Source organism: Candidatus Trichorickettsia mobilis (genome assembly GCF_963422225.1).
Classification (GTDB): Bacteria; Pseudomonadota; Alphaproteobacteria; order Rickettsiales; family Rickettsiaceae; genus Trichorickettsia; species Trichorickettsia mobilis_B.
The window spans coordinates 1-57,671 of the sequence record NZ_OY728607.1; the positions used below are offsets into that span (position 1 = coordinate 1).

Here is a 57,671-nt window from a genome sequence, read left to right on the forward strand (position 1 = left end):
CATATGTAATGACATAATCTTATTAAAGGATTAAAGAAATGAAAAAGAAAAATTTTCTTCCATCACTATGGTATAATCCATTCTCATATAAATATCTTTTGTGTTCTTTTCCTTTAGTTTTTATGGTGTTTAATCCATACTCGTATGCATATCAATTAGCACAGCAATCAGTTCAGTTTGGTAATGCTTTCTTAAAGCTAGGTTTTAAGGATCGACAAATTGAAGAGCAATTAATAACAGTTAAGCAGCAAGAAGAAGCTATCTTGCGTATTTTTTATATGGCCGGATACCTTACTCCAGAGAGGTTATGGCAAGATGTTAATCACGTTCAAAGTATAACTAACAAAAGGGAAGCATTCTTTGAGTTAACGCATGCTATTAAACATGCGTCAGCTAATCAAAAAAATTATGCAAAATTTCAACCAGACCTATTATATCAATATTTTACCATGATACCTCTTGATAGTAAGCAGTGGATGGATTTATTATTATATATTTCTCAACATGCTTTTAATCGAGATAAGGGGCAAGAACGCAATGAATTAATTAAGCAAAATTGGATGGAAGTTTTCCATCATGAATATATCAAAGAAGCAACGCTGCTTGGGCTGATCAATAGAAAGTTACCGGAATTCAAAAAATACGATATGGTCTGGGTCACCGGAGCGTCACGACCAGGATTATTAGCTAGGCTGGAGGATTATCAATATCTTTTAGAACAAATGGGAATTACCATTAAAAATGGTACATTAATTCTAGCTGGTGGCAGAGAGTTGTGGGCAAATATAGACGGTATGTCTTATAAGTTAAAAAATATCTTTGATACAACAAAATCACTAAATATTGATAATATTGATGTATTAGTTACCGCTGGTGATAAAGAAGAAGCAGTACAGGAAGGAGCGAAATATATACAGTATCTAGCTGAGCAAACGGGAATTAAATTAAATGAATCGCAGCCACTCATTCAATATAAAACTAAAGAAGATTGTCCTGCTGGTAGGTTGCCAGGGCGGCTTTATCCTAATTATGCGGATGAAGAAGAGCGTAAGTTAACTGAAACTACGATGGCTCAGGACTTATTTAAAAAATATATAGATTTAGATACTAGTTTTGAGATCATTGATACTGATTTACTTGAATCTCAACGTCCAACTACAGCAACAACAGTTCGTGAGACGGTAGAGTTTTTAGTAAAACAGATTTTGCAAGGAACTTATGGTGCGCAAAAAGAATTTATAATTTTATTTCAGACTAATAATCCTTATATTGAGCGGATGACAATAGCGGCTCAGCGTGAAGCTAATGAAGTGTTTAAAAAATATCATTTACAGGAACAAGGATATTCAATAAAGATTGATGGTGTCGGCTTTGCTTGTAAACAGGACGTAGTAACTGTTCATTCTGAACTGGCAGCGTTAATGGCAGAAAAATGGAAGCAGGCCTTCCAGGATGAAGAAAATGCAGCGGAGTATATTAAAACTTTATTATTCCAAACCCGTGACAATAATTTTATTGATGAGCCAATGCCTGTTGAGATAACTGGAAATCAGTTGAACCTTAATGAAGTGGATTAGAGTTTAGTTTACTTTAACCATTTTATAGTTTTCTTTTGTAATCTTTAACACATTATATACAGTGCGACTAGCTTTTGGCTTTATTTTTGATCATTTATCTAGTTTAGTAAAGTTACACAAGCTGGATCAGGTCTTTTTAGAATTTTTAAAAGAGCATGATAGCGAGGTATATCAGAAGCTTTGTCATTTACGTACAATAAATAAGTCTAATGCTCAGTCCTATCCTTATTTTGATGAATTAGAATACTCAAATTTGCTCTTAGACCTTGCCCTGATTCTGGATAATTTTTTGGCTCAGCTATTTTTTGTTGAACCGGAAATTATCAAATCAAGGCAGGAGCATGAAAAATTTGATAGTATCTATCAGTGTAAAAGAAAATTTATTCAACGTTTTGCTATTAAAAAATATCCAAAAGCCAGTATTAATTCTATTGATATTGTCCATGTTACCAATGTGCTTGATCAATTAATAGGAGCTGAACTGACGCCAATTACATTTGCTATTCATGTTAATGAATGGCTTTTAGACCAAGAAGAATATGTTGATGCACTTGATATTGCGGCGCAGTATGCAGCTTGGATGGTTCATACCAACAATGAACATATATTATTTCAATTACCAAAATCGGTAAATCAAGCACAGCTAATTGATCAAGATAGAATAGCTCAATATAAAAAGCATATACGTACTGGGTTTGATTATACTAATACCGAATTAACTTTGGATAATGCGCTGAATAATGCACATTATTGTATCTATTGCCATAAACAGGGGAAAGATTCCTGCTCTAAAGGTTTATATAATAAAACTCAAGTTAAGGCTCCACAAGACGGTTGTCCGTTAAAACAAAAAATCTCTGAGATGAATTACCTAAAAGCGCATGGTCTTAACCTGGCTGCTCTTGCGGTAATTATTATTGATAATCCGATGGTTGCTGCTACTGGTCACCGAATTTGTAATGATTGTAGTAAAGCTTGTATCTATCAGAAACAAGAGGCGGTAAATATACCTGTTATTGAAACCGATATTTTACAAACAGTGCTTGCACTACCATATGGGTTAGAAATATACCTGTTATTAACTCGCTGGAATCCGTTAAAGCTTGATAGTTTTTTACCGAAAGTACCAACAGGATATAATGTGTTGGTGGTGGGGCTTGGCCCTGCGGGCTTTAGTCTTGCTCATTATTTATTAAATGATGGTCATAACGTTACTGCTATTGATGGTCAGAAAATTATGCCACTGCAGTTCGACCCACAATTACCAATTAAGAATTGGCAATTGTATACTCAAAACTTATCCGAGCGCTTGCCACAAGGTTTTGGTGGAGTAGCGGAATATGGTATTACTGCAAGATGGGATAAAAATAATTTGATTATTTTGCGGCTAATACTAGAGCGTAGAAGTAATTTTAAAGCATATGGTGGAGTAAGATTTGGCAGTAATATTACCGGAGAGCAGGCGTTTGCTTACGGATTTGATCATATAGCTTTGTGTGTAGGAGCTGGAGCACCAAAAATTTTAACACTAGAAAACGGTTTGGCTGTCGGTGTAAAAACCGCTGCTGATTTCTTGATGACTTTACAAGCTGGCGGTGCTTACCATCAAGATAGTCTGACTAACTTGATGATAAGAATGCCAGTAGCAGTAATTGGTTGTGGTTTAACAGCAATTGATGCTGCAGTTGAGGCTTTAAATTATTATCCATTGCAGGTAGAAAAGTTTCTTAGAAAATATGAGCAACTTAATGAGCAATTTAGCATTGAGGTGATAGAGCAAAATTGGACTATTGAAGATAGGCTGGTAGCGCACGAGTTTATCACCCATGCACAGCTATTTAGAACAGCTAGATCGCAAGCTGAAGTACAAAATATTTTAGATTCTTTGGGTGGAGTTACCGTCTATTATCGTGGTAGTTTAAATGATGCTGCGGCTTACAAATTAAACTATGAAGAATTAATACATTCTATGGCTGCTGGGGTAAAATTTCGCGAGCAGATGAAGCCAGTTAAAGTTAATCTTGATCAGTATAATTATTTACAGTCTGTGGAATTTGAACAGCCGTATATTGATGTCCCAGTAAAAACAATGTTAATTGCGATTGGGACGGGAGATTATATAGATAGTGATATATTAATTAAATCAAATAAATATAGCTATTTTGGTGATTGTAATCCGGAGTTTGCTGGTAGTGTGGTTAGGGCTCTTGCCAGCAGCAAATATGGCTATGCACATGTAACCAGTAGTTTACAACAATTATTGCCGAGTTTTAGCGGTGATTATCAAAAATTCATATCATATTTAGATAATATTTTATTGAGTAAAGTATCGCAAGTTAATATCTTGGCAAATAATATCGTAGAACTAATTATTCATGCACCAGCAGCTGCTCGAAATTTTTGTCCCGGGCAATTTTTTCGTTTACAAAATTTTACTATAGAGCCAACTAAAGCTTTTGAACCTCTGGCACTTACTGGTGCCTATGTAGATTTAACAAAAGGTCTTATTTCCCTGATTATTTTAGCTGTAGGTCGTTCCAGTAGTCTATGTAAGTTCATAAAAGCTGGAGATAAGGTATCATTAATGGGACCGACAGGATTACCTACTGAAATTATTAAGAATAGTAACGTCGTGCTTATTGGAGGTGGTTTAGGTAATGCAGTATTATTCTCTGTCGGTCAGGCTTTAAGGGCTAATGGTTGTAATGTTACTTATATTGCTGGTTATAAGAATGAGGCTGATCGTTTTTATGCAGAAAGAATAGAGGAGGCTAGCAATATGGTTATATGGTGCTGTGAGAATGATATTTTAACTGCTAATAGAGTAGATGATGTTAGTATTAAGGGTACAATCATTGATGGATTACGAGAATATCATGCTAAAAAGAGCAACAATATTGTTGATTGTGTTGATCGCATAATTTGTATTGGCTCAAGCAGTATGATGTTGGCGGTACGTAACATCAAAAATGAGCTGTTTGGTTCCAGCTGTAAATTGATATGTAGTATCAATTCTTCAATGCAATGTATGATGAAGGGGATCTGCGGCCAATGTATTCAACCAGTATCAGACGAGCGAAATTATATATTCGCTTGTGCTTGTCAGGATCAGGATGCAGATATAGTTGATTTTGAGGTATTACAGAATCGATTACAACAAAACTCTTTGTTCGAGAAAATCATGTCTTTTGAAAATAATCTATGAATAATCCGGTGATTATTTTAGTAGCTCCGCAAATGGGAGAAAATATCGGTGCTACTGCACGAGCCATGAAAAATTTTGGCTTAACGAATTTGCGGATTGTTGCTCCTCGTGATGGTTGGCCAAATGATAAAGCCAGCAGCATGGCAGTTGCGGCTATTGATATATTATCAAAGGCAAAAATATATGATGATTTGGCAAGTAGTATTGCTGATTTAGAATATGTATATGCTACAACTTCTGCACCCAGAGATATGAATAAGAGCTATATATTATCCAAGGAATTGCCTAATCATTACCCAATACAGCTGAAAGTAGGAATTATGTTTGGCAGAGAAAATTGTGGTCTGACTAATCAGGAAATTACAATAGCCAATAAAATTATTACTATTGACACTAATCATAATTTTAGTTCATTAAATATTGCTCAGGCAGTGATAATAATTTGTTATGAACTATTTAAGTTGCAAGAGCGTACAGATTTAGTTAATACACAGCTTTTGGCTACTAAAGAACAGATGGATTATTTTTTTGCACATTTATTTACTGAATTGGATAAAAAAGATTTTTTTAAGGTAGCACAAAAACGACCACAAATGACAAGAAATATTATGAATCTTTTTTATCGAATTGAGAATTTATCTAATACTGAATTACAAACCTTGCGAGGAATTGTCAGCACTTTAACAAAAAAGTAAGTGAAGTAAAAAAATCATTTGATTTATAAAAGATATTTGATATATATGAAATATAAATAATTTTATGGTAATAAAATATGAAAAGTCAATATCAGGAAATGCAAGAGAATAGTCAGGAACATAATGCACAGTTAGATGTAGAGTTTGTAACTATGTTATTCCAGCCTCAGTATAACGCACAAGATATTAAAAAATTGGTGAATAGTTTAAGTAAAGAGGAATTTTATAAAATGCTGACTGGTACTGGGTTTCTTTTATATGCCGGTCCTGTTGTTCCAGAAGAAATAGATGTGGCTCCAGTAACATTAGATCTAGATAAAGTAAATCAACCAGTACGAATTGGTATTTATAATATTACACTAACTGAACCAGTTATGGTTCAGCTTATTACCGGAGAGGCAAATAAGATTAATATTGATATTAATCTTAATGATGGTGTAGTACGTCACGCTGTATTTACACCAATTGATCAGTTAGGAGGTCCAACTCATAATGTAAAATTAATTGAGACCACTCATGGCTATGTTTCAAATTCTAAACTCAGTGAAGTGCTGAAATGCTGTGCAAAATTTGGAATCACGGAAATTCCTATTTTGCCAGAAATGTGGGGGCATTTAATGGAGAATGCGAAGTATGATAGCAGTATTGGTAAGCGCCCAGATAATTATGAACAACAAGTTTATAATGCTAAGCTTGCGAAAAAGATCTGCTTGCCTATAGAAATATTAAAGCAGTCTATAAATAGTGCTGATGAATTTGTACAACTATTTATGAAGGCTCCTGCTAAAGAATTTAAAAATTTTGTAAAAGAACATAAAACTGAGTTAGTAAAATGTGTGAAAGCCAGAAGTGATGAATATCTTGAAGGAATATCAGATTTATCACAGTTTAATAAAGCACCAGTGTCTTTATTTGAGCATCTTGGCATTATGGGTTATCAAGTAAAAGCTGGCACAGGTTTTTTACAGCCTTATACTGTTAATAATTGGTTAAATCATAATATCGATCAAATACCTGATTTGTCTAAAAAACTTTCATCACTATTAAAAGAATTACGTGGTCAGGAAGTAGTATTTGAGCCTGAGCAAGTAAAGTACATGCAAATATGGCTTGCTTCACCAGTTGTAAAGATTTTGTTTGATGCAAAAAGTAAATTTACTAACTCTATAAAAATGTTTGTTGAGAGTGGTTACAAATTATTAGCTCCATCAGTAGAAGAAGCAAAGAATGATTGGAAAGAGAGTGTTATTGCTGAGCAGATCTTGCCTAAAATTAAAGATATGATGATGTATCGAAAGCTTCTTTCCGTGGATAAAAATGTTGCTGATAAGAAAGCTATAGAATTTAAGCAGTATATTGCGGAGGAATTACAAAAAGTAGCACAGAATCCACAAAACTTACCAGCAAAGGATAAGCAAGTTCTAAATATATTAGAGATTAATCCTGGTAATATGAAATTAAACCAGGGAAATATAGAGGAAATCAGTGAGCAAGCTTCTAAAAAATTAGTGAAGCTTGCAGGTGATTTTGTAAAAGCCACAAATGATTTTTCATCATTTGTGAATCAGGCTGCTTTTATGAAGAAGTTGGGTCCAGTATTAAAGTATAAAACCACAGCGTACACTAATGATAATAAGTTGCTCAGTTTTTTTGACTATGTAGAACAACTTCCTGTTGCTAAAGCTATGAAAGCGAAAATAATCAAAACTGATAAAGAATATGGTTATAGTGATTCTAAGTTACATGAGGTATTGATAGAGAATCACTGGATTGACCGTGACTTGATTGAGTTGGGTGGTGAATTACAACAGATTGAACAGATATAATTATTTATTTTAGCACTCGCAGCAATAGGTTGTGTTGCTGCGAGTGCTTTTTTTTAAGCAATAGCAAAAAAGCAAGGGTTATATATAATGTGAGCGTTGTTCACGGTTTTTAGAAAAGATCGTCATAGATTTTGTTGAAAATCGAAGCAGTCTAGTCTTTTCAAGTGCTTCCCCTTACTCAAGCTGCAACTGGATCCTAACGGCTCCTCGTGACCTGATATATCCCCACGAATTTGAAGTGTTTAAAAAAACACTCAAAAAGCCTGTCATTGCGAGGAATGTGCGTAAGCACATGACGAAGCAATCCAGAAAAAATCATAACAGTGACACAGCTTTTACTGTGTCAATCTTTCTGGATTGCTTCGTCGTAACCTAAAGGCTACTCCTCAGCTCAGACGATGTATAGCGCATTTCAGCACTTTCAAATTCTGGTGATATATCAGCTCGTGACGGCAACCTTGTATGTAGTATACTAACATTCAAACTTAAAAATCGTGAACGCGCACAGTTTAGTGCTTTTCAATATAATATTTAGTGTGATCACGTAGATCAATAATTTTATAATTTTGATCGAAGAGTTTTTGTGCTTTATATAGTTCTGCTAAATAATTAAAAGCTTGATCAAAGCCAGCTTCTGGCATCTTTACTATAATATCTTGCTGTAAGTTAAGATTCCATCTACGCTCACCATAACGTACAGCTGATACGATTTTTGTCGAAAACTCAGGATGCTGTGCGATATCTTCTAGTAATTTATTAGTATAAATATTGGCATCAACCCCAACCACATGTAATAAATTATTAAAATTATCTATATGCTGGTCAGTAATTACAAATCCTTCATCATCGATTAAAAATAATTGTTTGTTATTTTGCCAAATAGCAATAGGTATTCGTTCAAGTATAGCAATATAAATAGTAGATGGTAGTCTACGTTCTACTATTATTGTTTTAATCCATCGGTTACGTTCTAAATTATCTTGCACTTTTTTTAAATCAATCGACGCTATAGGCGTTCCTTTGTCAGCATTAAGTGCTGACAAAATATCAGATGAAGAAGTATTATGTTGTCCTTCTATTAAAACATTTTCAAGAGTAAATCCTAAATCAGCAGTGAATTCGTAAATATTATCAGCAATCTCATGTCGTAAGTAAGGTAGATATCCAGTAAAAAAAATTAGATAAAAGAAGATGCCAATTAGTATTCTAACAATTATTGTCAGCCGCGTATAAATAATAGCTATTTTACGACGTAGAGGAATGTTTTGTTTTTTCCTATTTCTTTTAGTAAGTTGCTTCATTCTTAGGAAATCTATAATTCATAATTTGCAGTCTTAATTAATTCTTCTATCAGCTGATTAAAGCTTATACCATGCCATGCGAGTATTTCCGGACAGATAGAAAGTGGAGTCATTCCAGGGTGAGTGTTGAGTTCAAGTATAAAACATTCATCTGATTCTTGGTTGTAGATAAATTCTGCTCGTACTAACCCTTTACATCCTATAATACTATTAGCAGCTTCTGCAGTATTCAGTAAGTAATGATAAATTTTATCTGAAATTAATGCTGGCAGTATGTGCTCAGCAAACCCTTCTGTATATTTAGTGTCGTAATCATAAAATCGTCGTTTTAAAAATTTAAGTTCCAATACTCCAAAAGCTTTACCATTTAACAGTGCAATTTGTAATTCGCGTCCTGAAATATATTTCTCAATCATTACTTGATCTCCATATGGAAAATCATAATCAGCAAAGTTAAAGGAATCAGAAGCAAAAATAACTTCAACCCCAATACTTGAGCCTTGTGCTAGTGGTTTTATCACAAAGGGGCGTGGTAAAGGGTCGTGCTTGATATTATCAGATCTATTAACAATAATGCTTTCTGCGGTCTTAATATTATTCGCAATAAACAACTCTTTTGACTTAAGTTTGTTCAAAGCAAGAGCTGATGATAATAAACCGCTATGAGTATAAGGAATACGCATAATATTCAATAATCCCGGTAAACATCCATCCTCGCCATAAGTACCGTGCAAGCAATTATAAACGACATCTGGTTTAATTTGTGTAAGTTTGAGCGCAATATCTGCACCCATATCAACAAAAGTAACTTGATATCCATTGTCAATAAGAGCTTTTATCACTGCTTTGGAAGATACTAAGGACACTTCACGTTCAGCAGACATGCCGCCGCCTACTACCACAATATGCTTTTTCCCATGCTCGTTTTGAGCAGTAACTATAGAATTTTCAATAAATATAGTTTTATATTTATGCATATATTACATGCTCCTAATTTTTTAGACTTTTCCTATTCTTTTAATTTCCCATTCCAGTAGAATGCCGGTTTTTGTTAATACCGTCTCTCGAACAAATTCCCCAAGTGTTTCTAAATCTTGCGCTGAAGCATTACCATGATTAATCATGAAATTACAATGCAAATTAGATATACCGGCATCTCCAATTCTATAACCACGTAGTCCTGACTGATCAATCAATTCCCAAGCTTTATGAGGAGCTGGATTGATAAAAGTACTGCCGCTAGTACGTTCTTTTATTGGTTGGGTAGCCGTTCTTTTAGCATTAATTTCTGCCATTGTTGTGGTGATTTTATCTTTATTACCAAGGGGAGCACGAAAGACAGCCTTGGTAATAATTAAATCCTGAGGTAAATTACTACGCCGATATGTGAAATTAATATCTTGCTGACTAAGCATTACTATTTCTCCTTTATGAGTGATTGCTTCAATATTAAGGAGAATATCTTTAAATTCTGCACCATAAGCCCCAGCATTCATTATTACGCCACCACCAATGGTACCAGGTATGCCGATTAAAAACTCAAAGCCAGTAATAGCGTTTGCCTGACAAAATTTTGCTAGATTAAAATTTAAGCAGCCGCCACCTACAGTAAGATTATAGTAATCAAATTCTATATTGGAAAAATTGCCACCAAGTTTAATTACTACCCCATCTATGCCACCATCTCTAATGATAATATTAGAACCTGCTCCTATTACAGTAATTGGTAACCTATTTTGATTAGGTACTAGAAACTCTATTAAATCATCTCTATCAAAAGGTTTAAAAAATAATTTAGCAGACCCACCAGCTTTAAACCAGGTTAAATGTTTTAAATTATAATTGGTTTTGTAAGTACCTTTGACTTTTTGCAGAGACATATACTGCTCATCTTTCAAGAATTGGTTTTCTAAAATTTCGAGAGCAGGGCTCCTCAAAGTAGTAATCTACGTACCAAAGCTCACTCCTCATTTTAGAATCCAATTCGCAGGTATTGTGCAGTATACATACTTGAAAGAAGTTATTATAGTTATAGCTTTTTTATTACTAAACTTGCATTAGTACCACCAAAACCAAAAGAGTTTGATAATACATAATTAATTTTTGTAGGTTTAGCAACAATCGGGACTAAATCTATTTGAGTTGTTATTGAATTATGTAAGTTTAGAGTGGGTGGAGCTATTTGATCTCGCATACTGAGAATTGAAAATATTAATTCTACACTACCAGCAGCGCCTAATAGATGACCGGTTGCTGATTTAGTAGACGACATTAATAGCTTGTTGCTATAATTTGTAAATAATCTTTCTACAGCAGCAAGCTCAATAGCGTCTCCAAGTGGTGTTGAAGTGCCATGAGCATTGATATAATCAATCATAGAAGGATCAATTTTTGCATCATTTAAAGCGTTGCTCATTGCACGATAAGCTCCTCTTCCTTCGGGATGAGGAGAGGTAATGTGATGAGCATCTCCAGTTAACCCATAACCAATTACCTCAGCATAAATTTTTGCACCGCGAGCTTTTGCATGAGCATATTCTTCCAGCACTACCACTCCAGCTCCTTCGCCCATAATAAAGCCATCTCGATCCTGATCCCAAGGTCTGGAAGCTATTTCTGGAGTGTCATTGTATCTAGTAGACAAAGCTTTAGCTGCCGCAAAGCCAGCTAGGCCAATTGGAGTAATTGGTGCTTCGGCACCACCGGCAACCATAACATCTGCATCGCCATACTTAATGATACGGGATGCATCACCTATGGCATTGGCTCCAGTAGAGCATGCAGTAACTACGGCATGATTTGGTCCGGTAAACCCATATTTGATAGCAACATGACCAGATAGCAAATTGATTAAAGAAGCGGGAATAAAATAAGGACTTACTTTCTTATTGGATGATTGATGAAAAGCGATAGCAGTTTCTTCAATCATTTTGAGACCACCAATGCCAGAGCCTAGAATAAGCCCGGTTCGATCACGAGAGATTTCATCTTCAGGTTTCCAGCCACTATCTTCAACTGCTTGCACAGCTGCGTCGATACCATATTGGATAAACACATCCATTTTACGTACATCACGTGCTGGAATCACTCGTTCCGGGTTAAAACCATCTGAAGAGTTATCATCAACTAGACCAGCTATCTTACATGAGGAATAAGAAGTATCAAATTTTGTGATTTTCTTTACGCCACTTTTTCCTTGTAGAATAGCTGACCAGGAAGTGTCCACATTAATGCCTAGTGGGGTGACAAGGCCAATTCCGGTAATAACAACTCTTCGTTCTGACATATCAAAATATCTTTAAATAATATAATTTCGAAAGTGATTTTATTTTTTAAATTATTTAAGTATATTATTTATTCTAAATATTAATTAACTTAATTACTAACTATTTATTTTTTGTTTTACATAACCAACAGCATCTGCAATTGTGGTGATTTTACCAGCTTCTTCGTCTGGTATATCACAATTAAACGCTGCTTCTATTGCCATCATCAATTCTACTTGATCTAAACTATCTGCGCTTAAATCATCAACAAAATGCGACTCGGATGTAATTTTACTTACATCTATTTTTAATGTTTCAGCTGCAATCTTGATAATTTTTTGTTCGATGTCATGGTCATTCATAATAAACCTCATAATCGTTTATATTGCTCTTCATAAACTATAGCTAAAATTACATTTTTGCTGGATCATAAATAGGCGCTAATTCATAAATCGGCCTAGAATATCATCTTTTAATTCAACAAAAATATTATCTCAAAAATTCTTTACCTAGGAGCACAATAATTCAGAACTTTTAGCATAAAAAAACGTTTTGTGCTAGAGAAAATAAATAATTTAAATAATTATACCATTATCATCCCTCCATTTACGTGAATGGTTTGTCCAGTAATGTACCTTGATTCCTTGCTAGCAAGAAAAGCAACAGCATTGGCTACATCATTAGCTGTACCTAATGTTTTTAAAGGTATTTTTTGCATAATAGCATCTTTTTGTTGGTCATTTAGTTTGTCGGTCATGTTCGATTTTATAAATCCTGGTGCCACAGCATTTACTGTGATTCCACGAGTAGCCACTTCAAGCGCTAGAGCTTTAGTCATGCCAATTAAACCGGCTTTTGAAGCACAGTAATTTACCTGACCAGGATTACCAGTAACTGCTACAACAGATGCAATATTAATGATGCGTCCATAACGAGCTTTGAGCATTTTTTTAATTGCTTCTCTATTTAAAATAAAACTTGCTTTTAAATTAAGGTCAATAACGGCATCGAACATTTCATTAGTCATTTTAATTGCTAATGTATCCTGAGTAATACCAGCGTTACATACTAATATATCCAGTTGTTCTATGTCATGTAGTAAATTGTTACATTCGTCGGCATTTGCTAGATTACAAGTTTTTATAGTATAGCGATCTTTTAAGCTATCACCAAGTGCGATCAGTTTTGGCATATTGCTGCCACTGATAATTACATGCCCCCCTAGTTGATGTATCGTCGTCGCAATAGCTCCACCTATACTACCACTAGCTCCGGTAATCAAGGCTACCTGACCGGTTAAATCAATCATAATCTGTGCTCTCCATATCCAGATTAGTAGTTATGCTGATATCGGTGAGGTTGGTAGATTTTTGACGAATCTTTTGTTCAATCTCATTAAATATCGTTGGATGTTCCTTAAAGTACTGTTTGACATTTTCGCGTCCTTGACCGATTCTGATATTATTATAAGAAAACCAAGCACCAGACTTTTCAATTAATTCCATTTTCACTCCAATATCAATGATTTCTCCTTCTTTTGAGATACCAGACCCATACATAATATCAAAATCAACTGACTTAAATGGCGGAGCTACTTTGTTTTTTACAACTTTAACCCGTGTTTGGCTGCCTACTACTTCCTCTTTATCTTTAATAGATCCAGTTCTACGAATGTCTAGTCGAACTGATGCGTAAAATTTGAGAGCATTGCCGCCAGTGGTAGTTTCAGGACTACCGAACATCACCCCTATCTTCATTCTGATTTGATTGATGAAGATGATAATGCAATTAGTCTTTGATATTGAAGCGGTGAGTTTACGTAGAGCCTGACTCATAAGCCTTGCTTGCAGTCCCATATGTGAATCACCCATTTCACCTTCAATCTCTGCTTTTGGTACTAGAGCAGCAACGCTATCTATTACCAGCATATCGATTGCTCCTGATCGCACTAAAGTATCAGCTATTTCTAAAGCTTGCTCTCCGGTATCAGGCTGAGAAATAATAAGTTCGTCAATATTAACTCCAAGTTTTTTTGCATAAGCTGGGTCTAGCGCATGTTCTGCATCAATAAAAGCGCAGATTCCACCTTTTTTTTGTGCTTCTGCAATGGCATGTAATGTTAGAGTAGTTTTTCCTGAGCTTTCTGGGCCGAATATTTCGATAATTCTACCTTTTGGTAATCCACCAATACCAAGCGCAAGATCAAGACCAAGAGAACCGGTGGACACAGCTTCAATATCTACGGCTGGTCGTTGCCCTAGCTTCATTACTGAGCCTTTCCCATAGTTTTTTTCTATTTGTCCAAGTGCTATCGCTAAGGCTTTGTCTTTATCCATTATTTATTAATCTCCAAATTTGGATATGTGATCGCCATCACAGGAAAGTTAACTGCGCTTGAATGCAAATGGTCTTCTTTCTATATATTAATAATATTCATGCTTATAGCTACTTTGAATACAACTAAGATATTGATTTTTAGTAATTTAGGCATCAAGTGCCACGGAAATTTAATAGGCTTTAAAATCTACTAAAAATAAGCTCTATAAAATTTCTGTGTACAAGAACCTAGAACCAGATGAATAAGCAGTCTAATTTTGCACAATGTTCAACCTATGGTTAGAACGTTGTTTGCTAAATCAGTTTTTGCAATATACTGGAGTTAAAAATAAAATCCAGTAAAATTATTAATTTTTGCATCTTTTAGTATAGATTTGGCATTTTCTTGAGGATTATACTTAACTGATGCACATGTGCAGCTTTGAGTTTGCAGCTATAAAAGTATTGAGCTCCACAAATTTCAGGCACGACAATACCAATTTATAGAAAAAATGAATATCTTAATTCAAGAGCGTTCTCTCAGTACTAACCAGGTTTCTTTAATTTCCTGTAAAATTTCTTTAGATAATTGTATTTCTTCATCTTCTAATTCACTAAGTGATCTGATCATTTCTTCAAGATAAGTTAACTTAATGAGAGATATATCTTCTTCTGGATAATTGTCTTCTAGAAATTCAGCAATTTCTTCAATGTTATTTACAAGCATCTTCTACAACCTAATTCTTAATTAATTTAAGAGCACTAGTATTATTATTATTTATTGCTGTCTACCACAAAAAATTTTATTAGTGTACATGTAAGCTTTTGAAATTGCCAATGAAGTGAGATTATTATGCAACTAAATATTAAAAATAAGGCAAAATTTTTGTGATGAGGCTCAATGTTACCTTCGACTCAAAGTGCACTAAGCTAACGCGAGTTGCCAATTAAAACTGCTAGCAACTCCAGTTTCTACGTCATTACGAGGGAGCGCAGCTGCCGTGGCAATCCAGAAAATAATGATATCTAAGTAAAACTGGATTGCCACGGCAGCTGCGCTCCCTCGTAATGACGACTGGAACTGGCCTCTGTAGTGTTTAAAAAGTATTTTAATGGCAACTCGCGTTAATCTATCATGAAGATAGACCTTGAATTAATTTTAAGAAATCGGCAGCTAAAAACAAAGAGCCGCAGATTACAATGTTTATTGTAGTGTTTTGTGTTTGTTTAGCAATTTGATTTATGGCTTCAATTAATCCCTCTGCCGGAGAAAATACCATTCCTATACAGGATGCTTGTTCTGCAAGCATGTTTGCACCATAACTTGATGGCTCAGAGAGTACTTTAACTGTGTAACCTTTGATGATGATTCCATAAAAATGCGAACAAAAATCTTTAATATTTCGGTTTTTAGTCATACCTAATATTAAGTATGTAGGTGCAGTTAAATTATAGCGTATCCAGTGTGCTAGTGCTTGAGCCCCATTGCTGTTGTGAGCCCCATCTAGCCAAATTTGAGCGCGATTACTAATTAAATGAGCATATTTCGCTTGATCAATTTTTTGAATTCTGGCAGGCCATACGGCATTTTGTAACCCAGTATCAATTTGTTGTTTGGTTATATGAAATTGTTGGTTAATCAAGCTAATCGCTGCAATTACAGCAGCAGCGTTGATTAATTGATGATCACCAAGCAATGATGGGGCAGAGAAGTGCTGTCTGATATTAGCTGTGGAGTACTGAAAACTATGTTTATTGTTTTTGAAGATAATAAAATCATATTCATAGCAAAACGCAGGAGAGCCAGCATTGTTACATTTATTTAGTAATACCTCATATACTTCTTCGAGCTGGCAACTAATAACACATGGTACGTTAGGTTTAATTATTCCCGCTTTTTCTGCAGCAATAACCTGTAAGCTATTGCCTAAATATTCAGTATGGTCATAGGAAATGGGTGTAATTAAGGTAAGTAGTGGTTGAGTAATAACATTAGTTGCATCTAATCTACCACCTAAGCCGGTTTCTAACAGCAGGATGTCAGCTTTGACTTCTGAAAACGCTAAAAAGCTAGCAGCTGTAACTGCTTCAAAAAATCTTGGTTGCATATTTAAGGTCTCGCTGGCCTTTCGTGTTCTTTCACAGATCTCAAATAGATAATGATCGGTGATTTGTTCTCCAGCCAAGATAATCCTTTCGTTGAATTCAATTAAGTGCGGAGAAGTGTAAGCATGTACTTTATAATTTGCTGCTTCAAAAATACTCTTTAGTATTGCTACTGTTGAACCCTTACCATTAGTGCCTGCTATATGAATCACTGGTGGTGTGGATTGATGTGGCGATTCTAGAATTTTTAATAATTGTAGAATATTTTCAAGATCATATTTCGGATTTTGTTGCCAAGGTAATGTTGGCCAATGCGGCATTCTCATAGTATCTAGAATATAGTTTGTTGGGGTCAGCTAAAACAACTATATAGAAATTTATTCGAAATTATAATGAAAACTTGTGTGAATAGTGTTGACATCAATTGTATTTGTAGATATAAAACCATCACGCAAGGAACAAACCTTGTAGCTGTTTAACAAGTTGATAAATAAAGCTGAAATTATTACACCGCGAATATTAAAAATTTAATATCGTGAGTAGATACTGTTTGCAAAGTAATATTGAGTAGACAAAGGTCAAAATCAAGAAGTGCTAGAAGTTTACAGAGTCAAGGAGTGCAGCGTATGATTTATACGTGAGGCACTGCAAGATCCGAATAAACGACGAAGCAGTTTGTAGATTTTCACCGAGTGTACATTAATTCTGCATACATCGTGTAATCTCAAGTTAATTAATTTAAAGTAAATAATATAAGAGCATTTGGTGGATGCCTTGGCGCTAGAAGGCGATGAAGGACGTAATACGCTGCGATAAGCTTCGGGGAGCTGCGAATAAGCTTTGATCCGAAGATTTCCGAATGGGGAAACCTACCTGTTTACAGGTATCATATAGTGAATAAATAGCTATGTGAAGCAAACCCAGCGAACTGAAATATCTAAGTAGCTGGAGGAAAGGACATCAACAGAGACTCCGTTAGTAGTGACGAGCGAACGCGGACCAGGCCAGTGGTTTTAGAGTGATAATTAGAATAACATGGAAATGTTAGCCATAGAAGGTGATAGCCCTGTATAAGTAAAGAATCTAAAATCCTTGAGTAAGGCGAGACACGTGAAATCTTGTTTGAACATAGGGGGACCACCCTCTAAGCCTAAGTACTCTCTAGCGACCGATAGTGGACAAGTACCGTGAGGGAAAGGTGAAAAGAACCCCGACAAGGGGAGTGAAATAGACCTGAAACCGAATGCTTACAAGCAGTCGGAGCAGATTTTAGATCTCTTATCTTTCTAGATATGAGAGAGAAATTTTTAGAAAAAATTAAATGAGAAACTGTAGCGTACTTAGGTGTGCGAGGATTTTTCGTTTAATTTTGACGCAAAATTACCTCTTATATGAAGTAAGATAAGGGATCTATCCTGTGACGGCGTACCTTTTGTATAATGGGTCAGCGACTTAGTTTATCGAGCAAGCTTAAGCCGTTAGGTGTAGGCATAGCGAAAGCAAGTCTGAATAGGGCAAATAAGTTCGATGAATTAGACCCGAAACCGAGTGATCTAGCCATGGCCAGGCTGAAGGCGGAGTAACATCCGCTGAAAGGCCGAACCCACTACTGTTGAAAAAGTAGGGGATGAGCTGTGGCTAGGGGTGAAAGGCCAATCAAACTCGGATATAGCTGGTTCTCCGCGAAATCTATTTAGGTAGAGCGTTATAGCGATTACCATCGAAGGTAGAGCACTGAATAAGCTAGGGGGGCCTACAGCCTTACCAAACTTAATCAAACTCCGAATGTCGATGAGTACAGCATAGCAGACAGACTATGGGTGCTAAGGTCCATAGTCGAGAGGGAAATAGCCCAGACCGCCATCTAAGGTCCCTAAATCATAGCTAAGTGTGAAAGGTTGTGAGAAAACCAAAACAACTAGGATGTTGGCTTAGAAGCAGCCATCATTTAAAGAAAGCGTAATAGCTCACTAGTCTAAATAAGTTTTCTTGCGCCGACAATGTATCGGGGCTAAAGCTATGTACCGAAGATGCGGATTCGTACACTAAAGTGTATGAGTGGTAGCGGAGCGTTCCGTAAGCCGTTGAAGGTGAACTGTGAGGTTTGCTGGAGGTATCGGAAGTGAGAATGCTGACATAAGTAGCGATAAAGAATGTGAGAAACATTCTCGCCGAAAGTCCAAGGGTTCCTGCGTAAAGTTAATCTGCGCAGGGTTAGTCGGCCCCTAAGGTGAGGCTGAAAGGCGTAATCGATGGGAATCAGGTTAATATTCCTGAACCTGGGGAGCGTGACGGAAACAGAAAGTTGTATATGCTTAACGGATTGTGTATGCAGTGAATGTTTTCCAGGAAATAACACCCCAATAAGACCGTACCCGAAACCGACACAGGTGGACAGGTAGAGTATACCAAGGCGCTTGAGAGAACGATGCTGAAGGAACTAGGCAAATTACATCTGTAACTTCGGGAGAAAGATGACCTGTAAATGGGTAACCATTTATAGGTGGCACAAACTAGGGGGTAGCGACTGTTTACTAAAAACACAGGGCTCTGCAAAGTCAATAGACGAAGTATAGGGTCTGACGCCTGCCCAGTGCTGGAAGATTAAAAGGAGGTGTGCAAGCTCTGAATTGAAGTCCCAGTGAACGGCGGCCGTAACTATGACGGTCCTAAGGTAGCGAAATTCCTTGTCGGGTAAGTTCCGACCCGCACGAATGGCGTAACGACTTCCCCACTGTCTCCAGTATCGACTCAGCGAAATTGAATTCTCCGTGAAGATGCGGAGTTCCCGCGGTTAGACGGAAAGACCCCGTGAACCTTTACTATAGCTTTGCACTGGTATTAGAAATTAAATGTGCAGGATAGGTGGGAGACTATGAAGCAGTAGCGCTAGTTATTGTGGAGTCATCCTTGAGATACCACCCTTTTGATTTTTGATCTCTAACCGTACTCCTTGAATCAGGAGTCGGGACAATGCATGGTGGGTAGTTTGACTGGGGCGGTCGCCTCCCAAAAAGTAACGGAGGCGCGCGATGGTTAGCTCAGGTTGGTCGGAAATCAACCTTTAGAGTGCAATGGCATAAGCTAGCCTGACTGCGAGTCTGACAAGACGAGCAGAGACGAAAGTCGGTCATAGTGATCCGGTGGTTCCGAGTGGAAGGGCCATCGCTCAACGAATAAAAGGTACTCCGGGGATAACAGGCTGATGATTTCCAAGAGTCCATATCGACGAAATCGTTTGGCACCTCGATGTCGGCTCATCACATCCTGGGGCTGGAGAAGGTCCCAAGGGTTCGGCTGTTCGCCGATTAAAGTGGTACGTGAGCTGGGTTTAGAACGTCGTGAGACAGTTCGGTCCCTATCTGCCGTGGGTGTAAGAAGTTTGAGAGGATCTGCCTTTAGTACGAGAGGACCGAGGTGGACGTATCTCTGGTGGACCAGTTGTCGCGCCAGCGGCATAGCTGGGTAGCTAAATACGGAAGGGATAACCGCTGAATGCATCTAAGCGGGAAACCCACCTCAAAACTAGACTTCTCTATTAGAGCCGTGGAAGACCACCACGTTGATAGGCCAGGTGTGGAAGTGTGGTAACACATGTAGCTAACTGGTACTAATAGCTCGATTGATTTACTTTGCTGAGATTACACATGTATGTAGTGTTAATTTTGTAAATGCAGGTCATATAGATTTTAGCTTTATTTATTTAATTTGTTATTTTATAGTATAATATAGCCAAGAGCGCTTTAGAGTAGTATGGCTATATTTTTACTTAATATAAGTTTTCATTGCTGGCTTGGTGGTTATAGCGTGAGTGAAACACTCGATCCCATACCGAACTCGAAAGTGAAACCTCACAGCGCTGATGGTACTATGTTGTTCAAACATGGGAGAGTAAGTCGCTGCCAAGCTTGCAATGCAAATTTTTAGTTTAAGTTTATAAATTTCTGTATATTAATCTGTTATAGGCTGGCAAAATACAATGCAGCTTTTTTAAGATTTGTCTATATCTGTTGAGTACATTTCAATAATTCTTAACCAATCCTCAAGCTTGTCGGTAAATTTTGGTAGTATTTTGCAGCTGTTATTCAGCTTTCATGATAGTATCATTGATAATTTCGCCTGAATTAGGTCTCTTTTTTAAATTCACCTGTATATTTTATAGTATAGGAATTTCAAAAATTTTACCAAAAATATTTTTTTGAAAATTTTAAAATTTTCTTTAAAAATTTGGTTGTTAAATTGTGATATTAGAAATTATTGACACTTGTATAAAAATCTTCTCTTAAAATCTATCTCAAAATAGGCCAATTTTTTAAAATTATATTAACGTGGCGTGAAGCAACGGTTCACCATATGAATATCACCGAGGCGTTCACAATAATTCATTGATCTTCACTAATAACAAGGGTGGAGATAAACCGTAATAAACCTGTCTCAGGCTCATAAATTGATTACAGTTTGGACAAGATAACGGATCTTTTTTAAAGTTTAACCAAATCATTAATCTCCAGTTCAATGACTTGATTTTCTTAGGTATAATTTGGTTTATCGCCTTATATACAATAGGTAGTTGTATTCCTCTAGTTCTGTTAGATAAAAAGCCGTAGTACCTTATTATTCGAAAATAACGATCGGGTATGTGCATAATCAGGCTAGATATAAACTGCAGTACAGGCATTGTGACGTGATCAATCGTGTTATTGTAGTGGTCAAGAAATCTAAACGTTACTTGCAGTCCATCATATTCCTCTATTCTTGCCTCAGAAATAGGAGGTCGTTTTATATATCGCCCTAAATAGTTTATGTTGCGTTTATGATCGTCTGATGGTTTTTGCAAATAAACATACCAACTGATTTCATATAGGCCGATCATCCAGTTGTTAAAATCGCCATCATTTTGATATTTCGACGGTAATTTCAAATTACTTGAGGCGTATTCTGAGCGAAATAACTCAAGAATTCTATGTCTCCACATTTTTTTAATAGGCTCGGCAGGGAAAAATAATTTACGCCAATTACCCTTGCTATCTATACCGCCGCAAGTAACCGATAAATGGATATGAACATTACGTTTTAAATCTCTACCGAAGGTGTGCAGGGCAGTAAATATAGCGACTACAATCTTTTTCTTTGTTGCTATTTCCTTAATAATTCCGGCGGCAACAGCAGAAATTAATCCAAACAGATTGCGATTAAGCCAAAATATTGGCCATAATGAGTCGGGCATTGTAAATGTAATGTGCTGCCAACGTGTCTTTGGTAGAACATTGGTAGCTTTACTTATCCATTGATCTGTTTGCTTCTTACCGCAACGAGAACAAAATCTACCTTTACAACTAAATACTACTGATTTACCGTGATCACATGTAGGGCAGCTATAACTCTTAAATCCTAAATATTTCGTTCCGCACAATATAACTTTAGTAACGTTAAAGATAATACCATACCTCAGCTCGCTATATTTTTCAGTGAAATCGACGCCAATTACCCCGATCAAGAAAAATATGTTTTATAGAGATTCCTTTACCGATTATTTCCATCTTTTACTCTGATTATTTGTAATGACTTGCATATTACCTTTGATAACAGAAGTTGGCAAGAGATGTAAAAAGCTAAGCTGCCACCGATAGGTGGCTTATCTTGTTCCTTTCGGTATCTTCAATCACTATTCTTCTTTGATAACAATTTAAGTAGCAAAAAATTAGTACAAGGTAAAATAGTGTCAAATATATTATTTAGCTTTAGTGTTTTTTTGTGAAGAAAAATCCGGCAGATTTTACTAGCTCACTGCTTAATGCTCGGAACTCGGAATAACAATTTTATAGATATTAATACAGTGTAAGGCAACTCATTTTGTAGTATATTCTAAAAAACAGGATATTCAATTGATAATTGACTGTATTGGATTTGATAATTATATTAATATTCATAATGAAGATAATTAAAATAAAACTAATTTAATAAACCTATAAATACAAATATGGACAAAGATAATACAGATAACAAAGATAATGAGCAAAGTGAGAATATTAAAAAAGCTACCAATGAAAAAAATATTACTACAAAAGAATTTAAAAAACCTAACATAAATTTTGATCAACCTAAAAGACGATTCTCCTTTTCCCAAGAAAATTCACCTTTAGCACCAGAAAAGCAAGAAACAAAAGAGTCGGTGGTAGAAAAACCGAAATCAGGCTGGCAGCGATTTATGGATGGGGTATCAAATCTTGTTAATAAAGTTAAGGAATCAAAAGTAGGGCAGTGGGTTTCAAAAGCTGTGAACACGGTAATAAATTCAAAAGTTTTTAAAGTAGTTACTAGTAATATAGTTGGTAGAGTTGTTGCTATTGGTATAGGAGTTACTTTTGCAGTATTAGCAGCTCCGCTGGCAGTGGTGGGGCTTGTTGCAGCTGGAGTGGGAGTAGGAATAGGAGTAGTTAAAGATACTATTCAAACTAGAACTACTCGTAAACTAAATAATGAACATCGATTACTTATTCAAAATAGGAATAATATTGCTGTTCAAGAGCAAATATTCAAAATAGATCCAAAATTGAGAGTTATTTTAGAAAGTGAATTATATACTCCAACAAAAAGTGGTAAAAGATCAGAAACTGAGAGATATGTAGAGGGTAAAGAAGGTGCTTCAGGGTTGAAAAGTGCAGCCAAGTACGGTGTAGAAACGGTTGTACCGTTAGTAGCAGAAACTGTAACCAATGCACTAACTAATCCGGTAATGCTTGCCAAAACTGGTGCGATGACTGCGATTTCTGGGGGACTTGGAGTTACTGGCCAGAATGCAATAGATCAAAAGCGTTTTGAATTGAAACAAGGAATAGATACCGAACGAGGAAAACCAGATACACCTGGATATAACAATATTACTGAGTTAAGAAAAGCAAAACGTGAACAACAGAAGCAAACTATGGCGCTTAAACAACTTGTTGGTGATAAAGGCTATTTTAAAATGTCTGATCAGCAAAAATTAGATAAATTTAAGGAGGCAAAAGATCAAATAGAACAAAAAGTAAAAAAGGTGCAAGAGGCTAAGCCTGGTTTTATAGCTCGTACTGCCAGTATATTTCGAGATGTTGTAAGAGCTCATAATCCATTGGATAAATATAATCCAGGTGAAATTGCAAATCTACAAGTTACCCAAAAAACTCCACTGGCTAAAGCTATGGAGAATGCTCAAAAACTAGACATGCCGACAAACACAGTAAATAAAGAAAAATTAAAAACACAAGCAGTAACTATAGGAGAACAAATTAATAATCATCAAAAATCTACCACACAAAGAATAAGAAGGTATAGTGTTGGTGCTAAATTTAATGGTAAAGAAGTGAAAGGAGGAGGGGTTAACCACTAGGTTTTACGTCTTGCTTGAGCAGGTTAATAGGATCCCGGCGTCGTCATGGCAATCCAGTCTTTATTAAAGTCCCTTCTCGAGCTGCAACTGAATCGCCACGGAGCCTAACGGCTCCTCTATGTCTTGTATGTGGTTAAGCTTAAAAATCGTAAGCGTTCACGGGTTTTTAATATTGAACGCAAGTCAGGGGCTTACAAAGCTACAACCCCCGTCTGAGCTGAGAAGTGAAACGACGAAGCAATCCAGAAAATAGCTAAAAAACATTGATTTCAATTGGATTGCTTCGTCGTTTCACTTCTCGCAATGACGATTTTTTAATCCGTGAACGCTCACTAAAAATCGTGAACGCCCACAACGATTGAAGCTATAGATCAAGAATTTGCGTTGAATGAACAGTCTCAGAATTCCTAAAATTATAACATTTTTAAACAACTTGAAAATATATATTGATTAGCACTTTTGGCTATGGACAGAAACATTTACTATTTATCCAATAAAGTTTGTTTACTCCATTTTATAGTTTTATGAGTAATATAAAAAATGCTTACACCTATCACTCCACCTAATAATACGTTTAAAATACGTTCTCCAGCAGATATTACATTTTCGTTCATTAAAGTGATTACGAGTGCTATACAGCAACATCGTGTTCCAAATCCTAAAATATATTTGCGAAAAGCCACTAACGTCAATAATGTACATAGGCTTCCAAGATTTATGTATAACGTCGTATGAGGTAGTAAGGTACCAAGTATAATACCAATTGCAATAATTAACACGGTGTATTTATCCAGTCTCTATACATAATTGATTTTACTAAATCTACATTCTGAGCAAGTTGATTCCAAGCGTAACAAGCCATAGTGACAATATCTTCATATGCACCGTAACATTGGTTAGACAAGAAATGATTTTTGATCCACTCCCAAACTTGTTCCATTGCATTAAGTTCTGGTGCATAAGGCGGAAGCGGTATCAAAGTGATATTGCTTGGAACAGTTAGTTTTTTGGCTGTGTGCCAACCTGCATTATCCATTAGTAAAGCTATATGTCGGTTGCTTTGAGTAGTGAGAGAAAGGTCTTCTAAGAATTTATTCATTGCCCGTGTGTTGGCATATGGTAAAATTAATGCAAAAGATTCTCCCGTATCATGGCAAGCAGCTCCGTAAATGTATGTTGAAATGAATTGCTGTTGCCGAACTTTACGGGGTCTAGTGCCGCGTTTAGCCCATATACGAGTTAAGCTACCTTGTTGCCCAACTCGAGTTTCATCCTGAGACCATATATCAACGTTACATCTATCGATATTTTTTGGTAATAATTCTGTTAACATGTCTGGGAAGTTTTTTTATATGTATTTTGAGTCTCTTGATTTGACTTTGGATGCATTGAACGAGAAGTAATCCAGCTAAAACCAAGGCGATGCATAGTATTGTAGACTGTTTTTAAAGCGCATTTAGCGCCATATTCCTCAAGCAACATGTTATGTAGCTTGCGGTTATATACCGCCAGTTTCACTTTCACTGAGCATATTGATTTTATCAAAAAGAGCAGATTTTTGTAGAGTGTTAATCTTCCTAGGAGCGCCGCTTCTTTGTGATTCAAATAAACCTTCAAAACCATGATTTCTAAATCTTCTGAGCCATGATTGCACGGTTTTCCAGTGCAACTTCACTATTGCAGATATGGCTTTAAAAGATTTGCCTAATTGAAGGTGATACATCGCCAATAAACGTATGCGATTCCGACCATGCGGCTCATGTTTCATCATTTTTATAAAATCATGATCATGAAAACCTAGCGGCAATATTAACTTAGCTATTTGAGTACCTTTTATCCGTTAAAAATCCATTTTAGGCCACCGCGTTAATTATTGCAATTGGTATAATTCCTATGGGAACTCCTAGTACTACTCCTATTGAACGATCTCTTAATTTTTTTGATGCTGTAGCTACCTCTCCGGTTATCACACTAGCGGAAGACCAAATAAGCCACTGTCCTTTTGCTACTCCTTCTGTCTCTACTAGCAAAGCGCTTAAGCTTACTGCTAAAGTAATAGCAATTAATGGCTCAATAGAACTAATTCCTTTACCATAATCCATTGATTTATTCTGTAGTTGGAGCATGTACCATATTAAAGATTTTTCTTTCTTATTATAACTATAATAATGATTATATATGCTGATAAATAATACTGGCAATATTGCATAGATCATATAGGGAACAAAACTAAGAGCAGTTTGAAGACGTTCTTCAACAAGCTCTTGATTAAGCTCGCAGGCAAGATATAATACAGGGATAAAAGTAAAATTACCAAAAGTACGTAAATTACTATTCCAGTTAGTAAGGTGTATAGTAAAGGCTGCCATACTGGCGCATAACAATACAAAAAGCCATGGAATAGGTAAGGCAAGAAATGTAAGTAGAAAACCTATAATTATCAGTGTTCCGTGCAGCATCACCCATAACGGAGCTGACTGCAAACGATGATGGACAATTAATGTAGCTATTGAAACTATAGTCACTTTTTGCCAATAGGTATCATTTAGCCATAGAGATATGGTATACAGAGGAGTAACAATAATTACTGCAATTGTTAGTATAGTAGTATCCAAACTGTTATTACACCAAAGCCAAAATCTTTTGATTACATCATTCATCACGTTTTCATTTATGTGAAGCTGTTGCTAGCAGTAGGAAAACATAAGTTTTTATCCTGCAAACGTAATTTTTATCATCATTTAAACAAAACTTAATCATCGAATATATTTATGCTTGGGAGTGTTCGCTGAACTGTGTCATTAAAAATCATCTTAACGTTTTGTTTACATCTACCCTTTAAGGCTTCCACTTCTTACTTTTTGTTTGAACGTTGCTTCCAATTGTTTGGTTATAAAACTCAAATTAAAGGTTGGTCATGTCCGGTATATGAATAATTTTAGCTATAATGGATAACATTTCCATAGATGTTTGATGCATTTTTTCATTGATAGCGGCGCATGCATCTTCCAATACATATACTTCATAATCCCGATCATGAGCATCACGTACTGTAGATTGTACTGCCCAGACGCTACTTACCCCAGCCATGACGAGTCGATTGATTTTATTGGCTCTTAATGCTGCTTCAAGCATAGTACCGTAAAAGGCACTTACTCGTGGTTTAATAATTACTAAATCTGTAGGTTGTACATCTAGTGCAGAATGAAAATTTGTACCTTTTCCCTCTAATGCTAAAGCATTAGAAATATGTACCTTACTAAACATTGGAGAATTTTTAGGCTGCTCATAATAATGTAAAGAGAAGCCTACTTTTACCAATATAGTCAACCATCCTTTTTTACGAGCTATATGTAATGCCTTATTAGCGTTATCAATACAATTGCGCTCGGCAGCATGAGCTGCAGAACTGGCAATCTTTCCGCCTTCTTCCGTAATATCAACAATATAGTCTAATCCAATAAAAGCTGTGTTTATCATATTTCTTCGAAAGCTACCCTCTGAGAGAAGTCTAATATTAAATTACAAATACTGCAACCACAATAGCAATTTTTTTGTGACGCTCATTTGTAATATTTATAGAGATTATTTTGATTTTTAGATATATTAAAATAAGTAAAACAGACTCCTAATTTATTATTAAGTAACAAAGTTGTTCATATATTTATGTTTGATATAACAAGATAATGGTGTTAATAAAATGAATATGAAGCAGGCGGTATTTCTTGCATATAGCAGAATCTTTGATTATTCCTCTAGAGCGTCGAGGGCGGAGTATTGGTGGTTTGCCTTATTTTTTGGAATCATATACGGCTCATATAGTTATTTTAGGTTGCAAGAGAATGGTATCCTCGTATATCTTCTTTTATTTTTTTTTGTTACCCCTAATCTTTCCTTAAGTGTTAGAAGACTCCATGATATTAATAAAAGCGGATGGTGGGTTCTGATAGGTTTTATCCCTATTGTAGGTTTTATGTATTGGCATATTAAACCTGGGGACGTATCGGCGAATCGCTATGGTGCCACTACTAGGCTTGAAAGTTGATATTCTCTGCTGGCTTTAAGGTTTATAGATATGTTTTATCACATTTTTAACTTACAACGCTCACTAGAAATTTGTCGAACCTGCTCAATTATTTATTAAGCATTGATCTAGCATGTATCTTTATTAATTCTACCCCTGGTTGGTCAAAAGGATTAACGTTTAGTAAATGTCCAAGTAAAATGATTTCCAACATGCTATGAGCCATTAGAGCTCCAACAGATTTTTCTGATAAATCATTTAATATTAATGTTCTTAGCGGCAAGTGTTTATCGCTTAATGCTTGTTTTGTTGCTTCGAAGCAAATCTTGTTAATTCGTGATAATTCTGGGATGCTGTTCTGCATTTCTGGATCTGATAGATAAAACATGGTAAATATTTTATCGCTCTTACCTTCTAAATATAGCTGTAACATGCTATGTTGATCATTAGGTCCTATGCCTCTAATTGGAGTAAAACCACCTTTGTTTTTACCTAATGATTCGGCAATAATTTGTGAGTACCATTCTAAAAATGGAGAAAAACACTGTAGATATGCCAGATTAACCATTATTGGTTTTTCTACAGCGGCTAGTATGGCTGCAGCTTGTGCTACTATACTTTCTTCTTTATTGTTCCAAAAATCTTCGATCACTTTGGCGGCTCCTTGCAAAAGCTGCTCAACATTGATTCCAGCTATAAGTCCTGGTAAAGTTGAGATGTTGGTAAATCCAGCATAGCGCCCACTAATATGACTAGCATGGTCATAAATTGTTGAATTTATTTGTTCGCCAAGACGGCGCAAACTATTATTACCTGCGCCAGTGATGAACAAAAAATTATTTTGAAAATTTATCACAGCTGATTTTTGATAATATTCCAGACATGATTTTGTAAGAGCTATAGTCTCTAAAGTTTCACCAGAATTACTAATAACAATACAAATAGTTTTACGAAGGTTTAATTGATCAAGCAGGGTCTTAAAATAAAAAGGATCGGTATTATTGATAAAATGAAACTGTGGTCGAGCTATTTTATTTTTAACCAGTCCTAGAATAGCTTGTGGATTTAACGTTGCTCCGCCCATAGCTATAATTAGAATATCATCAAAATTTTCTCTGATTTGTTTAGCAATAGTAATATAAGGGGTAATCCATTCATCGACTGCCGGTTGATGTAATACTTTATATAATGGGGTAGTATTAGTAGTATAAGAAAGTCTCTCTTTTATAATCGTACGCAATGATAATTTATTATTGTTGAATCTTGCTAAGGTATCGTCCTTAATCTCTAAACAATTTTTATAGGTATACTGGTACATAAATAGTCCATATATTTATATTATAATATTAGTTTTTTGATATGAAAGTGATAATAACTACTTCTAATTTAAATACAATAGTTACTTTTGTTTTTCTAGTTTATGGCTCAGAGGTTTATGAAACAAAACATTAAAATGATTTTTAGGATATTTTTTGATATTTCAAGTCAAATTTTATGATAAACTGGTACTAATAAAATTTGCAACAGAAAGATAAAAAAATAGGCAAAATATACAAAAATAAGCCTATTAAAATTTCCTTCATAGAGCCTACATACATCATCTTAAAGCTGCGAAAATAAAGTTTTTGAATAAGGGATGTGGTTTAAATGGCAAAGATTTAAGTTCTGGATGAAATTGTGCTGCTACAAACCATGGATGATCACGCCATTCTATAATTTCGGTTAATTGACCATCAGGGGACATACCGGAAAATATCAATCCAATTTCTTCTAGCTGGTTCCTATATTTTAGATTAACTTCATATCGATGCCGATGCCTCTCAAATATTAATGGAGCCTCGTAGGCAGCATAAGCATTGGTATTATTCTTGATCTGACATGGGTATGAACCAAGACGCATAGTTCCACCTTTATTATCAGTATTATTACGTTGTTGTGTTAGTAGTAATGGGTCAAGCCATTCTGTCATCAGTGCAATTACTGGCTCAGCAGTCTGACCAAATTCTGTACTGGAAGCATTGCTTATCCCTAAAACATTTCTACAAGCTTCGATAATTGTAAGTTGCATGCCCAGACAAATGCCTAAAGTAGGAATCTTGTTTTGCCGAGCAAACTTAATCGCGGCAATCTTACCATCTATGCCACGAGTACCAAATCCACCTGGGATAATGATACCATCAATATCGTTAAGATGGTGATGGATATCATCTAATTGTTCGGTATCAACCCATACTAGTTCTATCTTGGCTTGTGCCGTTATACCAGCATGAGTTATCGCTTCAATAAGAGATTTATATGCATCCTTTAATTTAATATATTTCCCAGCTATGGCTATACGTAAGCTATAAGTTGGATTCTCTATTCTCTCAATGATATTTTGCCAATTATCTAAATTAATTGGATGATTATCAAAATTAACCCCAAAATACTTGCATACACGTTGATCAAATCCTGCTTGATGATATTGTAAAGGTACATGATATATAGTTTGTGCATCTAGAGCTGCCAGCACATCTGCATTTTGGACGTTACAAAATTGTGCTAGTTTGGTACGTGCTTCTATTGGAATGAGGCGATCACTGCGGCAAATTAGTATATCGGCCTGGATGCCAACACTTAATAATTCTTTAACTGAATGTTGTGCGGGTTTTGTTTTAATTTCTTCTGCTGTATGGATGTATGGTAATAAAGTTAGATGAATAAATAAAGTACGATCAGAGCCTAGTTCGTTTCTTAATTGTCTAATCGCTTCCAGATAGGGTAAGCTTTCGATATCACCAACAGTTCCACCAATTTCACATAATATAAAATCAGTATTAGCGGTTTTATTTAAAATAAAACGTTTTATTTCATCGGTAATATGAGGAATGACTTGTACTGTCGCTCCAAGATAGACCCCTTTTCTTTCCTGAGCAATTACGTTACTATATATTTGTCCGGTAGTTACATAATCGGCTATTGTAGCATTGATACCAGTAAAACGCTCATAATGACCAAGATCCAGATCAGTTTCCATGCCATCTTCAGTGACGAATACTTCTCCATGTTGGTGCGGACTCATTGTCCCAGGATCGACATTTAAATAGGGATCAAGCTTTCTTAAAGTAACGCTAAATCCTCTAGCTTGCAGTAGGGCGCCAAGAGCAGCAGAAGCAATACCTTTGCCTAAAGACGATGCAACTCCGCCAGTAATGAAAATAAATTTGGTGGTCATTTTTATATAATTTGATAATCAAAGAGTAAATGCAGTAAATGTGGTGCCGGATGTCGGATTTGAACTGACGACCTACCGCTTACAAGGCGGTTGCTCTACCACTGAGCTAATCCGGCAAGAAAATAGACCTCTTCGGAAACTGTATCTAAGAAGTAATTTTGTCGTCAAAACTTGTCTCCGCTCCGAAACAAACAAGAGTACGTTGCGGTGCTCGCCTTCATTCTTCCTAAAAATTCCTCTCTTACATGCAGTTTCCGAAGAGGTCTAATATATAATTTGAGATAGTGTTTAATAAGTATGCTTATTATTATTATTCATCTTTATCTAACTTATCATCATCCAGAGAATACAGAATGTTATCATGGATACATAATATCATCCATAATCATGCCCTGACACAAGTTAGGGGTATGGTTAGGGATGATATTCGCTATATTTTTAGCTTTCTGATTTTTTAGGTTTTCTGGCTTGTTGGCCTTGTGTTCTTATAGCCATCTCTTTTTTTGCCCATTCTGGTAAATTTACACCAGCGGCAGCAATAAATTTTGCAACAATTTCTGTTGGTTTGGCACCACAGCTTAACCAATATTCAATACGATCTACTTTTAGCACAATACGATCTTTATTATCATTAGCTAAAAGCGGGTTGTATGTTCCGACTTTTTCCAGGAAATCTCCATCTCTAGGAGCAGTAGCATTTGCTACTACTATCCGATAAAAAGGACGCTTTTTTGCCCCACCTCGAGCTAGACGAATTTTTGTTGCCATAATTTAGTTAACCTTATTTGATTTTTTCTTCTTTAAATTGGACATGCTTTCTAACTTTTGGGTCGTATTTTTTAAATGATAATTTTTCAGTTTGAGTTTTTGGATTGCGTTTTTTTACTAAAAAATAACCAGTACCTGCGGTGCTTACAAGCTTTACTAAAATATTCTTATTCTTCTTTGCCACGACTGAACCTTATTTTTAGTATTAGATTATTATAGCTTTTCCAATTGACTTAATAATTCCGTTGGAAAAGCTATCAAAATTTGGCAGCGAGTATATAAGGAAGACCTACTATAGTCAAGTGTTTTAACTCAAGTTACGTAATATCCATACATACTGGATTATTACTACTTGGATAAAATAAACAAATAATATATTTCTGGTAATCACATTTATTTTTAGATTAATTGGTTGATTAAAATTACGTGCAGTTATAAGTAAATATCCACTAATTGCTATTATTATGGTGATAATAAGATCAGATTTTGTCGGCATAAATATAACAAAAGCATGAAATAATGACAAAATAATTGCGATAGCCACTGTTAAATTACGATTTCTGTCTTCATATTTTGCGATATATCCCAGAATCATTATTGCTATAACCAGAGTACCATATTCGAATAAAATGTCGGTATAAGGAAACAGGATTCCGCCAATGATCACGTGCCAACAACCGCTGGCAAATTTTTTTAATTGATGATCAAACAAAAATATATACCATTGTCCTAGATAAATACTGATTAAGATATTAGCTCCCTGAAATTTTCCAAAAATAAACCGTGCAATAATATATAATAATATTCCTAATATTAAGATTAAGTGTTTCGGGCGTTTGTGAAAATTATAACCAGCAAAAAAACAAAAAATAGGCATCGCCAATCTGCCAATAGCGCGTAATATTTGTTGTTCCGGATAGAAATATAGACCTAAATGATCAATGGTCATCGCTATAATTGCCAGTAATTTGAGAAGATCTTGATAGTTAGATTGAGTTTTCATTTTTTTGATAATAATTCTTGATAAGTTCCTATAATTATGCTGCTGATAAAAAATATTAAAGCTCCAGTAAGAATGGTGGCTGACAGCGTTAATGATTTAATTAATAATGACTCATGATAAAAATATGAGCCATAATAATAATTGATGATTAAAATCGCTAAGCTCATGCATAAAGCACTGAAAATTAATTTTAAAGTAAATATCATAATCTTTTTGGAAGTAAAAGAGACTACATGATAAATTTTTGCATGTTTATGTAATAACCAAACATTATACCAGGCAGCGATAGATGAGCCAAGTGCTATTCCTACATGATCAAAGAACAGCATTAAGATCAGGTTTAATATAGTATTTATAGTTAATGAATATATAGTTATTTTTAATGGAGTTTTAGTATCATTATTTGCATAAAAAATAGGCATAAAAATTTTTGAGAGAACAAAAGCAGGTAATCCTATCGCAAAAGCTGAAATTGCTTGTGCGGTTTTTATGGTATCACTAGCAAGAAAAGCACCACGTTCAAAGATTATATGAATAATAGGTTCAGATAGTAGAATGATTCCAAGACTTGCCGGTATCGATAGAAATAAACCTGCTTGGATGGCTTTGTTTTGAAGCTGGTAAGCTCTTTTTAGGTCATTGGTTTTATATATTTTAGATAATTCAGGAAGTAATATCGTGCCAAAAGTTATTCCGATAATCGATAGGGGAAATTGATAAATGCGATCTGCATATGAGAGAATAGAAACAGCTCCTGGAATAAAACTGGCAATTGATTGCGAGATAAATAAATTTAATTGATATACACCTGAACTTAAAGTTGCCGGAATCATATTTAATAAAAATTTCTTTACATCACTATCATGAATGTTAATAGTCAAAGGAAACGACAAGTTTGCTTTAAAGACAAAATAAAACATAAATAAGATTTGTAATATTCCTGCAATCACTACAGCAATACTAATTGCGATAGGTGATGAGATGTATTGTTGTAAAATTAAAGTACCTATTATAACGGTAATACTTAAAATAATTGGAGCAAACGCAAAAGCGGCAAATTGTTTTACAGAATTCAAGATACCACCCAATAATGCTGTTGCTGAAATGAATATTACATAAGGTATGGTAATTCGGCATAATAATATAGTTAACTCAAATTTTTCTAGATCTTTATGAAATCCTGGGGCTAGTATCAGCACTATTGATGGCATAAAAATTTCCATTAAAATTACTAACGCAATTAAAGTTAATAATAATAAAGTAAAAATTTCTCCGGAAATTTTGCGGGCTGCTTGTGATGAATGTAATAATTTTTCGTTAAAGATTGGAATAAAGACTGCGGATAATGCTCCTTCGCCAAAAATACGTCGAAACAGGTTTGGTAATTTAAATGCTACATTAATACTGTCAGCTAAATAGCTGGTACCAAACATTGAAGCAATAAATAACTCTCTTGCCAATCCAAAAATACGGGAAAGTAAGGTAAAGAATGCTACGATTATACCAGAACGAAATAACACTAGATATATTGTTTTATTAAATGTTTTAAAATAACCCTCCACCATATTGATAGTTGATTAAGCGCAGATATTAACTCAATCATCAAGTTTTTAGCAAGCAATAATTAATAACTCAATATATATTACGCAAAATATGATAGATCTTATTAACTATCATCTATTCATGATTTAGGTTGTCTTGAGTTTTATCATTAAATGATTCATGAATTTGATCTTTTTTCGAGAGTGTTCAATGAACTGTGTCAAATCGTCTGAGCTGAGCCGAAGGCGAAGCAATCCAGAAAAAACTCGGTGTGTCAATTAAATTGACTGGATTGCTTTGACCACTAACGTGGTCTTAGCTCAGACGAGCCTTACTTTAATTGACACAGTTCATTGAACACCCTCCTTTTTCAGAAGCCAAAATTATTTTTACTTAACCCCAGTTGCCAATTAAAACGGCAGAAAACATTTTAATGCATTTGGTTCAGCATATAATGAAGACTTTGTCGTGCTTGGTAATAGTTTGTTATGTGTGTGAATTAAGTATTGTTACACAACAATTACAACGAAGGTAGTACAAGTAGTCTACCGTCGTTGTGTAAGGCTAATAGTTCAGCGAGATTTTTCTTAAAATTTTAAATTATCATCTAACAGCTCTTGCAATCGACCTTCCTGTTCAAGAGCATATAAATCATCGCAACCACCTATATGTATATCATTAATAAAGATTTGTGGTACAGTTTTACGACCATCTGCTTGTTGAATCATTTTTTCTCTCAGCTGTTGATCATTTTCAATATTAATTTCTTCAAATTTAGCATTATTTCTTTTGAGTAAAGCTTTGGCTCTAAGACAATATGGGCATGATGAACTAGTGTAAATAACAATTTTTGACATAATAATTATTTATCCATTTTATAATTGATTTTATTAGGATAGAATATCTCTAGGTAATTAGGCTCGGATATTAGCGTGATTATTAAGTTTTTGGCAAGTAATAAAATTAATGGCTCAGTTTTTAATTAAATCAGATTATCAGCCTGCTGGTGATCAACCAGCAGCGATTCAGCAAATTGTTGAAGGTTTGGCATCTGGACAGAAATCACAAATGTTACTTGGTATTACTGGTTCAGGTAAAACTTTCACCATGGCTAATATCATTGCCCAGATGAATTGTCCAGCTTTAATTATGGCACATAACAAAACTCTGGCCGCCCAAATTTATTCAGAAATGAAAGAGTTGTTTCCAGATAATGCTGTTGAATATTTTGTTTCTTATTATGACTATTATCAACCAGAAGCTTACGTTGCACGCACTGACACTTATATTGAAAAAGATGCATCGATTAACGATACTATAGACTTGCTACGACACTCTGCTACTCGTTCTCTATTAGAAAGAAGAGATGTGATAGTAGTATCATCAGTATCATGTATATATGGCTTAGGTTCTCCTGAGCTTTATCACCAAATGGTAATAACCTTGAAGGTTGGTGATAGCTATTCTAGAAGCCAATTACTACTTGAGTTGATAAATTTGCAATATGAACGGAATGATATCGGTTTTGAGCGAGGAACGTTTAGAGTTAAAGGTGATAGTGTAGATATTTTTCCAGCTCATTATGCTGATAAGGCTTGGAGATTATCATTTTTTGCTAATGAACTTGAATATATCCATGAATTTGATCCTTTAACTGGTAATACTATTGCTAAGCTTGCTCAAGTGGTGGTTTATGCAAACTCTCACTTTATCACTTCACAAACAGTGATCAAAAAAGCAATTGGTGAAATTGAGATCGAATTACAGCTTCATTTACAATTTTTACACCAGCAAGGCAAATTATTGGAAGAACAGCGAGTGAAATCTCGTACCAACTATGATCTTGAAATGCTAATGGAAACTGGTAGCTGCAAAGGAATAGAGAATTATTCCAGATTTATGACTGGAAGATTGCCAGGTCAACCGCCGCCTACTTTGTTTGAATATTTACCTAAAGACGCTTTGTTATTTGTTGATGAGAGTCATGTGACGGTGCCGCAAGTCCGAGGAATGTATAATGGTGATCGAGCTAGAAAAGAAGCGTTAATTGAGCATGGGTTTCGTCTACCGTCAGCATTAGATAACCGGCCGCTAAAGTTTGATGAATGGCAAAATTTGCGCCCGCAAACTATTTTTGTATCGGCGACTCCAAGTGAATTTGAATTGCAGGAAACTAATGGTGTAATAGTAGAGCAAATTATTAGACCTACTGGTCTTTTAGATCCAGAATGTATTATCAGACCGGCAACCAATCAAGTTGAAGATTTACTTGAGGAAATCAGAGTTACTGTCAGTAGATCTTTACGAGTGTTAGTGACGACGCTGACTAAAAAAATGGCAGAAGACTTGACCAGTTATTTGCAAGAATTGGGACATAAGGTTGAATATTTACATTCAGAAATTCAAACTATGGAACGTATAGAAATAATAAAAGATTTAAGACAGGGTAATATTGATGTTATCGTCGGCATTAATTTACTTAGGGAGGGTTTGGATATACCGGAGTGTGGTTTAGTGGCAATCCTTGATGCTGATAAAGAAGGATTCTTACGTTCAGAAGTATCTTTAATTCAGACTATAGGTAGAGCGGCTCGTAATAGTGAGGGTAGGGTAGTATTATATGCTGATCGTATTACTAAATCGATTGCCAAAGCGGTAGCCGTAACTATGGAACGTAGATTGCTACAAGCAGAGTACAATCAAAAACACGGGATTATTCCTAAAACTATTAATCGCAAAATTTATGCGTTAACGGAATTTGATAAAGTGAGTAAAATTGTTAATATTGAACAGGATCGTGAATTATTTCGAGACCAAGGTAAATTAGGAGTATATATAGAAAAATTAAAGAAAGAGATGCGAGCTGCAGCCAGTAACTTAGAATTTGAAACTGCTGCAGCAATTAGAGATAAGATTAAATTATTGGAAGAAGCCGTATTAGAGCTAAGTTAAATTTTAAACGTTCACGGTTTTTAAAAAAGTCGTCTGAGCTGAGACTTTTAGCCGAAGCAATCCAGAAGATCTAGTGCAAAGAACTGGATTGCTTCAGAGCTAAAGCTCTTCGCAATGACGTTGGTCACCAGCTTTGTAAGTCCTATAGTGACGTTCAATTTTAAAAACCGTGAACAACGCTCACGTTAAACTTACACACTCACACTAAACTAAATGAGACAGTTTCCTCCCTCTTAAAACGCTATCACCTCGAATACTCCTTGGAACACAGCAGCTATAATGAACTGACAATGTGAGATGAATGCTTTTCTGTATAGGATAATTCCGCCAACAATTTGATACCTAACCAGCTTTATTCATAAAATTTTTGAACGCCTTAGACGTATGCATTCTATTAAAAGTTCCTAATACTGTTATATATCTTCCAGTTAGTTCTACTTCAACTTTTTTAGCTGAAGCTAAAAGCTGTAGTTGATCTGCAGTTAAATTAAATACCGCCTCCTCAATATGACCTTTATTCTCAATATTATAAGCCATTATTTTAGGTGGTTTTATCGGTTGTAACGTTATTATATTAGATTGATCGAGTAAAAATCTTATTGTTGATTTAGTCCCATTAAATATTATTTCATGATCTGGACTATTCCAACGTACATACAATAAATACTCACTAGATGGAGCTTTATGTTTTAATAAAAAATAGAAAGAAGCATTCTTATTGTCATGAAAGCTTAAATATATAGGCTCTGAGGTTGAATAACCACTAGTTAAACTTTTGTTGTAAGTAGTGGTAGTTTCTATAGCGCATCCAGATAGACACAATAATATCACACTTGTCAATAGACTTCTTCTGAAACTCATTCTGGCTGGTGATTTTGTCGTTGAAACTTGTCTTCGATCCTCACGTGCTTCTATGTACGCTGCGATCCTCGACTGCGTATCAAATAAAAATTCCTCAGCCATTTCTGAGTTTCGGAAGAAGTCTAATGCCTGTCTGTACTTATCTATTGACATGTAAATTCACCGTACTATTAGAAATCATAAAAGTTAATAATATTCAATAAGCCACATTTAATATAGCGTTTAAACTAACAAGCAACCTGATTTAAAACAAAATTCTGTATTTTTTCAAAAGCTTTATTTTCGATTTGTCTGACCCGCTCTTTTGAGATTTTGTATTTTATACTTAAATCATCAAGAGTTGTTGGAGAATCTTGTAACTTACGCTCAGTCAATATCTGCAGCTCGCGTTCATTCAGAATGGCCATAGCTTGAGTTAATACTTTGCGCTTACGTCGTAATTCTTCTTGGTTAATTAAAGATACTTCCTGTGTAGGCCTAGTTTCTGGTAAAAATTCCAGTAATTCAGTTGTAGAATCTTCACTATTTATATAGCTATTTAAAGAAATGTCTCCACCAGATAAACGGATATTCATTTCTGCAACTTCATTAGTACTTACTCCTAACTCTCGTGCAATTTGCGGGAAATCCTGCTCGGTTACCATACGCGAATACATATTGGTAATTTTATTTTTAACTTTGTTTAAAGAAAAAAACAGTTTTTTCTGCGCAGCAGTAGTACCGATTTTAACTAATGACCATGACTTTAAAATATATTCCTGGATAGAAGCCTTAATCCACCACATAGCATAGGTCGATAATCTAAAACCTAAATCCGGGTTATATTTTTTTATAGCCTGCATTAACCCAAGATTACCTTCAGAAACAAGCTCAGTGATTGGTAAACCATAGTTTCGGTAATTAATTGCAATTTTAGCTACTAATTTTAAATGACTAGTTACCAATTTTTGCGCAGCCCTAAGATCATGCTCTTCCAAGTAAGCTTTGGCCAGCAAGAATTCTTCCTCCATCGTCAAAGACGGTATATTATTGATCTCTTGTAGATATTTATAAAAACCAGTGTCATTAGATATTAATGATACATTTTTCTTGTTTGCCATTTTTTAAACCTCATTCATACCGCAATTTATATTATATAATTTTATATTATAAATAATTATCATACAGCAATTTTTCAAGAGTTGAGCGCAGAACTCAAATTAACTATTATCATTGCTTATATCATCAGTGCTTATAGCTGAAGCACCTACAATCTCAGTATCAGTAGTAGTATAAGTCTGGGGATCATCAGGATTAAAACTAGCAGCTTTTCTCATATTTGCAACATTAACAACCTCTTGCTCTAGTTTGGCTAGTACTGGCGCTGAAGCTGATGTTGATGAATACCACAGAGTCGCATTTTGATCGCCTAAATTCATCTCTGATCTGCTAATTTCTTGCTTGTAACTTTCCCACTCACTTTTACGACCGTCACAATCACAGCACACATCAATGCTGCTAGCCAACCATCCCCAAAAAGACCACTGCTTCTGACCATATTTCATAATATACCTAACAAATTAACTTAACAATAAACAAATATTATCAAATTAATTATTAATTATATTTTAGCTATTTTCAAGATATATCCAGATATATATTTTTTATTTTAGAATCTCATTACACTTTAATCACTAAATCTCTAGATCCCGGTATTGCACAGCTACTACCTCATATGATTTAGCGCCTTTAGGAGTTGTAACCTCAACTATATCCCCAACTGCCTTACCAATAAGTGCTCTCGCTATAGGTGAAGCGATGGAAATCATTTTTTTGGTGATATCCGCCTCATATTCACCAACAATATGGTATAATACTTTCTCTTCAGTTTCATCATCTATCAATTGTATGGTAGCTCCAAATTTGATCGTGTCACCTGAAAGCTTGGTAATATCAATGATCTCTGCTCTCGCAATCTTATCTTCAAGATCTATAATACGCCCTTCAACAAAGCTTTGCTTTTCTCGTGCAGCATGATATTCCGCATTTTCAGATAAATCACCGAATTCTCGCGCAACAGCTATTTCTGCAATAATTTTATGACGCTCAGTATGCTTAAGGTATTTGATTTCTTGCTCTAATTTTTCAAAGCCTTTTTTGGTAATCGGAAACTTTACCATAATAATTTCTTGTTTACGTTAAGCATTAAAGTATACTGTATAGCAAGGCATTTTGTCAAATTTACAATTATGCTCTGTAAACATTTTCTATGTAATGGTCGATTTTTTCGTTATTTTCGCTCATTACAAGACAATAAACCAAGTTTGGATTTGAATAAAAGCCCATATAACATTGTATTTATTTTTTTATTTACTCATGATGACCACAGCAAACTTTCACTTTGAATCACAACGTAAAATATTTCATAGCTATAGTATAATATTTCCGTTGATTTATTTATTTATGCCAAAAATATATATGGTAATATTTTTGTTCATATTTTTAGTTCCAACAATATATATTGATTTTAATAGACATCATCGTTTAGATATCCGAAATTTTGTTGATAGATTTTTTGGTAAATTTATCAGAGCTAGCGAAGCACACGGCACTTTTAAATTAAGCGGCGCCAGCTTCATGATTGCTGGATTTTTTATTACCGCCTTATTATTTGTCAAACCATTGGCGATTACTTCTTGGTTAATTCTAATAATCTCTGATTCATTGGCGGCATTGGTGGGTATCAAGATTGGCACTGTAAACGAAACTGGTAAATCGAAAGAAGGGTCGATAGCTTTCTTGAGCTCTGCTATACTAATTAGTATAGTGTGCTATGTTTTTATTGGCTATGACACTAATTTTTTTATAATAATAATTAGCTGTATCTGCGCTACTTTGAGCGAATATTATGCTAAAAAAATTAATATCAATGACAATTTATTAATTCCTTTAGTATATTCTTTATCTACTAGCATCTTGCTTTTGATCATATAATTTATGAACATCCCAATAGAATTTTACGATCTATTACGAAACCGGATTAATTTATCGGATATCGTCAGTACAGTTGTATCTTTACAAAAAAGATCAGGTGAATATACAGGACTTTGTCCTTTTCACACAGAGAAATCACCATCATTTACGATTAATAATGCAAAAAGATTTTATCATTGCTTTGGTTGCAATGCTCACGGAGACGTAATTAAGTTTGTTAGTAATATTAGTGGCCTATCCTATAAAGAGTCGGCCATCAAGCTCGCCAAGGATTACGGCATCGACTTACCAAAATTAAATCCAGAGCAAGCAAAATTATATGAAGAATCAGAACAAATAATAGATGTACTTGAACTAGCAACCAATTTTTTTAAAGCAAATCTTAATAATGAGGTGATAAATTATCTAACAACGCGCAAGATAACTACAAGCGCAATTCAACAGTTTAATTTAGGATTTGCACCTACCGGTCGCGAGCTACAAAAATTCTTTGCTAGTAAATCGATTCCATTAATGATGCTTGAGAGTGCTGGATTAATAGTTAAAAAAGATAATGGTAATATTTATGATGTTTTCCGTAATCGTATTATTTTTCCAATCAAGAATATTTATAATAGAGTAATTGGTTTTGGCGGACGAGTTATTGATGATAGTATGCCTAAATACTTAAACTCTCCTGAAACTATTGTCTTCAAGAAAAGTGAGGTGCTTTACGGAGAAAATACCGCACTCCCAGTAGCTAACAAAAAAAATTATGTAATCCTAGTCGAAGGGTATCTCGATGTGATAGCCTTAAATATTGCTGGATTTCAAGAGGTAGTTGCAACGCTGGGCACAGCTGTTACTGCAACACATATCCATAAATTATGGAATATGAGTGATGAGATAGTAGTCTGTCTGGATGGGGATAATGCTGGTCGCCAAGCAACACTAAGATTGATCAATATGATTTTACCTTCTATAACTACCGACAAAAAAATATCATTTATCCAATTGCCCGAAGGTACTGATCCAGATAATATTATTGGTCGCCATCAGGGCAATTTATTTTTTCAGGAACTTCTGGATGCTAGACGCAATTTATCAGAAGTGATATGGGATATAGAATATAGCGGTCAAAATTTTACTACCGCCGAAGCACGAGCTAGTTTAGAAGCAAAACTCGAACATTATTCACAACAAATTAAAGATCGTAGTTTAAGCAGTAATTACCATAGATTTTTTAAAGATCAGCTATGGTCCAATTTAATTAAGCGCCAAAAAAATCCACTTAAAGACTATCGTCAAACCAAAAACCAACAGCAGAATTTATCATTGTTAAACCAAGCTCACAATTACTCAGAAACAGAAATATTAGAGCATGCACTTTGCGCAATATTACTGAGATTTCCAGCTATCTTGCAGCATGAAATCTCTAGAAATTCTTTGCTACATTTAGAATTTAACATTCTAAAATTAAAAGATTTTGTAGAATGGTTACTCACAACATCATCTGTTACTACCAATCTGCTACAGGAAAATATTGAACAAATTGTAAAAAATACTGGATTCTATGACACTTATCTTCTACTATCAAAGTCAAATGGTATTTTTTCAAATTTGCTAGAATTCGAAGACAAAACTAAAGAAGTAAATTATCTCCTATTATGGGAACTATTGTGTAAAAAACACCAATTATTATTGCTAAAAACAGAATATATTTCCGTATTACAAAGTGGCTCCGATGATGCTTTAAAAAAAGCATCACTATACCAAGCAGAGATTTTACGAACTTCCCAAGAACTCCAACAATTAAATTCTTCTTTTTCTAATCGTTAGAAAATATAGTTGTATACAAGATGTAAAGGCCATAAAACATGACTGAAACAAAAACACCAGATAATTCAAATAAAAAAAATAAAAACCTGGCTAATTATGATGAGTTAAATAAACCTATTGCAAATACTAATTTGTCAATAGATGACCTGGAAAAAGCTATTTCAAAATTCTCTGATGCTGGCATTGATATTATTGAGGATGATGATGACGATATCAAGCTTGATATTAATATTGATGAAGAGTTAAGATTTTCTAGCAGTACTCCTATTGAACAAGAGTTGGAAGAAGAGCAAGAAGAAGAAGTTTTAGGCGTTACTGATGATCCGGTACGCTTATACTTGAGGGATATGGGTGGAGTTGAGTTATTATCCCGTGAAAACGAAGTGGAAATAGCTAAAAAGATCGAAGAAGGCAAAGAAATTATGATTAAATCTCTTTGCGAAAGTCCAGTTTCGATGAGGTTTTTCATTAAATGGTATGAAGATTTAGTGAATGAAAAATTAATGCTAAGAGATCTAATTGATCTGGAAGCAAATGCAGCGCATGAAAATGAGACTGACAGTGAGTTAAAGGCAAGCAGTACGACAGTACTTGATATTGAATCGGAAGAAACAGAAGAATTGGAAGAAGATAGCAATAATTTATCAATTGCTGCCCTGGAACTACAATTGTTACCGATCATCACCGATCGTATGGAGCGGATAGCGCATCTTGCAGAAGAATTATTATTGGACGGTAAAAAATATTATGCCAGTGCTAATCAGCAGAAGCCACTCCATAGCAATAAAAAATATGCCAAAAATCTGGAGTTGATTATTCATGAAATTTCTGAAATGCGTTTTCATATTAAACGTACCGATGAAATTTTAAATGAAATGTATAGTGTTAACAGAGAATTAATTAGCCAAGAATCTGCGCTGTTGAAACTTGCAGAAAAATATGGCATTAATCGTCAAAGCTTCTTGAATGAATATAAAGGTTCCTCTATTGATGAGCTGCTCAAGCAAAAAATACAAAACAACAAGGATAAATTATGGGCAGAATTTATAATTAAAGAAACAGTAATCATTGACAATATGATTACTGTTTTAACAGATATGGCACAAAAAATTGGCTTGCCTATTACTGAATTCAAACATCTAGTGAATACGATTCAGAAAGGAGAAAGACAAGCAGAAAGAGCTAAAAAAGAAATGGTCGAGGCTAATTTACGTTTGGTGATTTCAATTGCCAAAAAATATGCCAATCGCGGGTTACAATTTTTAGACTTGATCCAGGAAGGCAATATTGGTTTAATGAAAGCCGTAGATAAATTTGAATATCGTCGTGGATATAAATTCTCTACCTATGCTACCTGGTGGATCAGACAAGCGATTACCAGATCCATAGCTGACCAGGCAAGAACGATCCGTATTCCTGTTCATATGATCGAAACCATTAATAAAATTATTCGTACCTCAAGACAAATGTTAAATGAACTTGGTCATGAACCTACACCGCCGGAAATTGCCGCTCGTCTTTCAATTCCTGTAGAAAAAGTACGTAAGGTAATGAAGATCGCCAAAGAGCCGGTAAGTCTAGAAAATCCAGTTGGAGATGAAGATGGTAGTTATCTTGGTGATTTTATTGAAGATAAAAACGCAGTACTGCCAATTGATGCAGCAATTCAGTCAAATTTGCGTGAAATTACCACCAGAATATTATCAAGCCTTACCCCACGCGAAGAGCGTGTCCTTAGAATGCGTTTTGGCATCGGCATGAATAGTGACCATACATTAGAAGAAGTTGGTCAGCAATTTAATGTTACCAGAGAACGTATAAGACAAATTGAAGCTAAAGCTTTGCGTAAATTAAGACATCCAACCAGATCTAAAAAATTGCGTAGTTTTTTGAGTAGCAATAACAAACAGCAACATAATATTTCTGAATAAGTTTATGACCGAAAATAATTTGAACCTATCTTATTTACCGGAATATATAGTAGCAGATCCAAAATCAAATATCGCTCCTGTTGTGCTTAGGACAGTTGCTGAACAGGTTTCATTTCCTTTGTCTCAAAGTGATCTTGAACACTTGTCTGTACTGATACAAAAATTTGATCATGAGCAGAACTGCGTTGGTCTTGCGGCTCCACAAATAGGTATTGCTAAACGAATTATTATATTTGCAGTGCCTGATGATCCGGAGCTAAAATTACGTCGTCCGGATTTAACAGACTCCATGCCGAAAACTGTCTGGATTAACCCTGAGTATACTCCACTAGATGATGAGATGCATGAAGATTATGAAGGATGTTTTTCAGTACCAAATATTATTGGATTTGTAAAACGCTATAAATCTATTTCATATTCTGCTTATGATCTCAATGGTCTAGCTATAGTTGGTACAGCCAACGGGTTTTTAGCGCGCGTGATACAGCATGAAATTGATCATTTAAATGGTAAATTATTTACAGATTATCTACCGTCACTAGATAGCGCATTAACCGTGGAAGAATACCGCGCTCTTCGTGCTTATAATAAAAATAATTCTGATCCTGATTTAATTGATTAATGTCTAGAACGCTTGAACAAAAAATACAACATCTATATTGGCTAAAATCTATTGGCATTGATTATTATTGTTCTGAAACTATTGTTACTCATAGTAATTCCAGCACAAAAAACCTTGATAACGATAACATGACGGCTTTACAACCATCATCGCCAACAACCAAAGAGAGTGCAGCGATCCAGGTAGCAACTACAAACGCTCGTATTAACACTGGATTATCACGGTCTTTAACGAGCCCTCGCAATGACGTTGTTCCTGAATCTTTGTTACAACATGCAAAAACGACAGAGAGCACTCCCAGAAACGCAGAACAAGCTGCGCGGCATATAGCTAATTCAGTAACTACTCTAGAAGAATTAAAGCAATCAGTACTTAATTTTGAAGGTTGTACATTAAAAGGCTTTGCAACTAACACTGTATTTGCTGACGGCAATCCAAACTCCCAAATAATGTTTATCGGTGAAGCGCCAGGCGCCACTGAAGATCAGAAAGGCATACCGTTTTGTGGTGAAAGTGGCAAATTACTAGATAATATGCTGGCTTGTATAGGAATTTCCAGAGCTGTAAATGCCTATATCACTAATACTATTTTCTGGCGTCCTCCGGCAAATCGTGAGCCAACACCAGAAGAAATCAGTATCTGCAAGCCTTTTGTTGAGAAACATATAGCACTAATCAATCCCAAACTGATAGTATTAGTGGGTAGTACAGCTGCTACCAGCTTGCTTGGTAAGCATGCTGGAATTAGCAAAATTAGACAGGAATATTACTCATATACTAATCAGTATTTACAAAAACCAATTGCTACTACCGCTATTTTTCATCCGGCTTATTTACTTAGACAACCGATGCAGAAAAAAACTACTTGGTACGATCTAATTAAGATACAACAATTCATTGCAGAAAATAGACTTCTCTCACAAACCTATTTATGATGAGGAATTTTTAGGAGATATACAGGTGGGGGCGGCAAGCAGTATTATAGAAATATGTGAGGAGCCGGAGCTTGCGTTTCAACAACAAAATTACCATCAGAAATTGAGTTTGTGAGGAAGTCTAATATCAAATAACGTTATTTCTTTTGCATATATATACTAAACATGGTTAGAATTTAAATTTGAGAACTTAGGTTAACAAGGAGCGCACCATGACAGATACAAAAGTACCGGAATCCGCCGAATTAAAGATAGGTGATAAAATCGTACAATTACCGATAAAACAAGCGACCATTGGACAGAATGTAATTGATGTCAGTCAATTATATGCTAAAACTGGTTATTTTACATATGATCCAGGCTTTATGTCAACCGCATCCTGTGATTCTACGATAACCTATATTGATGGAGATCTTGGAATACTGAGACATAGAGGTTATGAAATCAAGGATCTTGCTGAGAATAGTAATTTTTTAGAAGTGTCTTACTTACTATTAAACGGCGAGTTACCAAACCAGTCGCAATATAAAAATTTTTCCAACCAACTATTACATCATTCATTAGTTAATGAGCAATTGCGTAATTTATTTAGGGCATTTCGTCACTCAGCCCATCCAATGGCGATAACGCTTGCTGCTGTTGGTTCATTATCTGCATTCTATCATGACGTACTGGATGTGGATGATAAAGAAGAGCGTGAAATGGGAGCAATCAGAATGATTGCCAAAATGCCGACCATTGCTGCAATGGCTTACAAATATTCTATTGGCCAACCATTTATCTATCCCAATAATAATATGAGTTTTGCCGAGAATTTTCTGCATATGATGTTTGCGACTCCTTGTGAAGAATATAAAGTAAATCCAGTTTTGAGCAAAGCGCTGGAAAAAATATTTATTTTACACGCGGATCACGAACAAAACGCCTCAACCTCTACTGTTCGTTTGGCTGGCTCATCAGAAGCCAATCCTTTTGCATGCATTAGCGCTGGAATCGCTTCATTATGGGGACCGGCGCATGGTGGGGCTAATGAAGCAGTAATTAATATGTTGCTGGAAATTCGTTCTTTAGAGCGAATTCCTGAGTTTATTAAACGCGCAAAAGATAAGAATGATTCATTTAGGTTGATGGGCTTTGGCCATCGTGTATATAAAAATTATGACCCAAGAGCAGCCGTATTAAGAGAAACTTGTCGAGAAGTATTAGGAGAACTTGGACAATTGCAAAATAACCCATTGATGCAAATAGCGATTGAATTAGAAAAAATTGCGCTTAGCGATGAATATTTTATTGAACGCAAATTATACCCAAATGTTGATTTTTACTCAGGTATTATTTATCAGGCAATGAATATTCCTCCTCAAATGTTTACCGTATTATTTGCAGTGGCTCGTACTGCAGGCTGGATGGCTCAGTGGAAAGAGATGCAGGAAGATCCAAATCAACGTATTAGCAGACCAAGACAATTATATACTGGTCATGTCAAAAGAGAGTATGTATCATTATCACAGCGTTAAAAGTGTCGTCTTGCTTGGGAGATGCAGTCGATAAAGCAATAATGCTTGTAAAACTGAGAGTGTTCAGTGAACCATATGCGTCAAAGAGACGAGGCAATCCAGTTAAACGTTTTATTTCCTGGATTGCTTCGACTTCGTTTCGCAATGACGTAGATAGCGGCTCGCAATAACGGTTCATATCGTCTCCTCTCCTCAACTTGAAGCATATGGTTATTGAACACTCTACTTTTTATTCAAATGAAATTATCAGATTTTGATTTCCACCTACCAGCAAACATCATAGCACAATACCCTACAAGCAAACGAGATCATTCACAACTTTTAGTTATTCCTCCTGATAATAAAGATTTTATAAAAACTGAATTTTATAATTTAATAAATTATTTATTGCCAGGAGATGTAATAGTATTTAACAATAGTAAGGTTATTAAAGCTAAATTAATTTTATTTAAACAGGATAAGAAAATCATATGCAACCTTAATAAACCTATTGCTGACAATTGTTGGCATGGTTTTGTAAGACCAGCACGCAAACTATGTGAAGGAGATGAGTTTAAATTTGATGACCACAAAGTGGTCATCAGCAAGAAACTGGCAATGGGTGAAGTTGAAATACAATTTATCCTAAATAACATTTCGGTTTTTGAGTTTCTAGAGCAGTATGGACATCTACCATTACCACAATATATCAAAAGGGAAGCTGTCGATATTAGTGATGAACATAGATATCAAACTATATATCATCATGTTCCAGGATCAGTAGCAGCGCCTACTGCAGGTTTGCATTTTACCGATGAACTGCTGGCACAAATTAAAGACAAATCCATAGAAACTGCTTTCGTAACCCTGCATGTGGGGGCTGGAACGTTCTTACCAGTCAAAACCGAAAATATCCTTGATCATAAAATGCATGCTGAATATTATCATATCGATCCTATAACTGCTCAAATAATAAATGACGCAAAGGCAGAAAAAAGACGTATTATTGCCGTTGGTACTACTACTGTACGTACTTTGGAAAGCAGCGCAAAAAATGGTTTAATTCATGGCTATGGTGAAACGGACATATTTATTACTCCAGGATTTCAGTTTCAAATCGTAGATTTGCTGATTAGTAATTTTCATTTACCAAAATCTACTTTATTAATGTTAGTATCAGCCTTTGCCGGTTATGATAAAATACGCGCGAGTTATCAATATGCAATTAATGAAAAAATGCGCTTTTTTAGTTATGGTGATGCAAGTTTATTATATTTAAATAAATCTTATTAATAGGCAAAATATGAGTTACTTGGTTAATGGTGTTGATATCGAGAATTTCCTTAACGCTCGGAAAGTATTTGAAGATTTTAGAAAAAATATGGTTACAGATCGGGACAAAGCCGGAGCAATTCAGGCTTTTGAATTCTGTTATGAACTCGCTTGGAAAATCATGAAGCGTATATTGGAAAATCCTGATAAAAGCCTTTATTATAAAAAAGCAATATTTCGTGAAGCAGCAGTTGCCGGTTTAATTTCTGATCCAAGAATCTGGTTTGAATTTATTGAGATAAGAAATATTACTGTACATACTTATAATAAAGATAATGTAGAGGCAGTAATCGCAATTTTTGATGATTTTTCTAAAGCTTTGGAGGAACTAGCATTCAATTTGAAAGAGCTAGGAAACAAAAATGATCTATCTTGATCCAGAAGATTTAATGATCTTGAAATCTATTTTACAAAAATATCCTTATACATTTTATGCTTATGGCTCTAGAGTAAAAGGTACTCACAGAAAATTTTCTGATCTTGATTTATGTATCATCGAAGATGTAGATGATAGAGCAGCAATATTTGAGCTGAAAGAAGAGCTAGAAGAATCTAATTTATCGATAAAAGTTGACATAAAACGATATTGGCATGATATGAATGATGATTTTCGCTCATTAATTCAAAAAGACCTGGTACTGGTACAAACAAAATAATATGGAAAAAACCAAATTTACTTTTCAACTATTAAATCAACATAAAAAAGCGAGACTAGGGTTAATAAATACCGCTCACGGAGAGATTCGAACCCCAGCCTTTATGCCAGTGGGTACTAGAGGTACGGTAAAAGCAATGTTACCCGAATCTGTAAAAAGCACTGGTGCAGATATTATACTTGGTAATACCTACCACCTGATGTTAAGGCCTGGTGCAGAGCGTATAGCCAAGCTTGGCGGTTTACACAAATTTATGAATTGGCCACATCCTATTCTAACAGACTCTGGTGGTTTTCAAGTAATGTCTTTATCAAATTTGCGTAAAATTTCTGAAGAAGGAGTAACATTTAATTCACATATTGATGGTAGTAAACATCTACTAACTCCAGAACGAGCTACTGAAATTCAACTTTTATTAGATAGCACCATAAGTATGGCTTTCGATGAATGTACCCCTTACCCAGTTAGTTTTGACCAAGCACAATTATCAATGGAACTAACTTCAAGATGGGCCGAGCGCTCTCGAAATGCATTCATAGCTAAATCAGGATATGCGCAGTTCGGGATTGTACAAGGTAGTATTTACCAAGATTTACGAGAAAAATCAGCTAGTGATTTACAACAACTAGATTTTGAAGGATACGCTATTGGTGGACTTGCAGTAGGAGAAGGTCAAGATCTAATGTTTGAGATACTGAACTATGCTCCGGATTTACTACCAGCTAATAAGCCACGATATTTAATGGGAGTTGGAAAACCTGCGGATATTATTGGAGCAGTAAAACGTGGTGTTGATATGTTTGATTGCGTTATACCAACTCGCTCAGGTCGTAACGGTCAAGCGTTTACCAAAGGCGGTACCATAAACATACGTAATAGTATACATGCAGAAGATGATACTCCTCTGGAGCATGATTGCTTATGTCCAACCTGCCAGAATTATACAAGAGCTTACTTACATCATTTAGTCAAAGTAAATGAAATATTGGGAGCGATGTTGATGACCTGGCATAATCTGTTTTATTTTCAAGATTTAATGAGCAGAATTAGGTCTTATATTAAAGCTGGAAAAGATTTTGACTTTATTAGCTAATGGTCTGATTATTTGGTAATAACTAACTCTTTATTCAGATAATTTTAGTGCTTGAGCTACAGAAGTAATTACCGGTAAATCTACACCACATTTATTTGCCAATTTAGTAATTAATTTTACTGATTCAGCCCCTTCAACCAAATATGGATAGTTTTTTAAGAATCCATTTATATCATGTCCTGATTGATGGTACAGTTCATATCCAAACTTAGTATTACGTGAAGTCTTAGAGTAGCAAGTAAGTACAAGATCACCTAATACACCAGGTTGTAGTAATGTTTCAGCTTTGCCGCCAAGTGCTTGCGATAACACCGCAATTTCTTGCAGACCTTGGGTAATCAACCAAGCTTTTGCGTTTCTCTTATAACCCATTGCGTCAAAAATACCGCTTTTAATAGCAATAATATTTTTTATAGCTCCCGCAATCTGCACAGTAATAATATCCGCCGTAATACTAGTAACCAAATTCTTTGATTCTACGCTTGCTGCAATTTTTTCTGCTAATTTAATATCTTCGCAAGCAATTGTTATTGAAGTCAATAAATCTTGCACGACTTCAGAGGCAAAATTAGGGCCAGCAATAAAAGCTATTCTATTGGGTAATAAAGATTTTATTTTTTCAGACAATAGTTGTACCGGCTCACCAACAACACCTTTTGTTGCAATTAATAATACGGTATCTGCTGATATTTCTATGTCCCTTAAAGCATTGATAGTCTGAATAATAGCAGTAGATGGTACTGCTATTATTATTACTTCTTGATCTTTTAGAACCGACACTTGATTAGAAGGTAAAATATTATCAGCTAATTTTACTGTCCCAAAATATTTACTATTAGTGCGATGTTGTAATATTTCTTTAATAACTTCTGGATCACGTAAGTATAAATCTACTTGCTTAGTTACTTTAGACACAGCACAAGCTAAAGCTGTACCCCAGCTACCACCACCATATATTGCAAAATGCTGAAACTTATTCATTAGACCTCTTTCAAAACTCTACTTCTGTAGCCAATTTGTACTTTGAGCCGGTACTCAAATCTGAAGCAAAATCAGAGTACGCTCCGGTTTTGCGCATCCTCGCCTCCTTCAAATTTACTCACTTCGCTGAGTTTTGAAAGAGGTCTAGCAACCTTGGCCATCATATGGGTTTCATTAAAATCTGTTAATTGAGCTGCAATAATCATTCCAGATCCATAATTTCCATCTAACTTCACCGGAATAAAATTTTCAGTATGTGCCATCTGTTTATTTTCACATAATAGCTCTACATGTTGATGCAAGTGCTTTTGAAAAAATTTGTGCAACTGTTGTTCCCCTGAGTCTCGTAAGATTGCAGCTCTGGTTTTTATAATATCTACTGGTATCTGAGGCATTTTTGCCGCCGGAGTTCCATCACGTACAGAATAAGGAAAAATATGTAAATATTGTAAATCGGCATCAATTATCAACTTTCTGGTATTTTCAAACATTTCGTCAGTTTCAGTAGGAAATCCGGCAATAATGTCAGCACCAAACGATACATTACTACGCACCGCACGTAACTTATGACAAAATTCAATTACTTGCTGACGATCATGCCTACGTTTCATCCGTTTCAAGATCATATCATCTCCTGCCTGCAAGCTAATATGAAAATGCGGCATTAATCTTAAAAAATGCGCCATAATTTCAAATAATTCGTCATCAATCTCGGCAACATCAATCGATGATAATCGTAGTCTAGGTAGCTCCGGCACAAGATTAAACACCCGTTTAATCATCTGCGCTAAGGTAGGACAACCTGGTAAATCAGCGCCATAAGCAGTAATATCAACTCCAGTAAACACTACTTCATTATAGCCCAACTCAACTAAATGCCGAATTTGTTCTACAATTACCCCGATAGGAACAGAACGACTATTGCCTCTGGCAAACGGAATAATACAGAATGTACAACGATGATTGCAGCCATTCTGTATTTGTAAAAAAGCCCTGGCCTTACCATCAAAGTGGCTTATCAGATGATTGGCAGTCTCCTTGATTTGCATAATATCATCAACAACTACTCTATCATCATTGAACTGATAATATATGTGTGACAATTTTTCCTGATTACCAATTACTTTATCTACTTCTACCATATTAGCAAATGCTTGCGGGTTATTTTGCACCGCACAACCTGTTACTATTATTCTAACTTCAGGATTATTCTTTTTTGCCTTACGAATAGCTTGACGAGCCTGCTTTTCCGCTTCTTTGGTGACAGTACAAGTATTAAATACCATTACATTATCAAGATTTGCCAACTGCAAGTTTTTCTTAATCACTTCACTCTCGAAAATATTTAATCGACAGCCGAATGTCACTACTTCAGTTAATCTATCTTGGGTCATAATTAAATTGTCTAAAAAAATCTGTTGATTATATACTTTAAGTATATATATGATATTTTGTATGTAATATATATAAAATATATATAATAAATGGTGCCACTTAGGGTACCACTAGCCACCCATGTAAGTTTTGCTAATCAGAAAATTTAAGTAGGACTAGTCATAAAACCATATAAAATAAGCTTTCTATGATCACATTTCGTCTATCGTTATTACTATGTTCATTAATTTGCAGCGGTTGTAGTACGGTTGATTATTATTCATATTCCTGTGATCAATTGCAACAAGCATATCTTAGCGAACAAACACAGTCTAACGAACGTTTAAACTTTCAGGACATGCAAAAACACCCAAAGCAGAACCATAATAATACAGCTAAATTATCTCGTGATTGGAGAAGAGATCGTAATAACCCTACGCTAAGTGCAATTGAACGAGTTGCTACTAATAAAGGATGCAAGTTTTAATTACTAACCTCATGATAATATTTACCAATCGCAACTAAAGTGGCTGAACCAGTCATAATAATATTTGTCTCCTCTCTAGACATGCTCAGACTACCATGCTTAAAAACCACTTCAGCTGCATTATCCATAAATCCTAATTTTACTGACGCAGCAAAACTTACACAAGCACCACTGCCACAAGCAAGAGTGAAGCCAGCTCCTCTTTCCCAAACCGACAAATAAATCTTATTATCGTTAATATAAGCAAAATCTACATTCACTCCATCAGGAAATAATTCATGTTCTTGCAACATTTTACCAACTACCTCCTGATCTTGACTATTTAAATGACTAAAAATCACTAAATGTGGATTACCAATATCAGCACAAATCATTTCTTTGGGATCAAACATATATCGTTCGGCAACACGCCATATCTCCTCACGAGTAGGCATCCATTGCTCATTAAAACTTACTGCTCCCATATTTACCATAATCTGGTCAAAAGCAAGTGCTTGGGCAGTTATTTTTCTTCCGGCAATTCTAATATCAATTTTTTTTTTGTTTGAGTTAATATATAGTAACTTCGCCAGGCATCGTACAGCATTTCCACAAGCTAATGCCTGAGATCCATCCTGATTATAGATTTGCATCTCGTAATAATCTTGACATGAATTATAGATAATAAACTGGTCACAACCTAAGCCCAGGTGACGATCAGCAACTGTTAAAGCTAATAGCTTTAAGTCATACTGCTCAGGCAGAAGTTTAGCATCAATAATAACAAAATCATTGCCTAAACCGTGCATTTTAGCAAAAACTATTTCTTGTAACATTAGAATCTTCGTTATAAATATCTATAAAAATTATGGTGAAGCTAATTGGATAAAAATTTCTTCACAGCGCTCAAAAATAGTAATATACTAAAATGATTTATTATTACTATATTTAAGTATACCAAATAAAAAATTTACGTTCATCTCTCCTTGGCTTAAACTACAAACTATAATATAATTTAAATTTTTATGCTTAATGATACATTAAAACATCTTACAGAATTGGTTAACTGTCAATCCATTACTCCACTAAGTGATGGCTCAATAGAATATATCGAAAAATTGTTGACCCAACATGGATTTTCTGTAATCACTAAAATATTTGGAGAACCTGATTATCAGGTCACAAACCTCTATGCCGTATACGGTGTCAGTAAACCTAATATTTGTTTTGCCGGACATGTTGATGTTGTACCAACAGGTAATCTTGATTCATGGAGTCACAATCCATTTAAAGCAACAAAGGTAGAAGATAAAATTTATGGCCGTGGTGTCGTAGACATGAAAGGTGCCTTAGCCTGTTCTCTTGCTGCAACCATTGAGTTTATAAAGCTAAAACCTAAGCTAAATGGTTCGGTTAGTTTTTTACTAACCAGCGATGAAGAGGGACCCGCAAAATATGGCACTAGTAAAATGCTGCCATATCTTACCAGCATAAACCATAAAATAGATCTCGCAATTCTTGGCGAACCAACTTGTGAGCGCGAGATAGGTGATATTATTAAAATTGGTAGGCGTGGTAGTATCAATTTTACTCTAACAGTTTATGGTATTCAAGGTCATGTGGCTTATCCGGAATTAGCTGAAAATCCTATTCATTGTCTAGTTAAAATAATGCATAATTTATCCAGCTTACAACTAGATTATGGCAGCAAACAATTTTTAGCTTCCAATTTAGAAGTTACTTCAATTGATGTAGGTAATAATACTACAAATATCATACCAGGAACTGCTTCAGCCAAATTTAACATTAGATTTAACGACCTTCATGGAGCAGAATCAATTGTTACCTTGATCAAAAGAATTGTTGAACAACATACGTTGAAATATGAGCTTGTTCCTTCAATATCTGCGAACGTGTTTATCCAGGAGCCAAACCACCTTATTAGCGAATTTGCTAAGATCATACCGCAAATTACTGGTATTATCCCGAAATTTTCGACAAGTGGAGGAACGTCAGATGCCAGATTTATTAAAAATTACTGCCAGGTTGTAGAGTTTGGGTTATTATCAGAAACAGCCCACAAAATTGATGAATATACAACAATTAGTGATTTACAAAGATTATATAGCGTGTATTATAGAGCGTTAGAAAAATTTGTTGGGTAAATCTGTACTAAGGTTATTATTCTTGATTTTTTGAAACAAAAAGATAAGAAAATGATATATATTTATTGATATAGATATATATAAAGTTAAAGAGTTTGATATAGACGAAGGTCAAAATCAAGGAGTGCTAGGAGTCATAGAGCTTTCGGAGCGCAAGCGTACATTTGGGTACGTGAGCACCGCAAATCTCTAGCTGACGACACCGCAATCCGCAGATTTTCACCGAGTATAATATATTGCGGGTGTGGCGAAACTGGTAGACGCACTAGATTTAGGTTCTAACGCTGCAAGGCGTGGGGGTTCAAGTCCCTCCACCCGCACCAAACAATATAGATTTAAAAATATTCTTCTTTCCAAATACCATCATGTCATTGGACTTCTTGAGTTGGATAGACGAAATTTAAGAGAGTATTCAATAAATTGTATCAAATCGTCAAGCTTTGAGGGCTTTGCCTGAAGCAATCCAGTAAAACAGTGGTTAACTGATTGCTTCGACTATAAATGGTCTCGCAAAGACGTAGAGGAGCGGCTCAGCTCAAATGATCAATTGTCAACTTATCCAAACTTGACGCGTAGGTTTATTGAACACTCTCAAATTTAACTTCATTTAGTTAGTAGGTAATTTTTGATGCAAGTTACAGAATTAAAAAAAGATGCTCTAGACTTTCATGTTAGAATTATTATTCCATCAACAACGATTACTGATGAGATTAATAAAGAGTTTGCTGATTTAGCCAAAAAAGCAAAAATGCCAGGGTTTCGTGCTGGGAAAATTCCTCAAAATATCATTAAGCAGAAATATGGTGCTTCCGTTAGAAGTGATGTTATTCGCCACCAAATTAACCAGACTGTTCATGATCTTATTGCAAAAGATAAGCTTAACCTTGCTACTGATCCCACTATTGACGATAGTATCACTGAAGAAGACAAAAATCTTGAATTTACGGTAAAATTCGAGTTAATGCCTGAAATTGTGTTACCAAATTTTAAAGAAATATCAATTGAAAGGCCTACTTTAGAAGTCAAAGATCAAGATATCGATCAACAGCTTAGTGAATTAGTGCAATCTGCTAAGGTATATGCACAAGAAACCGATAAGCCAGCCACTGTTGGTGACCAAGTTACTCTCTCAGCAATTGGATATATTGATGGCGTGGCATTTGATGGTGGTAAACTTGAAAACCATAAACTAGTTCTGGGCAGCAAAGCTTTTATTAGTGGGTTTGAGGATCAATTAATTGGTAGTAAAACCGGAGATCAAGTTACGGTAAATGTAACATTTCCAGAAGATTATCATGCGGCAGGATTAGCGGCAAAACCTGCTATGTTTGATGTAAAAGTTATTGTCATCCATACTGCTGCTATTCCTGAAATTAATGACGATTTTGCTAAAAAATTCAGCTGCGATACTGTAGAAAAGTTACGTGATAAAATTGCGAATGACTTTAAAGCAAGTATGAAAGAACAAATACATACTATATTAAAAATGCGTTTGTTCAATAAACTGGAGCATATTCTGGATTTTGCTGCCCCAACATCTCTTGTAGATAGAGAATATCAATTTTTAAAAACAAAATCTGCTTATAATATTACTGAAGATGCTATTACTAACACTGAAGATGCTAAATTTGAAGAATATTATCAAAAATTGGCACTACGTCGTGTCCGTATTGGTTTATTACTAGCTGAATATGCGCGCATCAAGGATTTAAAAATTACTCAAGATGACATTAGGAAAGCTGTTTTACAGCAAATAAGACAATTTCCTAATCAAGCAAAAGAAGTGATGGAATATTATCAAAAA

50 protein-coding genes, 2 tRNA genes and 2 rRNA genes (1 of these 54 running past the window's edge) are annotated in these 57,671 nt (G+C 35.2%); 23 read left to right on the forward strand and 31 right to left on the reverse strand.

Annotation, left to right across the window (positions count from 1 at the left end; translation table 11 throughout):
- Positions 1-38 precede the first annotated feature (38 nt).
- The 4 genes from R2I74_RS00005 to R2I74_RS00020 all read left to right on the forward strand — a co-directional run bounded on the left by R2I74_RS00005 (position 39) and on the right by R2I74_RS00020 (position 7,303).
- Positions 39-1,577, forward strand: a complete 1,539-nt coding sequence (locus R2I74_RS00005; protein WP_316352975.1) for a hypothetical protein — start codon at positions 39-41, stop codon at positions 1,575-1,577.
- A 61-nt stretch (positions 1,578-1,638) separates the two neighbouring features.
- Positions 1,639-4,782: an FAD-dependent oxidoreductase gene (locus R2I74_RS00010; RefSeq protein WP_316352977.1), complete on the forward strand. Its 3,144-nt coding sequence runs from the start codon at positions 1,639-1,641 to the stop codon at positions 4,780-4,782.
- Complete coding sequence (locus R2I74_RS00015; protein ID WP_316352980.1) at positions 4,779-5,477, forward strand: RNA methyltransferase; 699 nt, start codon at positions 4,779-4,781, stop codon at positions 5,475-5,477. Before R2I74_RS00010 ends, R2I74_RS00015 begins: the two co-directional genes overlap by 4 nt.
- Before the next feature lie 77 nt (positions 5,478-5,554).
- A complete protein-coding gene (locus R2I74_RS00020) occupies positions 5,555-7,303 on the forward strand; it encodes a hypothetical protein (protein ID WP_316352983.1) in 1,749 nt (582 codons plus the stop codon).
- A 509-nt stretch (positions 7,304-7,812) separates the two neighbouring features.
- Here the strand turns inward: R2I74_RS00020 and R2I74_RS00025 are convergent.
- The 9 genes from R2I74_RS00025 to R2I74_RS00065 form a co-directional block, all read right to left on the reverse strand.
- Positions 7,813-8,604: a cell division protein FtsQ/DivIB gene (locus R2I74_RS00025; RefSeq protein WP_316352984.1), complete on the reverse strand. Its 792-nt coding sequence runs from the start codon at positions 8,602-8,604 to the stop codon at positions 7,813-7,815.
- 11 nt (positions 8,605-8,615) lie between these two features.
- Entirely contained in the window at positions 8,616-9,581 is a 966-nt protein-coding gene (locus tag R2I74_RS00030; protein ID WP_316352986.1) for a D-alanine--D-alanine ligase, read from the reverse strand.
- A gap of 21 nt (positions 9,582-9,602) precedes the next feature.
- Positions 9,603-10,484, reverse strand: a complete 882-nt coding sequence (murB, locus tag R2I74_RS00035) for a UDP-N-acetylmuramate dehydrogenase (RefSeq protein ID WP_316352987.1) — start codon at positions 10,482-10,484, stop codon at positions 9,603-9,605.
- Positions 10,485-10,633: 149 nt separating this feature from the next.
- Complete coding sequence (gene fabF / locus R2I74_RS00040; RefSeq protein WP_316352989.1) at positions 10,634-11,890, reverse strand: beta-ketoacyl-ACP synthase II; 1,257 nt, start codon at positions 11,888-11,890, stop codon at positions 10,634-10,636.
- A 96-nt stretch (positions 11,891-11,986) separates the two neighbouring features.
- On the reverse strand, positions 11,987-12,244 hold the full coding sequence (acpP, locus tag R2I74_RS00045; protein WP_316352991.1) for an acyl carrier protein: 258 nt from the start codon (positions 12,242-12,244) through the stop codon (positions 11,987-11,989).
- 209 nt (positions 12,245-12,453) lie between these two features.
- Positions 12,454-13,179: a 3-oxoacyl-ACP reductase FabG gene (gene fabG / locus R2I74_RS00050; protein ID WP_316352992.1), complete on the reverse strand. Its 726-nt coding sequence runs from the start codon at positions 13,177-13,179 to the stop codon at positions 12,454-12,456.
- The gene (gene recA / locus R2I74_RS00055) at positions 13,172-14,206 is read right to left on the reverse strand and encodes a recombinase RecA (protein ID WP_316352993.1); all 1,035 of its coding nucleotides are present in this window, start codon (positions 14,204-14,206) and stop codon (positions 13,172-13,174) included. Before recA ends, fabG begins: the two co-directional genes overlap by 8 nt.
- A gap of 506 nt (positions 14,207-14,712) precedes the next feature.
- The gene (locus R2I74_RS00060) at positions 14,713-14,913 is read right to left on the reverse strand and encodes a Fe-S cluster assembly protein IscX (RefSeq protein WP_316352994.1); all 201 of its coding nucleotides are present in this window, start codon (positions 14,911-14,913) and stop codon (positions 14,713-14,715) included.
- 406 nt (positions 14,914-15,319) lie between these two features.
- On the reverse strand, positions 15,320-16,618 hold the full coding sequence (locus R2I74_RS00065; protein ID WP_316352996.1) for a bifunctional folylpolyglutamate synthase/dihydrofolate synthase: 1,299 nt from the start codon (positions 16,616-16,618) through the stop codon (positions 15,320-15,322).
- Between the two features lie 415 nt (positions 16,619-17,033).
- Between R2I74_RS00065 and R2I74_RS00070 the strand changes: the two genes are divergently transcribed.
- A 23S ribosomal RNA gene (locus R2I74_RS00070) occupies positions 17,034-19,927 on the forward strand.
- Positions 19,928-20,084: 157 nt separating this feature from the next.
- Positions 20,085-20,200: ribosomal RNA gene (gene rrf, locus R2I74_RS00075) — 5S ribosomal RNA — on the forward strand.
- Between the two features lie 464 nt (positions 20,201-20,664).
- Here rrf and R2I74_RS00080 read toward each other — a convergent pair.
- Positions 20,665-21,789: an IS91 family transposase gene (locus R2I74_RS00080; RefSeq protein WP_316352999.1), complete on the reverse strand. Its 1,125-nt coding sequence runs from the start codon at positions 21,787-21,789 to the stop codon at positions 20,665-20,667.
- A gap of 483 nt (positions 21,790-22,272) precedes the next feature.
- Between R2I74_RS00080 and R2I74_RS00085 the strand changes: the two genes are divergently transcribed.
- Entirely contained in the window at positions 22,273-23,661 is a 1,389-nt protein-coding gene (locus R2I74_RS00085) for a hypothetical protein (protein WP_316353001.1), read from the forward strand.
- Positions 23,662-24,143: 482 nt separating this feature from the next.
- Here the strand turns inward: R2I74_RS00085 and R2I74_RS00090 are convergent, their stop codons facing one another.
- From R2I74_RS00090 to R2I74_RS00115, 6 genes are all read right to left on the reverse strand, one after another.
- Positions 24,144-24,440: a hypothetical protein gene (locus R2I74_RS00090; RefSeq protein WP_316353002.1), complete on the reverse strand. Its 297-nt coding sequence runs from the start codon at positions 24,438-24,440 to the stop codon at positions 24,144-24,146.
- The gene (locus R2I74_RS00095; protein WP_316353004.1) at positions 24,434-24,994 is read right to left on the reverse strand and encodes an IS630 family transposase; all 561 of its coding nucleotides are present in this window, start codon (positions 24,992-24,994) and stop codon (positions 24,434-24,436) included. The genes R2I74_RS00090 and R2I74_RS00095 overlap by 7 nt, the downstream gene beginning before the upstream one ends.
- On the reverse strand, positions 24,988-25,179 hold the full coding sequence (locus R2I74_RS00100; RefSeq protein WP_316353005.1) for a helix-turn-helix domain-containing protein: 192 nt from the start codon (positions 25,177-25,179) through the stop codon (positions 24,988-24,990). The genes R2I74_RS00095 and R2I74_RS00100 overlap by 7 nt, the downstream gene beginning before the upstream one ends.
- Positions 25,160-25,468 (reverse strand): helix-turn-helix domain-containing protein, encoded by a 309-nt coding sequence (locus R2I74_RS00105; RefSeq protein WP_316353007.1) that lies wholly within the window; start codon positions 25,466-25,468, stop codon positions 25,160-25,162. Before R2I74_RS00105 ends, R2I74_RS00100 begins: the two co-directional genes overlap by 20 nt.
- Positions 25,469-25,514: 46 nt before the next feature.
- Positions 25,515-26,321, reverse strand: coding sequence for a hypothetical protein (locus tag R2I74_RS00110; RefSeq protein ID WP_316353010.1), 807 nt, complete (start codon positions 26,319-26,321; stop codon positions 25,515-25,517).
- Between the two features lie 244 nt (positions 26,322-26,565).
- On the reverse strand, positions 26,566-27,141 hold the full coding sequence (locus R2I74_RS00115) for a cysteine hydrolase family protein (RefSeq protein WP_316353012.1): 576 nt from the start codon (positions 27,139-27,141) through the stop codon (positions 26,566-26,568).
- Positions 27,142-27,367: 226 nt separating this feature from the next.
- Here R2I74_RS00115 and R2I74_RS08140 point away from each other — a divergent pair, with 226 nt between their 5' ends.
- Positions 27,368-27,706: a DUF805 domain-containing protein gene (locus R2I74_RS08140; protein ID WP_394355808.1), complete on the forward strand. Its 339-nt coding sequence runs from the start codon at positions 27,368-27,370 to the stop codon at positions 27,704-27,706.
- An 88-nt stretch (positions 27,707-27,794) separates the two neighbouring features.
- On the opposite strand, the gene R2I74_RS00120 is transcribed toward R2I74_RS08140, so the two are convergent.
- The 8 genes from R2I74_RS00120 to grxC form a co-directional block, all read right to left on the reverse strand.
- On the reverse strand, positions 27,795-29,003 hold the full coding sequence (locus R2I74_RS00120; RefSeq protein WP_316353014.1) for a hypothetical protein: 1,209 nt from the start codon (positions 29,001-29,003) through the stop codon (positions 27,795-27,797).
- A gap of 279 nt (positions 29,004-29,282) precedes the next feature.
- Positions 29,283-30,899: a CTP synthase gene (locus tag R2I74_RS00125; RefSeq protein ID WP_316353015.1), complete on the reverse strand. Its 1,617-nt coding sequence runs from the start codon at positions 30,897-30,899 to the stop codon at positions 29,283-29,285.
- Between the two features lie 41 nt (positions 30,900-30,940).
- A tRNA-Thr gene (locus R2I74_RS00130) sits at positions 30,941-31,015 on the reverse strand.
- Between the two features lie 322 nt (positions 31,016-31,337).
- Positions 31,338-31,667, reverse strand: coding sequence for a 30S ribosomal protein S16 (gene rpsP / locus R2I74_RS00135; RefSeq protein WP_316353017.1), 330 nt, complete (start codon positions 31,665-31,667; stop codon positions 31,338-31,340).
- Between the two features lie 13 nt (positions 31,668-31,680).
- Positions 31,681-31,851, reverse strand: a complete 171-nt coding sequence (gene rpmG / locus R2I74_RS00140) for a 50S ribosomal protein L33 (protein WP_316353018.1) — start codon at positions 31,849-31,851, stop codon at positions 31,681-31,683.
- A 123-nt stretch (positions 31,852-31,974) separates the two neighbouring features.
- A complete protein-coding gene (locus R2I74_RS00145) occupies positions 31,975-32,685 on the reverse strand; it encodes a TraX family protein (RefSeq protein WP_316355222.1) in 711 nt (236 codons plus the stop codon).
- On the reverse strand, positions 32,667-34,235 hold the full coding sequence (gene murJ / locus R2I74_RS00150) for a murein biosynthesis integral membrane protein MurJ (RefSeq protein WP_316353019.1): 1,569 nt from the start codon (positions 34,233-34,235) through the stop codon (positions 32,667-32,669). The genes R2I74_RS00145 and murJ overlap by 19 nt, the downstream gene beginning before the upstream one ends.
- Before the next feature lie 564 nt (positions 34,236-34,799).
- Positions 34,800-35,069, reverse strand: a complete 270-nt coding sequence (grxC, locus tag R2I74_RS00155; RefSeq protein ID WP_316353021.1) for a glutaredoxin 3 — start codon at positions 35,067-35,069, stop codon at positions 34,800-34,802.
- A gap of 109 nt (positions 35,070-35,178) precedes the next feature.
- On the opposite strand from grxC, the gene uvrB reads away from it, so the two are divergent.
- Positions 35,179-37,164, forward strand: coding sequence for an excinuclease ABC subunit UvrB (uvrB, locus tag R2I74_RS00160; protein WP_316353023.1), 1,986 nt, complete (start codon positions 35,179-35,181; stop codon positions 37,162-37,164).
- A 342-nt stretch (positions 37,165-37,506) separates the two neighbouring features.
- On the opposite strand, the gene R2I74_RS00165 is transcribed toward uvrB, so the two are convergent.
- The 4 genes from R2I74_RS00165 to greA all read right to left on the reverse strand — a co-directional run bounded on the left by R2I74_RS00165 (position 37,507) and on the right by greA (position 40,187).
- Positions 37,507-38,004: a hypothetical protein gene (locus tag R2I74_RS00165; RefSeq protein WP_316353025.1), complete on the reverse strand. Its 498-nt coding sequence runs from the start codon at positions 38,002-38,004 to the stop codon at positions 37,507-37,509.
- Positions 38,005-38,252: 248 nt separating this feature from the next.
- A complete protein-coding gene (gene rpoH, locus R2I74_RS00170) occupies positions 38,253-39,125 on the reverse strand; it encodes an RNA polymerase sigma factor RpoH (RefSeq protein WP_316353029.1) in 873 nt (290 codons plus the stop codon).
- A 99-nt stretch (positions 39,126-39,224) separates the two neighbouring features.
- Positions 39,225-39,569, reverse strand: a complete 345-nt coding sequence (locus R2I74_RS00175) for a hypothetical protein (RefSeq protein ID WP_316353031.1) — start codon at positions 39,567-39,569, stop codon at positions 39,225-39,227.
- 129 nt (positions 39,570-39,698) lie between these two features.
- Positions 39,699-40,187, reverse strand: coding sequence for a transcription elongation factor GreA (gene greA, locus R2I74_RS00180; RefSeq protein ID WP_316355224.1), 489 nt, complete (start codon positions 40,185-40,187; stop codon positions 39,699-39,701).
- Between the two features lie 196 nt (positions 40,188-40,383).
- Between greA and R2I74_RS00185 the strand changes: the two genes are divergently transcribed.
- The 10 genes from R2I74_RS00185 (at position 40,384) to tgt (ending at position 50,881) form a co-directional block, all read left to right on the forward strand.
- Complete coding sequence (locus tag R2I74_RS00185) at positions 40,384-40,998, forward strand: SEC59/DGK1/VTE5 family protein (protein WP_316353033.1); 615 nt, start codon at positions 40,384-40,386, stop codon at positions 40,996-40,998.
- Between the two features lie 3 nt (positions 40,999-41,001).
- On the forward strand, positions 41,002-42,816 hold the full coding sequence (gene dnaG, locus R2I74_RS00190; protein WP_316353035.1) for a DNA primase: 1,815 nt from the start codon (positions 41,002-41,004) through the stop codon (positions 42,814-42,816).
- 38 nt (positions 42,817-42,854) lie between these two features.
- On the forward strand, positions 42,855-44,747 hold the full coding sequence (gene rpoD, locus R2I74_RS00195; protein WP_316353037.1) for an RNA polymerase sigma factor RpoD: 1,893 nt from the start codon (positions 42,855-42,857) through the stop codon (positions 44,745-44,747).
- Positions 44,748-44,751: 4 nt separating this feature from the next.
- Positions 44,752-45,369, forward strand: a complete 618-nt coding sequence (locus tag R2I74_RS00200) for a peptide deformylase (RefSeq protein WP_316353038.1) — start codon at positions 44,752-44,754, stop codon at positions 45,367-45,369.
- On the forward strand, positions 45,369-46,304 hold the full coding sequence (locus tag R2I74_RS00205) for a uracil-DNA glycosylase family protein (RefSeq protein WP_316353039.1): 936 nt from the start codon (positions 45,369-45,371) through the stop codon (positions 46,302-46,304). The genes R2I74_RS00200 and R2I74_RS00205 overlap by 1 nt, the downstream gene beginning before the upstream one ends.
- A gap of 212 nt (positions 46,305-46,516) precedes the next feature.
- On the forward strand, positions 46,517-47,821 hold the full coding sequence (locus R2I74_RS00210; RefSeq protein ID WP_316353040.1) for a citrate synthase: 1,305 nt from the start codon (positions 46,517-46,519) through the stop codon (positions 47,819-47,821).
- A 237-nt stretch (positions 47,822-48,058) separates the two neighbouring features.
- On the forward strand, positions 48,059-49,093 hold the full coding sequence (queA, locus tag R2I74_RS00215) for a tRNA preQ1(34) S-adenosylmethionine ribosyltransferase-isomerase QueA (protein ID WP_316353042.1): 1,035 nt from the start codon (positions 48,059-48,061) through the stop codon (positions 49,091-49,093).
- Positions 49,094-49,103: 10 nt separating this feature from the next.
- Positions 49,104-49,508 carry an HI0074 family nucleotidyltransferase substrate-binding subunit gene (locus R2I74_RS00220; RefSeq protein ID WP_316353044.1) on the forward strand — a complete coding sequence of 135 codons (405 nt, stop codon included), beginning with the start codon at positions 49,104-49,106 and terminating at the stop codon, positions 49,506-49,508.
- A complete protein-coding gene (locus R2I74_RS00225) occupies positions 49,495-49,788 on the forward strand; it encodes a nucleotidyltransferase family protein (RefSeq protein WP_316353045.1) in 294 nt (97 codons plus the stop codon). Before R2I74_RS00220 ends, R2I74_RS00225 begins: the two co-directional genes overlap by 14 nt.
- A 1-nt stretch (position 49,789) precedes the next feature.
- Positions 49,790-50,881, forward strand: coding sequence for a tRNA guanosine(34) transglycosylase Tgt (gene tgt / locus R2I74_RS00230; protein WP_316353046.1), 1,092 nt, complete (start codon positions 49,790-49,792; stop codon positions 50,879-50,881).
- A 30-nt stretch (positions 50,882-50,911) separates the two neighbouring features.
- Here the strand turns inward: tgt and R2I74_RS00235 are convergent, their stop codons facing one another.
- Together R2I74_RS00235 and mtaB are read right to left on the reverse strand one after the other, a co-directional pair.
- Entirely contained in the window at positions 50,912-51,862 is a 951-nt protein-coding gene (locus R2I74_RS00235) for an NAD(P)H-dependent glycerol-3-phosphate dehydrogenase (protein WP_316353048.1), read from the reverse strand.
- Between the two features lie 71 nt (positions 51,863-51,933).
- Positions 51,934-53,256 carry a tRNA (N(6)-L-threonylcarbamoyladenosine(37)-C(2))-methylthiotransferase MtaB gene (gene mtaB, locus R2I74_RS00240; RefSeq protein ID WP_316353049.1) on the reverse strand — a complete coding sequence of 441 codons (1,323 nt, stop codon included), beginning with the start codon at positions 53,254-53,256 and terminating at the stop codon, positions 51,934-51,936.
- A 188-nt stretch (positions 53,257-53,444) separates the two neighbouring features.
- Between mtaB and R2I74_RS00245 the strand changes: the two genes are divergently transcribed.
- Positions 53,445-53,723 carry a hypothetical protein gene (locus R2I74_RS00245; protein ID WP_316353050.1) on the forward strand — a complete coding sequence of 93 codons (279 nt, stop codon included), beginning with the start codon at positions 53,445-53,447 and terminating at the stop codon, positions 53,721-53,723.
- Here the strand turns inward: R2I74_RS00245 and dapF are convergent.
- On the reverse strand, positions 53,720-54,538 hold the full coding sequence (gene dapF, locus R2I74_RS00250) for a diaminopimelate epimerase (RefSeq protein WP_316353052.1): 819 nt from the start codon (positions 54,536-54,538) through the stop codon (positions 53,720-53,722). The genes R2I74_RS00245 and dapF overlap by 4 nt on opposite strands.
- 189 nt (positions 54,539-54,727) lie before the next feature.
- Here dapF and dapE point away from each other — a divergent pair, with 189 nt between their 5' ends.
- From dapE to tig, 3 genes are all read left to right on the forward strand, one after another.
- Complete coding sequence (gene dapE, locus R2I74_RS00255; RefSeq protein ID WP_316353053.1) at positions 54,728-55,867, forward strand: succinyl-diaminopimelate desuccinylase; 1,140 nt, start codon at positions 54,728-54,730, stop codon at positions 55,865-55,867.
- A gap of 238 nt (positions 55,868-56,105) precedes the next feature.
- Positions 56,106-56,190, forward strand: a tRNA-Leu gene (locus R2I74_RS00260).
- A 305-nt stretch (positions 56,191-56,495) separates the two neighbouring features.
- On the forward strand, positions 56,496-57,671 hold the 5' portion of the coding sequence (gene tig, locus R2I74_RS00265; protein WP_316353056.1) for a trigger factor. 156 nt of this gene lie beyond the right edge of the window; 1,176 of the gene's 1,332 nt are visible here — the first part of the coding sequence; the start codon lies at positions 56,496-56,498; the stop codon falls past the right edge of the window.

Excerpts from the sequence above, each read along its gene's own strand:
- R2I74_RS00110 (WP_316353010.1), bottom strand. The coding sequence starts at position 26,321 with ATGAATGATGTAATCAAAAGATTTTGGCTTTGGTGTAATAACAGTTTG.
- R2I74_RS00095 (WP_316353004.1), bottom strand. The coding sequence starts at position 24,994 with ATGTTAACAGAATTATTACCAAAAAATATCGATAGATGTAACGTTGAT.
- murB (WP_316352987.1), bottom strand. The coding sequence starts at position 10,484 with ATGTCTCTGCAAAAAGTCAAAGGTACTTACAAAACCAATTATAATTTA.
- R2I74_RS00025 (WP_316352984.1), bottom strand. The coding sequence starts at position 8,604 with ATGAAGCAACTTACTAAAAGAAATAGGAAAAAACAAAACATTCCTCTA.
- dnaG (WP_316353035.1), top strand. The coding sequence starts at position 41,002 with ATGAACATCCCAATAGAATTTTACGATCTATTACGAAACCGGATTAAT.
- R2I74_RS00185 (WP_316353033.1), top strand. The coding sequence starts at position 40,384 with ATGACCACAGCAAACTTTCACTTTGAATCACAACGTAAAATATTTCAT.
- tgt (WP_316353046.1), top strand. The coding sequence starts at position 49,790 with ATGGAAAAAACCAAATTTACTTTTCAACTATTAAATCAACATAAAAAA.
- rpsP (WP_316353017.1), bottom strand. The coding sequence starts at position 31,667 with ATGGCAACAAAAATTCGTCTAGCTCGAGGTGGGGCAAAAAAGCGTCCT.
- R2I74_RS00085 (WP_316353001.1), top strand. The coding sequence starts at position 22,273 with ATGGACAAAGATAATACAGATAACAAAGATAATGAGCAAAGTGAGAAT.
- R2I74_RS00120 (WP_316353014.1), bottom strand. The coding sequence starts at position 29,003 with ATGTACCAGTATACCTATAAAAATTGTTTAGAGATTAAGGACGATACC.
- R2I74_RS00030 (WP_316352986.1), bottom strand. The coding sequence starts at position 9,581 with ATGCATAAATATAAAACTATATTTATTGAAAATTCTATAGTTACTGCT.
- R2I74_RS00235 (WP_316353048.1), bottom strand. The coding sequence starts at position 51,862 with ATGAATAAGTTTCAGCATTTTGCAATATATGGTGGTGGTAGCTGGGGT.
- R2I74_RS00020 (WP_316352983.1), top strand. The coding sequence starts at position 5,555 with ATGAAAAGTCAATATCAGGAAATGCAAGAGAATAGTCAGGAACATAAT.
- murJ (WP_316353019.1), bottom strand. The coding sequence starts at position 34,235 with ATGGTGGAGGGTTATTTTAAAACATTTAATAAAACAATATATCTAGTG.
- dapF (WP_316353052.1), bottom strand. The coding sequence starts at position 54,538 with ATGTTACAAGAAATAGTTTTTGCTAAAATGCACGGTTTAGGCAATGAT.
- grxC (WP_316353021.1), bottom strand. The coding sequence starts at position 35,069 with ATGTCAAAAATTGTTATTTACACTAGTTCATCATGCCCATATTGTCTT.
- fabG (WP_316352992.1), bottom strand. The coding sequence starts at position 13,179 with ATGATTGATTTAACCGGTCAGGTAGCCTTGATTACCGGAGCTAGTGGT.
- R2I74_RS00125 (WP_316353015.1), bottom strand. The coding sequence starts at position 30,899 with ATGACCACCAAATTTATTTTCATTACTGGCGGAGTTGCATCGTCTTTA.
- uvrB (WP_316353023.1), top strand. The coding sequence starts at position 35,179 with ATGGCTCAGTTTTTAATTAAATCAGATTATCAGCCTGCTGGTGATCAA.
- acpP (WP_316352991.1), bottom strand. The coding sequence starts at position 12,244 with ATGAGGTTTATTATGAATGACCATGACATCGAACAAAAAATTATCAAG.
- dapE (WP_316353053.1), top strand. The coding sequence starts at position 54,728 with ATGCTTAATGATACATTAAAACATCTTACAGAATTGGTTAACTGTCAA.
- R2I74_RS00015 (WP_316352980.1), top strand. The coding sequence starts at position 4,779 with ATGAATAATCCGGTGATTATTTTAGTAGCTCCGCAAATGGGAGAAAAT.
- R2I74_RS00065 (WP_316352996.1), bottom strand. The coding sequence starts at position 16,618 with ATGAGAATGCCGCATTGGCCAACATTACCTTGGCAACAAAATCCGAAA.
- R2I74_RS00175 (WP_316353031.1), bottom strand. The coding sequence starts at position 39,569 with ATGAAATATGGTCAGAAGCAGTGGTCTTTTTGGGGATGGTTGGCTAGC.
- R2I74_RS00060 (WP_316352994.1), bottom strand. The coding sequence starts at position 14,913 with ATGCTTGTAAATAACATTGAAGAAATTGCTGAATTTCTAGAAGACAAT.
- rpoD (WP_316353037.1), top strand. The coding sequence starts at position 42,855 with ATGACTGAAACAAAAACACCAGATAATTCAAATAAAAAAAATAAAAAC.
- mtaB (WP_316353049.1), bottom strand. The coding sequence starts at position 53,256 with ATGACCCAAGATAGATTAACTGAAGTAGTGACATTCGGCTGTCGATTA.
- R2I74_RS00205 (WP_316353039.1), top strand. The coding sequence starts at position 45,369 with ATGTCTAGAACGCTTGAACAAAAAATACAACATCTATATTGGCTAAAA.
- R2I74_RS00225 (WP_316353045.1), top strand. The coding sequence starts at position 49,495 with ATGATCTATCTTGATCCAGAAGATTTAATGATCTTGAAATCTATTTTA.
- recA (WP_316352993.1), bottom strand. The coding sequence starts at position 14,206 with ATGGATAAAGACAAAGCCTTAGCGATAGCACTTGGACAAATAGAAAAA.
- R2I74_RS00005 (WP_316352975.1), top strand. The coding sequence starts at position 39 with ATGAAAAAGAAAAATTTTCTTCCATCACTATGGTATAATCCATTCTCA.
- queA (WP_316353042.1), top strand. The coding sequence starts at position 48,059 with ATGAAATTATCAGATTTTGATTTCCACCTACCAGCAAACATCATAGCA.
- R2I74_RS00200 (WP_316353038.1), top strand. The coding sequence starts at position 44,752 with ATGACCGAAAATAATTTGAACCTATCTTATTTACCGGAATATATAGTA.
- R2I74_RS08140 (WP_394355808.1), top strand. The coding sequence starts at position 27,368 with ATGAAGCAGGCGGTATTTCTTGCATATAGCAGAATCTTTGATTATTCC.
- R2I74_RS00115 (WP_316353012.1), bottom strand. The coding sequence starts at position 27,141 with ATGATAAACACAGCTTTTATTGGATTAGACTATATTGTTGATATTACG.
- R2I74_RS00210 (WP_316353040.1), top strand. The coding sequence starts at position 46,517 with ATGACAGATACAAAAGTACCGGAATCCGCCGAATTAAAGATAGGTGAT.
- fabF (WP_316352989.1), bottom strand. The coding sequence starts at position 11,890 with ATGTCAGAACGAAGAGTTGTTATTACCGGAATTGGCCTTGTCACCCCA.
- rpoH (WP_316353029.1), bottom strand. The coding sequence starts at position 39,125 with ATGGCAAACAAGAAAAATGTATCATTAATATCTAATGACACTGGTTTT.
- R2I74_RS00245 (WP_316353050.1), top strand. The coding sequence starts at position 53,445 with ATGATCACATTTCGTCTATCGTTATTACTATGTTCATTAATTTGCAGC.
- R2I74_RS00220 (WP_316353044.1), top strand. The coding sequence starts at position 49,104 with ATGAGTTACTTGGTTAATGGTGTTGATATCGAGAATTTCCTTAACGCT.